Origin of the sequence: Shewanella sp. S1-58-MNA-CIBAN-0166 (assembly GCF_040310085.1) — a bacterium.
In the GTDB taxonomy this organism is placed as follows: Bacteria; Pseudomonadota; Gammaproteobacteria; order Enterobacterales; family Shewanellaceae; genus Shewanella.
Map to the genome: position 1 here is coordinate 1 of NZ_JBEOPN010000015.1, position 57,671 is coordinate 57,671.

Genomic DNA, 57,671 nt, shown 5'->3' on the forward strand with positions numbered 1-57,671 from the left:
AAACTAAGCCACAACTCAATATTACGAATGCTGAGTTTGGCGCTATTGTTGTTATGGCTTAAACCGATCTCAGGTTAATTACGTAGCCAGTCAGTTGATACACAATCAACATGACACCCGCGCTCATTAGTAGTGTGTTTGTAAGCGTAGAAAAACGCTGAAATGAAGGCCATTTTCGCCATACATTAATGACAATCAAAATAACCACTAGCGCAGCAAATTGACCCAGTTCTACCCCAATATTAAAGGCCACTAAATTGGTAAAAAGGCCTTCTTTTGGTAAATTGAACTCCTGCAACTTAGTCGCTAAACCTAAACCATGAAACAATCCGAAAATTAATACTGCCCATTGGGTATTAGGCTGCCAATTAAAGCAACGCTTAAAGCCGCCTAAGTTATCAAATCCTTTGTACACGACAGATAAACCAATAATCGCATCAACGAGGTAGGCATTAACTTGAATATCACCTAAAACACCAAGTAGTAAGGTAGTGCTATGGCCAATAGTGAACATCGTGACATATAAGAAAACATCCCGGCTTCTATATAAGAAAAAGATAACACCAACCAGAAATAATAAGTGGTCATAGCCGGTAATCATGTGCTTAGCACCAATGTAGAGAAAAGGTACAAACTGCACGCCACTATTTTGTTCTAAAAAAGCTCGAGTGTTGTCATCAACCCCATGGGCAAATACTTCGATACTGATAAAAGCACAGCCAATGAGGATTGCGAACAAGCAATAGCTTGATAATTTACTTAGCATTGGATGGCTCCAAAGTGTCTGTTTCAGTCAAAATAACTTCCTTATGGGTATGTAACATTCGATATAGTGGAGTGTGGTAAGCAAAACAAATAAATCAGTTGGTCATCGGTTTTTTACTTTTACGGTTCTAACGAATTGATTGATTCATAGTCTGATTTAATGGATGAAATAAGTTTCAATTAGATGGTGAAAACCATCTACCATTAATACCGTAAACAGCATTGCAGTTAGAAAACACAGTCCCGTAAATACCAGAGTAAGTTCGGATATTTGGCTCTGTGGTGATAGAAGCTTTTGTACCCGCAAAGTAATTTGATCATGACTAAAATGACTAACCACACTCCCCTCACAACGATGAGGAAACTGACGTTGCTTCTTGGCGACTGAAATTAATGTTTGTGCCACATCAAGGTTATCGTGATAACCCGTTACGACGGAGTCTGCTTGTTGTTCTGTGAGCAAAGTAAAATACTGTTGTAAAATGCGCCGAATTGGCTTTGGATAAAGCAGACAGAAAAAAGAGTAAATACTTTTAAATAGAGGATCTCTTGCACGTACATGTGCTAATTCATGTTGGATAATGATATCCAGAGCCAATGGTTCAAGTTGTTGAAGTAATCCAGTGGTAAGATAAACCCTAGGCTTGATCAAGCCAATTGTAAAAGCTGCTGGGATGCTTGATGCAATAGAATAAATAGTCTGATTATTATCACCACTTATAGGTTGCACATCTGAAAATTTAAAAAGGTTGTGCATCGCGATTGAGTGTCGACGAATTTGAACAAACGCAAGGTTAACCATCACAGCCAATATGAGGGCTGCAACAACCAACGTTAAGCCATGCCAGCTTGTAAACTTGAACACATCAATATGGTGCCAATGAGCAATTTTTTCCATCAAAGCGATTACATTATTAGTATCTTGACGTGGAAAAAATATGACAACGCAACATAAAGCTATCCACCAAGGCGCGGTTGCTAATAGCCATAACGTGCGCTTTCGAGCAATAAAACCAAATGAATTGAGGTTATTTTTAATCAACGGGATAATGGCAGATATTAATATCGTCACGATAACGAAAGCCGTTATTGCAACACTCATTAAATTCAACAAAATAGCCTCGTTACCCTCTAGCATCTTATATTTTCCTGCTACGTAACTGGCGTTGCTGTTCGATAAGTTTTTCCAACGCTTCAAATTGAGCATCATCGAGATTGGCTGACGAGGAAGCAAAAGCAGCAATAAGACTATGCTCGCCATCTTCGATAAAATCGGCTGTAACATCTGTAATTAACGTGGCGATGAGCGATTCACGATCGACTATAGCGGTATACAAATGTGCATGCCCCTGCTTAGTTCGGCTTAACAGACTCTTCTTAAATAATCGATCTAATGTAGTTTGAATCGTGTTTAACGAGTTACCACGACTCATCCCAACTGCAATATGAACACGCTTCGCATCGGCTTCTTTTTCAGACCAAAGGAATTGAAGTACTAACTTTTCTAGATCGCCTAATTGCATTACAAAGTTCTCTTAACAAGGTACGCAATAGTATGTCAAACTAAAAACCTATCGGCAATAGGTTTTTATAAGCGTGAGTGATAGAGAATCTATCACATTGATAATTAATAATAATTTATCACTGAAACGATTTCTATTTTAACCTCAGAGTTAGTAACTCTAACGATAATTTAGCAGCACTAATCTTTCGATGCCGTTCATTATCAGCACGGTAATGATTTGTTTTTATAGTGAAAATGAATCAATATCCATAAGGGCAACCACAATATCCTTTGAGCAATAACTCGCTGTATCCTCAGTAATACGATGTGCATAACGAGGAACATGGTGGAAAAGAGCGTGAATGATATTGGGCTGAAATCCCACAGCACTCGTACTATATGCAAATAATCATCACTAAGGGTTACACAATGTTTTCATTTTTAAAGCCAGACCCAGTCAAAAAATTACGTAAAAGCTATGATTTAATACTCGAACAAGCCATGCAAGCCCAGCGTAAAGGCGATATTAAAACCTATTCATTACTCACGGCTGAATCAGAACAGGTTTGGGCTAAAATTGCCGCTTTAGAAGCTGCAAAATAAAGGTCATTTGTTTTGCTAACAAGGCGCAACGCCGTTAGCGGAACAAAGATCGGTTTGATAGTCGTTAATATTCTAAGCAGATGTAATTAAGTAATATGTGAACCACAATCAAGATTCGGCCCCCATTTAACGTTATGCTGCGTCAGTCAAGGTCAATTAATACGCTAGTAATACTGGCAATGATGTTATTGACTACGTTACTGATGACATTTGTTATCGCACGTTATTGAGGAGAATTGGTATGTGGTGGCGAGTAACCATTATTAGCTTGGCTTACCTATTATTGGGCGCACATTTCTTACGATTCGATCAGCATATAATGGCTATTATCGCCATTTGTTTACCATTGTTGATGTTCATTAGACATTCATTTGTGCGTACATTACTCAAACTGGGGTTACTGATCAGCGTGGTATTTGTGTGGGCGGTAACCACGTTCAATTTCATCGATATGCGCATTGCACTCGAACAGCCTTGGTTAAGATTGGCCATTATCATGATATCAGTGATGATATTTACCGTGTTTGCGGCGTTTTCAACCAACGGCCTCAATCAAAAATTGAGGCGTTAGCCATAGCTTGGGTTATTTTTTCGGCTTCAACCATTTATAAATACTGCCTTTGCGGTAAAACAATAGCACCGCAAATAGCGCAATATAAATGCTAGGTTCAATAATTTCAGACTTTACCGACCAATAAAAGTGGATAGGTGCCAATATTGCAGCCAGATAAATCCAATTGTGCAATGATTGCCAGCGCTTACCCATACTGCGTTTAATCCGGTTCGGAGAGGTTATCGCCAGTAATAAAATGATAATCAAGGTCGCCGCGCCAACTAAAATATAAGGTCGCTTTATGACCTCTTCAAACAATAATCCCCACGCAAACAACAAATCTAAGCTAATAAATGCACTGATGTGCAACAGCGCATAGGCGCACACATACAACCCCACTAATCGACGAGTTTGTATCAGCGCTGCTATTTTAAAACGCTTGGCGATGGGCGAAATAAGCAACGTCACTAACAGGCTATTGATCGCGCCCATACCCGTGTAGTGAATAATATACTGCACCGGATCGCCGCCCGCATTGTCTGTTAACACTAGCGCCACGAGATAAAAGGCTGGCAATAAAAAGCTAATATGCAACAACACCTTTAACCAAAACAGACCTCGAGGGCTTATCCGCATTAGTAAAACTTCCTCAAATCGATATTTTTGTATAAATCGGCCACTGAATCGCCATAACCATTGAACATTTGCGTAGGAATACGTTTAGCAGAAAATAAGCCGCCTTCACCAATACTGCGCTCAGATGCTTGCGACCAACGAGGATGGTCAACTTCTGGGTTTACATTGGCGTAAAAACCATACTCACTCGAGGCCAATTGGTTCCAGCTTGTCGGAGGCTGTTTATCCATCACCCGAATACGCACAATAGACTTAATACTTTTAAAGCCATATTTCCAAGGCACGACTAAGCGGATTGGGGCACCATTTTGTGGCGGCAAGGTTTTACCATATAAGCCTACGGCTAAAAACGATAAATCATTCATTGCCTCGGCAACCGTTAAACCCTCAACATACGGGTAATGGATCCCACCACCCATTAAGCGACTCTTTTGTCCAGGCATTTGGTCCGGGTCAAACAGGGTTTCAAAAGCAATGTGAGTCGCATTACTTTGCACGCCGGCTTGTTTAAGTAAGCTGGCTAACGAAAAACCGACCCACGGAACCACCATCGACCAAGCTTCAACACAGCGTAAGCGATAAGTGCGTTCTTCAAGGGCAAAACGGGTTGTCAGCTCATGTAAATCTAGGGTAATCGGTTTATCGACTAAACCATCGATGGTTAGCGTCCATGGATCAACCTTAAACCCTTGGGCATTATCAACTGGGTCCGATTTGTTGGTACCAAACTCATAGAAATTATTGTGACGAGTCACCTTGTCTTCAGGGGTTTTAGGATTAGGTAACACAAATTTGGCAGGTGTGGCGTATTGCAATCCTTGAGTGACAAAAGGATTTTGTGCTTTTTGCTCGCCAAATAAATCAAAAATACCGGCTTGAACCTGACCAGGTAAACTCGCTCCTAATGCACCTAACCCTAAGGCTTTAATAATGTTACGACGATCATTAAATACCGACTCAGGCGTAACTTGGTTATCAGGAATATGCCAAGAAGCACGTTTTTGTATGCCTTGAGTAAAACGTTTTTTACCGGTCATAAATCACCTCGTTAAAATATTTGTCGACAGCCAAGTGTCACTATAATCTGCCTTACGTCTCTCAATAGACAGGTAAAAAGCTATTTTTATTTCAGCTGATGGTTAAAAACAACTAAAAAACCGCTAACCTTTATCTATTCGCAAAATAGCACACTGAGCATGTCATCATAGTTGTCTGTACGCACCAATATTGCGAGTAGATTTAAATTTAATCATTAACAACAATATTTCATTAAATCCTTAGTTTACCCCTTGCAGCTGCTTATTAGCCGTGCGACCCTTAACCATTATTTTCTATCGGTTTTTGTTATGCCTTTTGCAGTGTCGTTAACTCCTCCTCAAATTGCAGCTGTGATTGCTGTCGCGTTTGTTGCCTTTTTAATTGGCGCCCTAATCAATCAACGATTAACTCGTAAACGATGGGAGCAGCTTAAACTTCAACATGAACAACAAACACTTCAACAGCTCAACGAAGTTCAAATAGAAATGTCGAGATTACAAGATAATCTCGATGATAAAATCGATCACAGCAATCATCTGCAAAGCAAGATAGAAGATTTGATTGGCCAACTTTCCAGCGCAGAAACCAAAGCAGACAGGGTTAACCTCGTCGAGCAACAAATGGTCGACACCCAACATCGTTTAATGGAATCGCAGCTCAACTTAGCCAAGTCAAACGCGGTGCAACAAACGATTTTGGTCAAAGCAGAAACTGAACAAAAGTCATTACAAGATAAAATCGTGCTACTCGAGTCTGCTGAAGAACGCCTTAAACTGCAATTTGAAAACCTGGCTAATCGAATTTTTGAAGAACGCAGTGAAAGCTTTAAACAACAAAATGTCTCGCAAATTGACGGTGTTCTCGGGCCACTGAAACAACAATTAGAAGGTTTCAGACGTCAAATTCAAGAGTCGTATACTCATGAGCAATCTGAACGTAGCGCATTGAAACATCAATTAGATAATTTGCGCGATCTCAACTTAAAAATGAGCCAAGACGCCATTAACCTCACCAAAGCACTTAAAGGTGACAACAAGCAGCAAGGTAATTGGGGTGAAGTCATTTTAGAGCGCGTACTACAAGAAAGTGGTTTACGCGAAGGTCATGAGTACCAAACCCAACAAGATTTAAAAGACGATAACGGCAAGCGTTTTAAGCCCGATGTGATTGTGCATTTACCCGAGCAAAAAGACGTAGTAATCGATGCCAAAATGTCGTTAGTTAGCTATGAACGTTACTTTAATAGCGAAGACAAAGTTATTCGCGACCAAGCCATAAAAGAACATGCATTATCAATTAGGCAGCATATTAAAGGCCTTAGTCAAAAAGATTATCATAAGTTGCATGGCCTTAAGAGCTTGGACTATGTGCTAATGTTCATTCCCATTGAGCCGGCATTTTTACTGGCCATTGAATACGACCCAAGCTTAGTCAATTTCGCTTTAGAGCAAAATATTATGCTGGTCAGTCCGACTAACTTATTAGTGGCTTTGCGTACTATCAATAATATATGGCGTTATGAGTACCAAAATCAAAATGCCCAAAATATCGCCAAACAAGCAAGTCGTATTTACGACAAATTATGCGGCTATTTGGAAGACATGGAAAAACTCGGGCGCGCCCTAGATACGGCAGATAAAAGCTATCAAAGTGCCATGGCAAAACTGTCTTCGGGCAAAGGTAACGTCATTAGACAAGCGCATTACATGCAGCAATTAGGCGTCGACACCAGTAAGCAGTTAGATAAACAATTGCTCAACCGTGCACTTGATGAGTCAGTCGAAAAGCACGCCAGTAATAGTTAATCGATAAAATGAGTGATGATTAATCTTTATTTAAGCAACAAGGTTAATAGTCACTCAAGCCGTAACATATTTATTTACAGCAACACTTATTAGCAATCATTTATCAAACACATACTGATAGCAAACGAAATACAGAGGCGGAGATTGTCATTTAAATGCGTAAAACTTGGGCGAACACTTTAATTACAGGCGCATTATTACTTAGTACATCATTGGCCTTTATTAGCCAAGCTAATGCGCTGACTTCACAACAGCAACGCTATCTTGATGCTCGCCAAGCTCTGGATAAAAAACAGCTCGACAAGTATCAAGCCCTTCGCAACCAACTCGGCGACTATCCATTAACGGTTTACCTTGATTACCACGCAAAAATCGACAGCATAGTGCAATCTCCTGGCGACAAAGCGCTCAATGCCATCAACCAATTTGATACCACGCCACTTTATAACAATGCGCGTTATCGCTACCTGCTCAATGCCGGTAAAAAACAGCGTTGGCAAGACTTTCTAGTGATAGCGCCAGACACTCCTAACGATGTGCGCTTACAGTGTTATTACTACCAGGCTCAACTTGATGCTGGTAACGAAACCATGGCTTACAAAGGCATAGAACGTTTATGGGTTCATGGCTATTCACGTCCCAATGAATGCGATGCGGTGATAAACCAATGGACTAAAGCGGGCTATCGCACCCAAGAGCTCATTTGGACGCGGATGTTGCTCAGCTTTAATGCTAGTCAATCCAGTTTGCTGAGTTATTTATCGCAAAAAGTCACCCAACACGATAATGAAGCCAAACTACTATTGTCGGTTTATCGCGATCCTAATATTTTACGTCACATGAACAAGTTTTCCAGCTCTAAACCCATAGTGGGCGATATTGTTGATGCCGGCTTACGTAAGCTAGCGCAAAAGGATTTACATCAAGCGATTAAATTGTACGTTAAATATCAAAAAGCCAACCGCTTCAGCGACCTTGAAGCGCGCCAGCTCAATCGCTATTTAGTCCGCCGAGCGCTGATTAAGCAAGACGCCAAACTGGTGGCGCATATTGATACCATGCTGCCATTACTGAAATCGGACGATTTATACGAAATGCGCCTACGTTGGGCTATTCGTGAGCAAGACTTCAGCACAGTAGAAAAGTATTTAGCGTTATTGAGCGATCAAGGTAAGGTCGATTCTCGCTGGCAATATTGGCAAGCTAAAATGACCTCGCGCCATGACAAAAACCGCGCAACCCAATTACAGTCAACCTTAAGTGGTGAGCGTAATTTTTACGGTTTTAATGCGGCTGAAGCGTTAGGCAAACCTCTGGCGATGAACGACGACAATTTAGCCCCTAATCCAGCGTTGCAAGCAACATTAAACCAAGACCCTGGTTTGGCGCGCGTAGTCGAATTAATGGCTTTAGATAAGCAAATCGATGCTCGCAACGAATGGCTGTATTTAATGCGCCGCCACAACAGTGAAATGACCGCCCAATATGGTCTATTTGCCTTAAGCAATGGCTGGCATGCGTTTAGTGTTGAATCCAGTATTCAGGGCAAATTATGGAATTCACTTGTACTGCGTTTTCCTGAGGCAGCTAACGATGAGTTCCTCAAAGCCAGTAAAAAGTTCTCGGTAGACATTGACGAAATCCGCGCTATTTCTCGTCGAGAAAGTGCGTTTTATCTGTATGCCACCTCTGGTGTGGGGGCTAGAGGCTTAATGCAATTAATGCCTGCTACCGCCAAACAAACTGCCAAAAAGAACAAAATACCTTTTAATAACGTAAAAGACCTGTACGACCCTAAAGTGAACATTATGTTAGGCAGCGCCTATTACAGTGAGTTACTTAAACAGTTTGACCAAAACCGCGTGTTGGCAACAGCAGCGTATAATGCTGGTCCTGGCAGCGTGAGACGTTGGTTAAGACAGTCTAATGGCAGCTTAGATGTGATGAGTTTTATTGAAACGATTCCTTACACTGAAACTCGCGAATATGTTCAAGCGGTGTTGAGTTATCGAATGATATTCCAACAGCAAAAATCGTTAAGTGAAGGAATGTTTAGTTCAAAAGAGCTCAGCTACCGTTATTAAGCACGATTAATTGTTAGTTACCTTTTTAGTTGCTAGCAGTTAGTTTTTGTTAGCTGTTGTTATTCGTTTTTGTTCGCAATAGCCGCCACGCTGTGGCGGTGTATTTTGTTTCACACCCGTCAGCAAGATAACGTATGCTTTAAATATGGTACAGACTGGCTGATTATTGAAGTCCACTTGTGGGTAAATGCAATAGGCCATATGGATCAGGCAATGAGCAATCGTGGCAATATATCAAAGTTAGAAACCGAAGCGCTAAAACATAACTAGAAATCATAGCGAGAAACCATAGCGAGAAATGGCTTTAGAATAAAACGACAAACCATCACTACAAACCGTCATTTACAATAAACCCACAACGGTTTATTACTAACAGTTGGAGTTTTCGTGTCGCAATCAACTATTCAAACATTACTTAACCAACTAAGCCAAGTATTGCTCGGTAAACCTGAGCAGATAAAACTTGCCGTCGCTTGTATCCTCGCCAAAGGTCATTTACTGATTGAAGATCTACCCGGCATGGGCAAAACCAGTTTGTCTCAAGGTATTGCCAGCAGTTTAGGCATGAGTTACCAGCGGATCCAATTTACCAGCGACATGCTACCAGCGGACATTCTTGGGGTGTCCATTTACAGCAAAGAACAACAACAATTTATCTTTCATAAAGGCCCAATATTTAATCAAATGTTGTTGGCCGATGAAATTAACCGCGCCAGCCCCAAAACCCAAAGTGCTTTGCTTGAAGCTATGGCTGAACAACAAATAACCATTGATGGCATCACCCATCCGCTGAGTTCACCGTTTTTTGTTATTGCCACCCAAAACCCCGTTGATCAAGCCGGCACCTTCCCGTTACCAGAATCGCAACTCGATCGATTTATGATGCGTATTTCTATCGGTTATCCCAGTGCAGAAGCCGAGTTAGCCATGTTAAAATCACGCACTCAAGCCAATAAACCAGCATCATTATCACAATGCTTAACGCCGCAAGAGCTAATGCTACTGCAACAACAAGTGGCGCAAGTGTCTGCATCTGATGCGGTACTGAATTATTTAATTGCCTTGGTTGATTTCTCTCGGCAACACAATGTCGCTAACGGGTTATCGCCTCGAGCCAGTATTGCTTTGCTACAAGCAGCCAAAGCATGGGCTTTTATCAACCAACGTCAGTACGTGGTACCCGAAGACATTCAAGCGGTATTTGCCTCGGTTGCCGAACATCGCATTCGCAGCAGTAGTCAATTTCAAGGCCAAGCGTTGTCTGACACTATTCTCGCCAGCGTCAACCCAATACGTTAACGGCGCAAGCACATGGCTAAATCGACGACAGCAAACAAGCACTCTTCAACAACCTATGCCAATGGCGCTATTAAGCCGTCTCGGTTACGTCGGTTAATTCCAGCATCGTTAACCCAACGCTGGTCAAGGTGGATAAGTAAGCGCCTGCCACCACAAAAGCAGATTACCCTCAGCCACAAAGGTATTTTTATTCTCCCCAGTGGTTTTGGATTAGTGTGGATTGGGTTGATCGTTTTACTGTATTTGTTTGGCACCAATTATCAAAATAACTTGGTGATTGGCTTAAGCTTATTGCTCGCCAGTGTGTTCCATACTTGCATAATTTACAGTTATAAAAATCTTGCAGGGTTAACATTTAATGCCGTCACGCCACCGCAAGGTTATGCCGAAGACAGCATGCCATTTCCTATCATGTTAACCGGCCATACTCGCCAAAATAATCCCGACACCACCCACCAACAAATTTGTTTGCAATTTAGTTACCAGCGCCATGTTCGGGTTAAACAAATGCACGAGCAAACTATTGCAATTGTGCCGTTTGAACAGCCTAAACGTGGCAAATTAAACCCTGGGCGAATCAAAGTCTCATCCTACTTTCCGTTAGGATTATGCCGCGCATGGTCCTATGTCGACTTAGATATTCATCATGTTATTTTCGCTAAACCAGAAATGTGTGATATCGAATTGGCAAGCCATATTAGCGATAATGATAACCACAATGAACACGGTAAATTGCGCCCAGGTGTTGACGACTACAAAGGCTTACGCAGCTATATTCCCGGTGAATCACTTAAACAAGTGGCGTGGAAAAAATGGGCTCAGGGCAAAGGCATGTTATCCAAAGAATTTGCTGAGCCAGAAGGATTACCCGTTTGGTTAACCTTGGCCAGCACATCGGGCAATGACATTGAACACAAGCTCAGCAAACTCGCATGGCAAGTCGATAAGTTAAGTCAATCGCAGCAAATATTTGGCTTAATTCTGGATGAGCATATTATCAATCAGCAAACAGGCGAAGCCCATCGAGTGGCTTGTCATACCGCCATTGCAACTTATCATGCACCCACACATATGAATCCCGATTTTAATCCAGGTAATGTGGCAACCTCATCCGTGGGTGAACCATCATGACCGATAACTTTGATACCATCATTAGCCGCAATACCTTGTTTTGGTTGTTAATCACCAATGTAGCCATCCTCAGCCCTTTACATCAACAAGCGACCCTGTGGAGCATTGGTATTTGTGCCATTTGTTTTGTTTGGCGCGTGGGGATTTTTCTCGGCAAAGTAGCCGCTCCGCCTAAACTATTGGTAACCACTTTGGCCATTGGCGCCGCAACAACCCTCGCCTTAGTGTCGAGTGAAATCGGTTTGCTCAATGCGTTGGTGAATTTATTAATTTTAGGTTACGCGTTAAAATATATTGAAATGCGCGAACTGAGAGATGTTAAAGCCATTGTGTTAGTCGGCTATTTCCTTATCGGCCTGACCTTGCTTGATCAACAAAGCATGCTTAATACCCTGCACTTATTGGCGGTAGCGGTGCTCAATACCGGCGTATTAATCAGTGTTTACCAAGACAAATCGAACAAAGTCGCTAACCTCAGTTTTAGCCTTAAAATAATATTACAAAGTCTTCCGTTAGCCATATTACTGTTTGTGGTGTTCCCACGCCTTGGGCCATTATGGTTAGTGCCTAATATGAAAACGGCCAAGACAGGTTTGTCTGATGAAATGTCATTTGGTGACATTAGTAAGCTCACTCGCTCAGCAGAATTAGCCTTTAGAGTGGGTTTTGATAATCCAGATGGCAGCACCCTAGGACCTGCCAATCAGGATTTGTATTGGCGTACTCTGGTGATGGAAAATTATGATGGCAAAACCTGGCGTCAAGACCCCAGTATTCAACAAATTCAGCGACAAGCATACTTTAACAAGCCCATGCGCCAAGCCCCTAACAACGTTGCTAGTGCTAATCCTAATCCTAATCCTAGCAGTAAAAAAATCGACTATGTGGTCATTAGCGAACCCAGTCATCAAAAATGGCTATATGGCTTAGATGAAGCGTTTAGCAGCAATGATCAAGTGGTTGAATTAGCAGATTATCGTTTGTATTCGTTAAGGCCTGTCGATCAGCGAATGAGCTATAGAGTGACCTCATATCCTGACACGATCATGGGTCTCAAACTCGACTCAAATACCCAACAGCTAAACCTTGCGTTGCCAGCCAATAGCAATCCAAAAACCCGAAAACTCGGTTTGCAGTTCGCCAAAGATTATCCAGATCCACAAGCGCGTATTAATGCGATGATGAATTACTTTGCTGAACAAGCCTATTACTACACCTTGAGCCCGCCTAGTGTTGGCGAGCAACAAATTGATGATTTCCTGTTTGAAAACCGTGCAGGATTTTGTGCTCATTACGCCTCTGCGCTAGTGTTTATGGCACGCGCTAGCGGCATTCCAACCCGTATGGTAACCGGTTATCAGGGCGGCGATTATAATGCCAAAGCGGGTTATTACAGTGTTTATCAATACATGGCCCATGCATGGACCGAAGTGTGGTTTGAAGGCCAAGGTTGGCAGCGTTTTGACCCTACCGCAATGATTGCACCGCAGCGGGTATTAGATGGATTTGACGCCACCTTTGACAGCCAAAGCAGCTACTTACAAGACAGCCCTTTTAGCACGCTGCACATGAAACAATACCCATGGTTAAATGAATTGCGCCAGCAATTTGCCAGTGTCGATTACTACTGGAGTGTGTGGGTATTAGGTTTTGACGAGCAACGTAAACAGCAAGTGTTAGCGAAATTATTGGGTGATGTTAGCAGCACCAAAATCGCCTTACTAATGATTTTTAGCTTTATCATTATCGCACTGGTTATTGCCTATTACGCCGGGTTGTTCAATGTTGATCGCCACCAAGATCCCCTTAATAAACGCTATCAACTCATTTGCCAACGCTTAGCTAAAAAAGGCATCGCCCGTCAACAAGGTCAAGCAGCGTCTGATTACGCCGCAGCGGTTAACGCACATTTAAGCGCCCTTACCCCTCAAGTGGCAGCGGACTTTACTGCCCTAAGCAGTGCCTATGTAGCACTTAAATATCAACCACTGTCGGAATTACAAATCCAGCAACAGCAGCAACGCTTTAGGCAGTTATATCGCCGATTACGCTTACGGCTGTTACGCAATTGATCTTGCGCACAACATCAGCAATCATCCTGATTATTAACGGTTTTGATTGATGATTTAAGGCAGAGTCCATAGAATGAATTAATCTCAAATTAGCGGGTCGCCCATGCTTACTTTAATTCAATCTAATCAGATGGAAGTGTTATCTGAACAACTGGCCAAACTGTTGGCTATTCGTTTAGATAACGTTAGTTTATTAGCCAGTGAGCATGTGTTAGTTCAAAGCCCGGGGATGTCGACTTGGCTGCGTTTAGAAATAGCTAAACACAATGGTATCGCCGCCGCATTATCGTTCCCGTTACCCTCGAGTTTTACTTGGCAGTTATGCCACGACTTGCTGCCCGATGTGCCAAAAGATAACGCTTTTACCAAAGCGGCGATGACGTGGAAGTTAATGGACTTATTACCAAGTCTGCTAGATAACCCAGATTTTAGCCCACTCAAACAGTACTTATTGCCTCAAGTTGATACCACAACTGATATTGCTGCTACAGATATTCTTGATACCGATGTAAACGCGAATACTGATACTGAAACTAATATTCATACAACAAACAGCCACGCCATATTGCAGCTTAATCAGTCTCATGATGCAATTAAGCTATTTCAACTGTGTGGCCGCATTGCCGATATTTTTGACCAATACTTAGTCTATCGCCCTGAGTGGATTTTAGCGTGGGAGCAAAACCAGCCATTATCGAGCCTAGACAACCGCCTAGCATTAGATGAAAACCAGCAATGGCAACCGATCCTGTGGCGAGCATTAATCGACTATAACCAACATCATTTGCACGCCAGCCATTATCATCGCGCCAATTTACATGCCGATTTAATTGCAACCTTGGCTAATCCAGATACCGATTTATCGATGTTGCCCGCTCGCTTATACGTGTTTGGTATTTCGTCCATGCCGCCACAAACCCTCGATGTGCTGTACCATTTAGCCAGTCGCATTGATGTCATTATGTTGTCTCTCAGCCCTTGCCAGCATTATTGGGGCGATATTATTGAGCCGAAAACCCGCGCCCGCATGGCGCTGCAATATGCCAACAAAAAACAACTCGACCAAGACTGGGAAGACAAACTCGAAGTAGGTAATCCCATATTGGCTAATAATGGTCAAATGGGCCGCGAACTCTTAGATTTATTACTGTCTCTACCGCCAGAACACACCGACTTTGGTTACGACTGTTATGTTGAGCCCGAGCCGAATAATCTGCTGCACGGGGTGCAGTACGATATCTTACAAATGGAAACACTCGGCCAGCCATTAGGGCCAAACGCCAGTTTGTATCAAGACATTCATGCCCGCCGCACCTTATTGCCAAGTGATGACTCAATTACCTTACGCAGTTGCCACAGTGCCCTGCGTGAAGTTGAAACCTTACATGATCACCTTTTAGAGCTGTTATCAAACAACAGCGACTTAAGCCCTAAAGACATCGTGATCATGATGCCCGATGTCGCGGCCTATGCACCGTATATTGATGCGGTATTTGGCACCGCCAACAGTCAGTATTTTGCTGATAAAAACCCGCAAAAAGGCGATTACTACATTCCCTACGCCATTGCCGACAGGGGCGCAGCGCAAGAATCACCGCTGATTAATAGCTTTTTAAGCCTGCTAAATATCAATCAAAGTCGCTTTGGCCTCACAGACATTATTGGTATTTTAGAAGTGCCTGCTATTTTGCGTCGTTTCCAACTCGATGATGACGAATTGTCATTAATCCGCCGTTGGCTAGACGATGCGAATGTCCGTTGGGGCCGCAGTGAGCAAACTCGTAGCCAACTAGGTGTGCAGCCTTTTACGCAAAACTCATGGGCATTTGGCATTAAGCGTTTAATACTGGGCTACGCCTTTAACGACGATGCCGATATTTATCGCGATACCTTGATGGTGCAAGGCATTGAAGGTCAATCATCGCAAGCATTAGGTAAGTTGCTCAACTTTTTAGAAACCATCGATACTTATTTCAACTTATTTGCCAATGACTACAGCACCGCAGAGCGCCTTGAACAATTACAACAACTACTCGCCGATTGCTACGACACCACAGATGACGAGCGTGAACAAATTCAAGCCATTCGAGATGCATTAGTCACCCTAGACACTGAGCTTGAAAGTGCTGGACATCAAGGCCAAGTCGATATTGAAGTCCTAAAGCAGTGGTTTAATCAGCGCTTAACTGAATCTCGGGTCGGCCAACGTTACCTGGCTGGTAGCGTGAATTTTTGTACCTTAATGCCAATGCGCTCAATCCCCTTTAAAGTGGTGTGCTTGCTGGGAATGAATGACGGCGTTTACCCGCGGGTTCAACATCCTGTCGGGTTTGATTTAATGGCGCATTTTGGCCCTAAAAAAGGCGATCGCTCGCGTCGATTAGACGACCGCTACTTATTTTTAGAAGCATTACTGTCGGCCAGGGAACAACTTTACATCAGTTATATTGGCCACAGTGAGCGCGATAATGCTGAGCGCATTGCCTCAATGCTAGTGTCTGAATTGGTCGAGTATTGCCAACTCAGCTACCTACCGCAATCCTTACAGCAACAGCTTGAACAACAAGCCGAAATCAACCTTGATGATGCCGATAAAACCGTACTGGCACAGCTTATTCAAGCACAACCTTTGCAGCCGTTTGACGCTAAACTTTTCCGAGAAACGCCACTATCTGCGCATAGTGTGAATAAGCTGCAACATAGCTTTAATGCCCAATGGTGCCCGCCACCAGCCAATGCGACCATTAACAATCACTTTTTTGAGCAAGCATTACCCTTGTCGGCTGAACAGGCGGATGAAGTATTTGCCCATACTCATATTAATAGCGAAGGCATTAAAGTGGTCGAACTCGAATTGTCGGCATTAATCCGTTTTTATCGTAATCCAGCGCAATTCTTTTTCAACCGCAGTTTAAAAGTCGATTTATCACTGGATATTCAAGCCGATGACAATGACGAACCGTTTAGCTTAAATGCACTCGAACGCTATTTATTGCAATCACGCATGCTCGACAATGCCATTGAACATCAACTCGACAGCCCAGATTTCGAATTACTCAGCAAGCTCAAAACCAGCGGTGAATTGCCCATGGCGCCGTTCGACGACTTGTTAATTAATCAATATTTACGCGATATATCGCCGTTGATTAATCGGGTGCAGTTTTTACAAGACCAACAAACCATGCACACGCTGAATGTGGATCTTAACTTTGATTTACCGATGCAGGATTTTCCAGCGCATGCTCTATCTGTGCAGGATTTACCAGCACAAACAAATCCAGCCCATTCGTCCACCGTGCGAGTCAATCTTGTCGGCCGTATTGACGACATTCTGCCTAAAGGCTTAGTCAATTACCGCCCCGGCACAGCCCACGGACGAGATTTTATTCGAGTGTATTTACGTCATTTATGCATCAACGCCATGGCAAATTCGTTCACCTCAGGCATAGGTAAAAATCAATTCAGTTACTTACTCGACATTGGCCATTTTCATGCCTTTGCGCCTATTACTGCTGAACAAGCGCAGGCACAACTCCTGCGCTTTATCAGTGGTTTTATTCAGGGGCAAACTCAACCCTTGTGCTTTATGCCTAAAACGGCCTTCGCCTATGTTGAAACCGATGGAGACCATGAAGAAAAGCTACTTAAAGCCCAGCAAAAATGGGATGACGGCCAAAACCAATTCGGCGAAGGGCACGACCCACATAACCAGCGTTTATTCCATTTCCCAGAAGACTTTAGCGAAGCTAGGTTTGGTGCATTAGCCATCCATTTGCTGCAACCCATGTTAAGCCAGTATCACAAAGATAAATTGGCAGAATTAGACACTTTTGTCAGTGGCACCGCGGTCGATATTCAAGCGCAACTCATCGCCAACGCAGCTAAACTAGGAGCGCATTAATGGACGCTATTACCGTGACACCGCTTAATGCCCTCACCTTACCGTTTAGCGGTTCCAGCTTAATTGAAGCCAGTGCTGGTACAGGGAAAACCTATACTATTTCTGGTTTATATTTACGTTTATTGTTAGGCCATGGTGGCAAAGCACCGTTAAGTTGTGAGCAAATTTTGGTGGTAACCTTCACCAACGCCGCCACAGAAGAACTCAGAGACCGAATTCGTAAACGGATTAACTTAGCGTTTAAACGCTTTTTAGGCTTAGCCGTCAATGATGAGTTTATTGAACAGCTTTACCAAGACACCTCGGAAGATGAACGTCCTATTGCGTTAAGACGCTTAGACTTAGCGTTAAAGTCGTTAGATGAAGCGGCCATTTTTACCATTCATGCCTTTTGCCAACGCGTATTGTCAGACATGGCATTTGAGTCGTCATTGCTATTTGAGTCCGAATTCACCCTCGACGACAGTGAGTTTTTACACCATGCAGTGCGCGATTTCTGGCGTGAAGTGTGTTATCCATTACCGCCCTTTTTAGCCCAACCCATTAGTGATGTGTTTGCCGAACCTGATGTGTTAGCGCAAAAGCTGCGACCGTTATTAGGTGCAAGCCAAGCGGTATTGTCAAAGCAGCCTCTGGCCTTTGAAACCCTACAACAACAGCTAAGCCAAAGTATCAGCCGCTTTACTTTATTGTGGCAAAGCCTGCACGACAGCACCCTTGAATTATTGCAATCGCTGCCATTAAACGGTCAACGTTTTGGCAAAGGCACCGACGGCTACCCTAAACTTAGCCAACTGTTTGATAGCATTAGTAACTGGGTAAAATTTGGCCAAGGATTACCGCCAATAAAAGCGCTGGAGCAATTGGCATTATCCGAGCTTAAACTCAATAAAGGTGGCGTTATCCCCAGTGCTGCTGAAGCGCCGTTACTTGAGCATATTGAGCGCTTACTTGAGTTGATTAATCAGCTTATTCCGTCATTTTTAGTGCGCGCCCGTGAGGGAATTCGCCAACGCTTTGCTGGCCAAAAACAGCAACGCAATTTGATGACACCCGATGACCTATTGCTCAGCTTAGCCATGGCGCTCAGCCAAAATCCAATCACCCTAGCCCATGCTATTGCTAAGCGTTTTCCGGTCGCATTAATTGATGAGTTCCAAGACACCGATCCACTGCAATTCACCATTTTTAATCAGGTGTATCAACAGCCGTTAGCATCACAGCTGGACTTAGCCGCTGATACCACTGTGCACAGCCAAAATGATGACAGTAAAAGTAATGACGACATTGGTAATGACAACAACGATGATGATGCTAACAAGGGGCGCTTAAGTTTATTAATGATTGGCGATCCTAAGCAGGCTATTTATGCTTTCCGTGGCGCCGATATTTACACTTATATTGCCGCGCGCCAACAAACACAGGCTCATTATAATCTTGACACCAATTACCGCTCATCGACTCAATTGGTCAATGGTGTTAATCAGCTTTTCAGCCAACACCAAGACCCGTTTATTAGCCAAGCTATCCCCTATGATATTGTTAAAACCCCATCATCGGCAGCCAATAAACACCTGAGTGAAGCCACAACCAATCCAGCGGCGTTGCGGATCCGCTTATTAGCCGAAGACGATGTAAATGGCTTAAACAAAACTACCGCAAGACAACGCCTAGCAGCTGATGCTGCCAGTGAAATAAAGCGCTTACTCACCGAAGCGCAACAGGGATTATGCCGAGTTAATACCAGCCTTGAACAGGAAGCTAAACCGCTCATTGCCAAAGACATTGCCATATTGGTGCGCGACCGTAACGAAGCGGCCGTGATGAAAGCGGCATTATCAGCACGTAAAATTGGTGCGGTATTTTTAAGCCGAGACAGTGTATTTAACACCATTGAAGCCCGTGAAATGGCTATTTTATTGTATGCCTTAGCCACGCCTAAAAATGAACGTGCTATCCGCGCCGCGCTGGCCACTGAGCTTGTTGGTTTTAATGCCCAGCGGATCCATCAATTTAACCAAGATGAAGAACAACGTCAGCAGGTATTAGATCAATTCACTCATTGGCATCAGTTGTGGCAACAACGCGGCGTTATGCCTGCGCTGCTTAACTTTGCCAGCGAAACTAAACTGATCCATCGTTATCTGTCGCAATCTGTCACGGCTGACATCAATAGTGTTGATAAACATAACGCTAATGCTCACCGTGATAGCAGCAATAATGACAACAGTTATAGCAGCAATAGTGACAACAGCTTTAATGATGCTGATGACGACAACGCAGCAGATCTTAAAGCCTCAGGAGAAAGACGCTTAACCGACTTTAGGCATTTAGCCGAATTACTGCAGCAAAAGGCCACTGAGCTAGATGGTAGCAGCGCCCTTATCAATTGGTACGAACAACAACTGATTGGTAACAATGGCGGTGATGAGCAGCAATTGCGCTTAGAAAGCGAACAGAACTTGGTGCAAATTGTCACTATTCATAAAAGTAAGGGCTTAGAATATCCGGTCTGTTTTGTGCCGTTTGTCAGCTTAGCCCGCGGCAATAAAAAACGCCCTGCGCCGATGATGTACCATAAAAATGAGCAGCTCATTTGGGATATCGACGCCACCGACGAAGGCTGGGAACAACTCAAACAAGAAACCCTCGCGGAAGATTTACGCTTATTGTATGTGGCGTTAACACGGCCGGTTTACGTGTGTTATTTGTATATTGCCAACCAAAGCCGCCAATTAAAGGCGGGGATCAGCAGTCAATTGCATGAAACAGGTATCGGTTATCTGTTGGGTATTACCGACAAGAAAACCGACTTTGCTCTTATTCAAGCCAAAGTGAATGCCATTGCCACCTTACCAGCGATGAGTGTGGAATGTTTAAGTAATGATGTTGACGATTCAGTGCTCGCCGATATTAACGACAATAATGACATTCTAGCGGCCAAAAAAGTCACTCGAGTACAGAGCCTTGCGTGGCGAGTGGGCAGTTATTCTGGCTTGGTGAAACATCTGCCTCACGAGAGAGTCGCACCCGGTGCCGACGATGAAGACTTCACCGATGAGTTAATCCAATTACAGTTACAAGATGAACTCACCAGCGAACCCGTACTTGATCGCTTTACCTTCGAGCGCGGTGCCAATGCCGGTAGTTTTATGCATTTAGTGTTAGAACTGTTTGATTTTACCCAAGCAGATACTGAACTGACGCCTGCGCTAACAAAAGCCATGAAACAATATGGGTTTGACGAAGCCCTATGGCAACAACCGCTAATGGACTGGTATCAGCAAATATTGGCCGCGCCGCTGTTTATCAAGCCATCGTCAGAGGACACATCACTGATATTAAGCCAATTAGGCATGAAGCAAAAAATGGTCGAAATGGAGTTTTACTTGCCTATTTCAACCTTACAAGCATCGCAATTAAATCATATTTTGCAGCAGCACGGTTATGTCGCCGGACTCGACTTTGATACCTTAAAAGGCATGTTAAAAGGCTTTATCGATTTAACCTTTGAGCACCAGGGCCAATTTTATATTGCCGATTATAAGTCTAACCATTTGGGCGATAACTATAGCGACTACACTCGCTCAGCCATGGCTAAAGCCATTGATGCTCATCGCTATAATTTACAATACATCTTGTATACCTTGGCGTTGCATCGTTACTTATCGCTTAGATTACCAAACTACAATTATCAGCAACATATTGGCGGCTGCTATTACCTGTTTTTACGCGGCATGCATCCTGAGCATCCTGGCGCGGGGGTGTTTTATGACAAACCACCGCAAGCATTAATCGAACAACTCGACCGCTTATTTTCAGGTAATACAGACAATCGTGCGCCGGAGACGTCATCATGCTAATACTCACCCATCCAATCACTGAGTTATTGCACCTTTGGCAAGAACAGCGGCTCATTACAGCACTCGATCGTCATTTTGCTTTAGAGCTGGCCAGTATTGAAACCATCAATAACGATCCCGCAATAAGCGAACAACAGCCGCAACTGTTCTTGCTTGTTTGCGCCATGCTTAGCCAGCAATTGTCGAATCAGCACAGTTGTTTAGTCATCGAGCAAATTAATTTAGCCAATCCCATGGCAGAAGACAACCGCGGCAACGCTGAAATCAATTGTCGGATTGAGCTTAACCATCAACAATTAATTGAACAAATCTCGCTATTTGATGCCGTCGGCCAGCCTGGTGACAATAAACCGATGATTTTTGAACATGGACGCTTATATTTAAATAAGTACCACTTCTTTGAAACTCAAGTGGCGGCTAAGTTGACCCAATTAGCCAATCAACAGATTGAAATCGACCTAGCTAACAGTAATCTGCCGCAACTCATTGAATGTTTATTTACCGCAGAAGACAGCAATAGCAGCCCGTTTAACTGGCAAAAAATAGCCACTGCAACAGCGTTGGCCAAAGCATTAGCGGTGATCACCGGCGGCCCAGGAACCGGTAAAACCACCACAGTAACTAAACTATTATTGTTACTGTTAACCCAATCGCCGCTAACCATCCGTTTAGTCGCGCCCACAGGTAAAGCTGCAGCAAGGCTGAGTGAATCGATCAAGGCGTCTAAACATCGTTTACTGCAACAGCTAACCCAAGTGAGCGACCCTGCATTGGCGAAAGTATTAACTGATTCGCTAAAACAAATACCTGAAGAAGCCTCAACATTGCATCGATTATTGGGGGTTATCCCAAACTCGTATCAATTTAGGCATCATCAGGATAATCCGTTGCGCTTAGATTTACTGGTGGTTGATGAAGCATCGATGGTCGACTTACCCATGATGTATAAATTACTCAGCGCCCTGCCGTCTCATGGCCGTTTGATATTGTTAGGCGACCAAGATCAACTCGCATCAGTAGAAGCTGGCGCAGTGCTGGCGGATATTTGTGTTGGCTTAAAACAAGCTAATCAGCATGAGGCATCGCCATGGTCAATGCGTTACAGCGCAGCACAGGCAAAGCTCATTGAGCAATTAACCCAACAAGATGTCAGTCAGTTTATTCATCAACAGCCTAAAATTGGTGACAGTTTGTGTATGTTGATGCACAGCCATCGTTTTAAAGGTGATGCCGGTATTGGGTTATTAGCCAATGCGGTTAATCAATCAAATGTGCATGCGATTCGTCAAGTATGGCAACATAATCATGCCGAATTGAATTGGTTTGAACATCAGCATAATGCCCAGGGAGATAACACAGGTAAACAAGCGTTATTGGCATTATCGGTACAGGCTTATGGTGAGTATCTAAGTTTGGTACAGGAAAATCAGCAAAGGATAAATCAACAGGCCATTATCGATCAAGCGGATCGACAGGACTGCGCCATAACATTGCCGCATTCTGAACAAACCATCATCGACAGCTTTAACCAATATCGAGTCTTGTGTGCCATGCGAGCAGGTGAATTTGGGGTTGAGGGCATGAATATCGCCATCACCGACAGCCTTAAACACGCCAAACTGATTAATCCTCAAAATGAGTTCTATTTAGGCCGACCAATCATTATTCAAAGTAACGATTACAACTTAGGCTTATTTAATGGCGACATTGGTTTAATCTTGCAAGACAGCACTAAGCCAAGTCGCTTAATGGCCCATTTTGTTATGGCCGATGGCAGCCTGCTTAAAGTATTACCCGCACGCTTACCCAGCCACGACACTTGCTACGCCATGACAGTACACAAAAGCCAAGGCAGCGAGTTTGATAAAGTCAGCTTTGTATTGCCACATAAACCCAGCTCCGCCCAATGGCAGCTACTCAGTAAAGAACTGCTTTACACCGCCATCACCCGCGCTAAAAACCATTTTTATTGTTTAGGCACGAATATGATATTTGAAAAAGCCAGCAAACAAGCCACATCACGCGCATCGGGGCTAGCTTGGAGATTGTGGGGCTGAGTGGTTAAAGCAAGTGATCAGAACTGATAAGTGAAGCAGATGGATCTATTGTTTAATTTAAATTTGACAGTAAATGCAGCCAAATGGGAACTGCTAGTCTATTGACAGGGGGAAGACTCATATATGTTATGCTTTACTCCCATCAGGCAATCTAACTTCAAGTATTTCATTCAGTTCTTGAGGAGTTAATATCTCAGTTGTTATATCACTAAGATCTCCAACATTTAATGTATATTTTTCTGGTATTTTATAATTTAGGTCGATTAATATACGATGTTCACGTTGATGTTCAAATGTTTTTCTTTTTTGAAAACCATGCATATCAGAATCTAACTCCCCACTAAAAATTTGATCATCAAAGTAATCAACCAACGATATGGCACCATCAACATTTATACTTTTTATTGCAGATTTCGCTCTTGATATAAACTCACTAACATTTGTGATTGCAACACAATAAGAACCGAGCCCATAACACTTAGAATGTACTTCAAGTATATTTTTAAACTCTTTCAATGTATCAACAGAAATTTTGTCAAATCCTCGTGAGTTTAATGCATAGGTACAAAATGCATTTCGCGAAAGTAGATCATTACTATGAACTAAGACTGCTCCATCGAAGGAATCTGAATCTAATTTTATATTTCCAATCTCAAGCTGAATATCATCAGATTGGAAATATCCAACAATACCTTCACATGGATCTCCACGCAGCTCACCATTGTCATCTATCCAATCTTTATAATCACGGAGTGTTTGCATATATAACTCACCGTTAATAAAACTTTGAGCATGTTGTTTTTCTTTAAATATTTTAACCAGTGCATATATCAAATTATCACCTTAGGCATAAACACCTAGATCATACTGAAAAATTGATTAATCAAATGAATCAAGCACCAATTTTTATGACGTATTATTCATCAAGCAATTTGGTTACCTGCTTAACTGCTATCTTTTTAGTGATATCAATAACTGCAGAAAGACCTTCTCTTTGAAATCTATCTTTAATTATGGTCAAAACATCTGGTTTATTAAGAGCTAAAGCAAAATCATACCCTTCTGAAGTAATTCGCCAAGGCATACCAGAAGTAAACTCATATCGTCCTTGCTCATCAAATTCAAGCTCTATTCCTAGTTTTTCATGGGAAAAAGCCCCCGTGATTAGTTTCTTTTCTTGCATAAGAATCAAGTGATGGGCTAACTTTTGTGAGTCTTTTTCATATAACTCAATAAAGTCATCAACACTAACGGTACTTGTTTCTGACTCTACAAAATTTATCAAAATTTCATTTATAAATTCGTAATCTAATTTCATTATTAGCTCAATATATCCAGACTCTCATAAGGTTATAGTATTTATGCGTTGAGCGGTTTGCAAAGCATAAATCATTTGTTGGAATTGGCTGATGAACATCAATATTAATCAGAATAATCGTGGGTAGCCATGTTTACGCTTGTTAATTGGAAGAGTTAATTTTTTTGGTTGCATTCTCTTCCGTCATCCGGCCAAACAAAACACTCATCATATAGCCATCCGTTCTTCAGCATTACCAAATTTATTACCATTTAGACTATTTGGCGCTTTAAACTCTACTTTTCCAACACGCTGACCATTTTGAAATGCTTCAATATATGCATCGTTTATATAGAGTGCCAAATCCCACCCCCAATGCCCTTCATACTCAAGCCTCAGTTTTTCTAAATCATGCTTCGATCCATCACTCGATGTAGTGTATTTGAAATTATGTTTATCGAGCCAAGACTCCATTGTCTTCTGAAATCCTTCTCGTGTTTTTTCATCATTGATAATGACAACCTGCACATCACCACTTTCATAGTCATTAGCAATGGCTGTAGCGGTGTATTTTGGCGCAGCACAACCAGCTAAAACCGACGTAAGCAACACAAATGCAATTACAAATATTTTCTTCACTTTAAACCCTTGATACGTAAGTAGGCACCCCCCCCCATTTTTATTGCAAATAATCAGGGTGGCTTTTTTTAGCTTCAATTATTGATCTGTTATTGACTGGATAAAGAGTAACATCTCAAGTATTGGGGTTGGTTCACCCCTTGGGATAAGTACGACTTGCCAGTTCTTTTTTATATTTATGTTCGGTTACGTACCACATGGTTACACCAAATAATAAACCAGCTAATGGCCAAACAATAATGTGAACGATTGCGGCTTTAGAAGTAAAACCATCTACGAAAGGCTTGTTCATAAATGCCATTATGGTTAACATTGGTAAACCATACGACAAAACGCCTCTAATTAGAAAAAAGTTTAACTTACCTTTTTCGCGAGTTAGTTCCCATGCCTTGAATTGATCATCCTTCATCTAAAATATCCTCCATAATTGATTAAAGCATTACACCCTAAATTAATCATACCACCCATTTTTATTGCCAATAAGCAGGGTGGCATTTTTTAGCTTCAACACTTGAGATAAAGACACGACTTAGCGCAGCGTATCCCTATTTGTTAGGTTGTTAGACTTTTAAAATAACCAACCAGTAGGGTTGTCAATTGGTTTTTCCAGTTCAAGTGCTTTCATGCCCTTGAGTGAGCGGATTATTAGCCAAACTGCCCAGAATAAGAGTACAAACCAACCAATGATAACTAAAGATAAAATTGAGCCTAAGAAGATATAAATAGCACCAATCCAAAAAGTCCTAATTTGAAACTGATAATGGGTTTTTAACCATTCAGGGGCATCACCTTTATTGATGTAAGCCATTACTACACCGATTATGCCCGTAACAAAAAATTAATCATGCCACCCATTTTTATTTTTAAATCAGTTCTAAGCGCTTTTAAGACACTAGGCAATGCATTTTGAACCCATAAAATAGGCTTTTTATTTAAAAGAGTAATTCTACAGCCTCAACGCCTCAATAAGAGGCGCCGTAGGCGTCCCACTTTATTGACTTGATACATGGCGATTACACCAGCCACTGATAGATTGCTACACTACTGATAACAGGCAATGTTAGGATGATTAAAAATGATCCAAGACAACCGCTGGATGAGCCTCCTCGAGAATAACTTTGAGTTTCCTCTCTCGGTTTGTTTCTGAGCCAGTCCTTGTGGCATTTGTTGCAGAATAATCTAGTTATCCCCCTGTTCCATGCCTCTACAGTTCTAGGATTAAACCTTTCAACGGCTTTGCAATTAGTGCAAGAATAATGATCTTGTTTTGGTTTTTTATTACGACCAGAGAATAAAAAAGCGACTATGGCTGGAATTGCATATGGCCATACCTTCTCAAGATTATTGAATAGATAAAACTGGTATCCGGTGTAGCTTAATGAAGAAAGAATTATGATCATTAATAAGTAATCAAGGACATCCTTTTTTGGTGGATCAACTTTTATTCGTTTGGTGTTTTCAGTGCTGTTTGTTGGAGATAGCCCATCGATAGAAACAGAAGATGCTTTGATTTTTCCATTCTTATCCTTGCTTAGTTCAAAATCAACACTGTCTCCAACTTCAGGTCTGCGACCTCTTGTTCTGATAGTTGAAACATGGAAAAAAACTCTACTTTTTTTGTCTGAAATAGAGATAAATCCAAAACCTTTTTCATCATTCCACTGACTAATCTTACCTTTCATATACTATTCTGATTACTCCTGAATTTGATTAAGCCATGTGACGCAAATTAATCATGCCACCCAATTTTATGATTTTTATTGCAAATAATAAGGGTGGCTTTTTTAGCTTAAATTCTTGATCTGTTATTGACTTGATAAAGAGTAACATCTCAAGTATTGGGGCTGGCTCAACACTTGAGATAAGGACGCAGCTTAACGCAGCCGATCCCTATTTGTTAGGTTGTTAGGCTGTTAAAATAACCAACCAGTAGGGTTCTCAATTGGTTTTTCCAGTTCAAGTGCTTTCATGCCCTTGAGTGAGCGAATTATTAGCCAAACCGCCCAGAATAAGAGTACAAACCACCCAATGATAACTAAGGATAAAATTGAGCCTAAGAAGATATAAATAGCACCAATCCAAAAAGTCCTAATTTGAAACTGATAATGGGTTTTTAACCACTCAGGGGCATCACCTTTATTGATGTAAGCCATTACTACACCGATTATACCTGTAATACCAAACAATAAACCTACCATGTAAAGTAAGTAAACTATTTTGGCTTGTTCCTTAGTCGTTGGAACATTTTCTACTACTTCACTCATCTATTTTATCCTTTAATTGTGATGAATTTTATAATTGATTCTTCAATATTTGTTGAACAAGAAACTATGCCTCTCATTTTTAAGACAATTAACATAACTGCTTTTAGCGTTGATTGCGATAGCTTTCTGACTATTCAAATGTAAAAATTGAACGAAAATCATCAACAAACTGAGTGGCATATGGAAACTGATGAGCAATACGGTTGAGTTAAAGCATTCGCGGCTTGGTTGATATCAAGCACAAAATGAGGTTATTGTTTCAGTGTGATCTCTAGTTTTAAAGGTTAAGTCTTAAGCACACAACCCGCGTTGGCAGTTCGATGATCCTTGTGCTCGCTTTCGCTCTAGATGTTCGAAATATTCTGTTAAAGCTGGTAATGCCTCGAAAAAAACTTTAAATAATGAGCCAAACTCAGTGGTGATTTTTAGCCCGTTTTAAGCGGAAATATTAAGTCTATTGAGAATGTCTTGGCTACCTGAGCTAATAGCACTGCGCTTATCCTCTCGAATAATTCGCCCTGTATTATCTACCTGCACAATATAATCGTTAACGCTGAGCACCAATCCTTTAGGCATATCCTGACGTTCATTACTGACACAAGCCAATAAGCCTGCTGGTTGTTTACCTTTTATCGCTGAGTTAATTCGGCGTTAAATACAGGTGTAATAAGATATTTCTACTATGGTAGTCATCTTGAGCCGGATGTGCCTTTCTGTTAGTGAATAGATCTCGACATAAGCCATAAAGCCCACCCTGCCGCTTCATCTAATAACGCTTGGTTTTTTATAAAGGAATAGGTAAATCTGCCCTCCCACAAATTAGTCGGGAACGAGTAAAATCTGCCAGTACACTTATCTTCTTTGTTGGCCATTGGGGCAAGCGGCTCATTCAAGAAACGCATAAGCCAACTCATTCCAAGCCCACTCATTAAAGTGGGCTTCTATTATAAGTCTTTTGAACAAATTATAGGCAACTAGAGCGAGTTGAGCTCAACTTATTCACTTAAAAAAGAAGCTAACTCATCAACATGAGATTGAGTTTCATTGATGAGTAGGCCAATTTGAACCGCGGCGTCATTTGACGTTTTCGCAAGATTACGAACTTCGTCCGCAACAACGGCAAATCCACGTCCGGCTTCACCCGCTCTTGCTGCTTCGATGGCTGCATTGAGGGCTAATAGGTTTGTTTGATCGGCGACCGCATTAATAGTCGTTACCGTATTTTGAATTTTACTCAACACAGTAGACATCGCATTGTGCGTTTCGGTCACTAACTTATTACGAGAAGAAACATTACTGCCAAAAACAATATACTTAGAAATATTTCCATTCAAATCCGTAATTGAAGAAATAACACAATCTAAAATCACTTCAGTGCCTTGATGAATCAGTTTCATCATGACTGCTGTCGGTTCGCCTCGTTGGATCATCTGCGTACGAGAATGGTCTAAGTGGTCTTTTAAATTTCCCACTACAGTTTGCATTTTTACATCGTCGTGTAAATTTAACTGCTTTTTAGTATAGTCATTAGCTGAAATAAACTGACCACTTTGGTTAAACTCTAACACAGCCGAATGACTGCTTATTGCATCTCTTTGATTAATCTGTTCTAACACAATACGTTTGATTTCACGCACATCAGAGCTCACACCAACAAAGCCTGTGTGCTCACCTTTTTCATTAAAAATCGGATTTACTGCCAATACAATCCAATATGGCACCCCATGTTTATCAAAATTCAATATCTCCTCATAGAAGGCTTGTTTTGCTTTGAGCTTTTGAGATATGCGCTTAATCGTCTCTTTGTCGGTTTGTTCACGTTGCAAAAGTATACCGGGCTTTTTTCCCTTAACCTCTGCAAGGCTCAAGCCTGACAGTTTTTCAAAACCCGGGTTTACATATTCGACTAAACCATATTTATCAGTGATCAATACACTAGTGCTAGTATTACTTACCACCTTTGATAACATTTCGAATTGCTTTATATGCTGGTTTTGCTCTTGATGGGATAATACATAGACTATGAGTTTTTGATTACCAGAATCAATTTTGTGGCGCGCCACACGAAAATAGACCTTATCTTGCTCAGATAAACAAAGTAGTTGATCTTTACTGTTAAGCCCGTTTTGTAACGTTTTCTGCAAATTTATATCTGATTGATTTAAATAAATAAAATCAGTGTTTACGGGATCCAGATTAGCTGTTACTAACTTTTCATTGTTATCAAATACAACATAGGCCTTGCCACTAAAAGCTAATAACTCTTGCCACACACTTTCATTTAATAACGGTGTTAATACAGCATCAAACGTATAAAGTGAGCAAGACTCTAAGTTTTTATAAGTGAGTGAGATAACTTGCTGACTAACGTGTAAGTTTTCATCACAGCGAATAGTTTTGCTACTACTGTCATAACGAGTAAGTAACAAATTAAAGGTTTGATTATGACCAGCTTGTTTTAAGCGCTGGCTTAATTGGTTAAAAGCATCATTAACGGCAATAATATTCTGCTGAGCATCGACCACAACAGCAGCTGACTGATGCGTGGTAACTAGCTGCAATGCCAGCGCTTTCCTACTAATTTTTGAACTAAACCACATAATAGATCTCTAATAAAAAAGTAACAGCGTCAATACGTTAGTCGAGCGCTAATCGATCACTATTTAGGACTCTGTAATTGGGATCATCGCAATAACTGGTTTGGTCTTTAAATTATTAGATTAAATATATAACGGGTAATAAATATTACTCCGCGTTGAGAAAAGAAACCAAGCCGGCCATTTTTATGATAGTTGAGCAGTACACTCTTAACTGTAGTTGCCACTCACTACCGGATAACTAAATACCGCCGCACAAAGCAAATATCCGCTTACCTCCTATACTGATATCTAAGACACACAGTCGTGTGCCAGTAACCTTAGGTTTTATAAAAAACTGTCGCTTGAATAAGCGAGGAGGAAGCATGATTAATCACGTTTGGGGACTTGTACATCATCCTGATAAAGAATGGCGCGACATAAGTAATGAACATGAAACAGTCAGTCATTTGTACAAAAATCATGTACTGTGGTTGGCGGCGATTCCAGTGGTCAGTACCTTTATTGGTACCACACAATTTGGTTGGACTTTTGGTGGTGAAGACACAATCAAGGTCTCAATGGAGAGTGGTTTAGGCCTGGGGATTTTATTTTATGCGTTAATTTTAACGGCAGTGACAATAGTCGGTAGTTTGATCCATTGGTTGGCACGTAAATACCCTAACTGCCCAAGCAGAAATGAATGTATTGTCTTTGCTGGTTACATGGCTACACCGATGTTTTTAAGTGGCTTGTTTGCTATATACCCTATGATTTGGTTGTGCACACTCGCCTGTATTATGGGCATCTGTTATACCGGCTATTTACTCTATAGCGGTACACCAAGCTTTTTAGGCATCAGCAATCGACAGGGTTTTATTATATCAAGCACGACGCTAGCCATTGGTGTATTAGTTCTAGAGGTTTTACTGGCCGCCGTTGTGCTGCTGTGGAGTCTAGGTGCAGACAATACCATTATCTGGAACCTGTTCAGATAGGCCATATTTTTTGAGCCCATCGACGGAAAACGCCTTAACAATTTGACCAAAGATACGTGAGCCGTTCAGTATTAAGTCATCAGGAGATGCATTATCTTCTGATGACTAACCAAAGAAATGAACAGCTTTTTATTGAGATTAAGCAAACAAGATACCTGTATCGTAACGTCTGAATGCTAGGAGCAGTAAAGAACCAAAACCTATTAGCTAAAACTACCATCATACTATTGTCGCCACACCGCCTAAAAACCGTCAATAAGCCTTCATTTCAAATCCGCGAGTTTATCATTCCACAAAAAATGCATCTTACCTTGTGCAGAATCCAGCGAGCAATTTTTGGATAAAAACCAACCATGCACACCATTTTATAGCGAAAAACATCGTCAAATAATAAATGCGCTGTCGTTATCTGCCGACTTTAGGTGTTTAAACCTATGGCCTAGTGTTCTAAGGCTGAATGAACAAAATACTGATAATAATGATGATTTAATGGCACTCAATCAATAGGTTGAGTTGGGCGTACTCTCAGGGTTAACTTCACCATAAACTTCTTCAGGATCAACATCATTAATCAGTAATATTTCCCTAACGGTTTCAATGTGATCTAATATTTTTTGGTAGCTGTCACCATACTCATACTTAGTCACTTCAATTGATTTAGGCATGTAGGTAAACGCAATTTTCAATGCGTTTAATGCAGACTCACTCATTTTGTCACTATTTACTTCACTATTTACTTCACTCATAACTTCCCTCATCTGATTACTTATAACTTCCCCCATACAAACAGTCCTTATCTAATTGTTGGAATTAATAACATCTTACTTAACTATTCTGCCATAAGGTAGAGTTGCGATTGATTGTGTCAATAAACACATAAGCAAGGTAGGAGTTCAACTATGCTCCCCTCTTTTCTAGCTAATCAACTTAACCTCTTTCAACTCAGGTTACGATAGGTTTTATGCTCGCTTATTAATGTATTAGTTAATTTAATCAGGGTGTTGGGGGTTAATTGCATACAAAAACACTCAGAAGCATAGCGGCCAAGCAAACTTATTGTTCTGCAAAATACCAATACTATAGTCACCTTTAAATAACAATAAAATCAGCAGCTTGATTATATGCACATAAAACCTAAACGCTCTTGTAATCAAATTGTAACCGAAGTGTTACTTAACGTTCATTGTAAACCTCTATGTTATGGCCAGGTTCTCAAATAACTTAACTACAACATAGGGTAATATGAATATGCTCAAACAAGGCTTATCAGTGGTTATCGCTAGTATATTGTCATCGGCAACATACGCAGGTTCTGCAACCGCAGCGACAACGACTGACACACAACTCAATAATGCTTGGTATAAAGACGGCCAAGCAACCATCACTGAAAAATTACAACAATCAAGATCAACAAGAGCAAAAAATGTCATCTTGTTTGTTGGCGATGGTATGGGGATTTCTACACTTACCGCAGCTCGGATTTTAAAAGGGCAATTAGCCGGTAATTCTGGTGAAGAAGGTTATTTAAGCTTTGAAACATTTCCTTATTCAGCTTTAGTTAAAACCTACAATGTAGATGCACAAACACCAGATTCAGCAGGCACCATGACAGCCATGATGAGCGGCTTAAAATCAGACGCTGGTGTTCTGGGTGTTGATGAAGACGTCGTTCGTGGTACTTGTGCCTCAGTCAAAGGCAATGAAGTGGTCACGGCCTTGGAGTTAGCCGAAATAAAAGGCTTATCGACGGGTGTGTTATCGACCGCACGTATTACTCATGCTACGCCAGCCGCCACTTATGCAAAGTCAGCAGACCGTAACTGGGAAGATATCTCAGACATGGATATTGACAATAATGCTGAACGTGCAGATTGCGAAGATATCGCATCACAACTGGTTAACTTTGAAAAAAATCTAGAACAACGTTACACCGGAGTTGATGTAGACGGCATTGATGTTGTGATGGGCGGTGGTCGTCGTCATTTTTTACCTAAAGATGCCGCATTTAATAGTGTCGATGCCGTTAGCGCGATTGAAGGTGACCGTACCGATGGCCGCGATTTGACCGCAGAATGGAGTGCTATGTATCCAAATGGTCAATACGTTATTGACCAAACTGGATTTGATGCCATTGATACAGAATCCACTGAACGTGTTTTTGCTTTATTCAATGAGTCGCATATGCAATACGAAGCCGACCGAGCCAATGATATTGCAGGCGAACCCAGCCTGTCTCAAATGACAGAAAAAGCCATTAAAATACTTGATAACAATCCAAAAGGTTATTTCTTAACGGTTGAGTCTGGCCGAATTGACCATGGTCATCATGCTGGCAGTGCAAGCACAGCGCTTAATGATGCTATTGAGTTTTCCAATGCCGTTCAAGCGGCATTAGATGCAACAAATGATGAAGAAACGCTAATCATTGTCACTGCCGATCACAGCCATGTGTTTACGATTGCTGGCTACCCAAAACGTGGTAACCCTATTTTGGGTAAGGTGGTTGGTATTGGTGCGACTGAGCCTAGCGAAGATTCTGCTGGTAATCCTTACACCACTTTAGGTTATAGCAATGGACTTGGTTTCAGAGACTTAGGGGCTGAAACAGATGGCGACGCATCTTATGCTGCTGCAGCTATCGCAGGCCGTCAAGACATCACCGCAATCGATACAACAACCTCTGGTTATCACCAAGAAGTGACGGTGCCATTAGATAGCGAAACTCACGCGGGAGAAGATGTGGCTATTCATACATCAGGCCCTGGTGCGCACTTAGTTCAAGGTACAGTTGAACAAAGCGTTGTATTCCATTTAATCAATCGTGCTCTTGGTTTAGTTGGTCAATAGACCCTATAAGGTTTTTATGATGAATAAATTTATATTATCAACATTAACAGTTTCTTTGGTTTTGGCATTATCAGCTTGTGGCGATAACGGTGACAATGGCACCGATGGAACTAACGGCATCAATGGATCTGATGGCTCAAATGGCTCAAATGGCACTAATGGCACTAATGGTACTAACGGAACCAACGCATTAATTACCCAAACCCCCTTAGCGGTAGGTAATGCTAATTGTCTCAATGGTGGTGTGCAAATCGACTCGGGTATCGATGCAAATGCTGATACCGTTTTAGATGCGTCTGAAATAACATCAACTCAATATGTATGTTCGCCTGCTGCGACCACAGTAAACGATACCGAACTGCTAACCAGTTTAAATAACTCATGGTTTAAACAAGGCGCTGCCGAAATAGAAACGGCAGACGATGTTTGGAATAAAATTGATAGCCAATTAGCAAACAATGCCAACGTATCGATTGCAACTGCATCTACCGCAGCAGAAATAACCGCACTTAAAGGCTCAGCTAAAAATGTGATTTTATTTGTTGGTGACGGTATGGGTGTTTCAACGGTAACCGCAGCGCGTATTTTAGATGGTCAGAATAAAGGCATGATGGGTGAAGAAAACCAATTAAGCTTTGATAAGTTTCCATTTTCTGGTTTAGCAAAGACCTACAACGTTGATGCACAAACACCAGATTCTGCAGGAACAATGACAGCGATGATGTCGGGCGTTAAAACAGATGCTGGCGTATTAGGTGTTGACGAAGATGTGGTTCGTGGCAATTGTGCTAGCACGAAAGGCATTGAGATGATCACTGCCTTAGAATTAGCTGAGATTGCAGGTAAATCAACGGGTGTTATCTCAACCGCACGTATTACCCACGCGACACCTGCTGCAACTTATGCAAAGTCAGCAGATCGTAACTGGGAAGATATCTCAGATATGGATATTGCCAACAACCCTGAGCGCGCTAATTGTGAAGATATTGCATTACAGTTAGTCAATTTTGAAGCCAACTTAGAAGCTCGATATGCCGGTGTAGATGTTGATGGTATTGAAGTGGTTATGGGTGGTGGTCGCCGTCATTTTTTACCTAAAGATGTAGCATATAACAGCAATGACGCAGTCAGTACCATTGAAGGTGACCGTACTGATGGCCGTGACTTAACCGCCGAATGGCAAGCGAAGTATGCAACAAGTGCTTATGTATTTGACCAGGCTTCATTTAATGCTATTGACACTGAAACAACACCGCGGGTATTTGGTTTATTTAACGAATCGCACATGCAATACGAAGCTGACCGTAAAAATGATATTGCCGGTGAACCTAGCTTGTCAGAAATGACCGCCACTGCCATTAAGGTGCTTGATAATAACGACAAAGGTTTCTTCTTAACGGTTGAATCTGGTCGAATTGACCATGCTCACCATGCCGGCAATGCTTATAACGCGCTAAATGACGCTATTGAGTTTGCTAAGGCTGTGCAAGTCGCGGTTGATGCAACAAGCCAAGAAGACACCTTAATTATTGTTACTGCTGATCACAGCCATGTATTTACCATTGCAGGCTACCCAAAACGCGGTAACCCAATCTTAGGTAAAGTGGTTGGTATTGGTGCGACTGAGCCAAGTTTAGCCTCAGACGACATGCCTTATACCACAGTAGGTTATACCAACGGCCTTGGCTTTAGAGATTTAGGCACACAAACCGATGCTGATGCCAGTTATGCAGCTGCTGCAGTAACAGGCCGCGTTGACTTAACCGATATTGATACATCAACCGCAGGGTTCCACCAAGAGTCGCTAGTGCCACTCGATAGTGAAACACATGCGGGTGAAGACGTTGGTGTTTTTGCTGTAGGACCTGGCGCTCACTTAATTACAGGAACTAACGAGCAAAGCTTAATATTCCATGTGATGGATTACGCTGGCAATCTTTCTGGTACCCCCCAGTAAAGTCAGCTAAATAACCTGAACGTGAGATAAATAAGTAAAAAGTCATCAATAAAGAATAGGGGCTTGCCCCTATTCTTTAACTTTTAGCTTGCGCCTTGATACTTGACCAGCCAATAAGACAAAACACATGAAAACTCTATTGTTACTAACCGCTATCACTTTCCCGTTATTTGCATCAGCAAGTGACACTTGCCAATCAACTGCCTTCATGGCGACCTATAACATTGAACAAACGACTCACGATGCAGCATCAAACAAACAAAACCAACTGGTATTATTAAGAGCCCAAAATTCTGTATTTCATATCAACAATCAACAAGTCGCAACACAATGGACCACACTGCCACATAATCACATGAAAAAAACCTCATACTTCATCGATGACAAACGCGCCATTGAATATGAAGCAACCAAAACGATATCTAATCAAGCATGGCAATATCATGCACAATTACTCCATCCATTATTTCAAAAGCAGTCAACACTCATTGAAACTACTGGACAAGATTGCGATAAACTAGAACATTATCAACAACAAACAAATACAAAAACGGTTGATATATGGTGGTTTCCAGCAAAAAAACTAGTACAACGCATTAGTACTACATTGTCAGATAAAACTGAATCTGCAGATAAAGCCGTAAATTGGCAATTAACTGAGGTGACTTACGACAACAAAATGATTCAACAACAGCTAGATACATTCTCTGCGTACCAATCTACTGACTTTGCTGATATTGGCGATAATGAATCTGACCCGTTTTTTAGAAAAATGATCAACTTAGGTTTTATTGAACACAGCGCTTCAGGATTTTATGACAGCGAAGGAAATTCATTATCGTCAGCACATCAGCATTAACATTGGCCATCGTACTGATGAACTTATGGGCTTCATTTATCTCCGCCCTCCCCGCTTCTATATAAGATAAACAAAGCAATAGCCATGTTATTTTGTCTCGCCATCACAGGGAAGTGAAGCGTTACCCTTAATGCAGCTGATTCAACGTAACGCTGTAGCAAAGTGATGAGATAAGGCTTACTCACTCAAATGTTGACCACATTTTCTAGAAGTTGCGATGTTAATGAACAAGCAAATATGACCCCATCACTGTCTGTGTCTGTGTCTGTGTCTGTGCAATGTTTATCACTGCATAGACATTGTTTTACCCCAAATATATCAACACACTTGATTGCATCTGCTAATACCTTATGGTTTCTACCCAACTTTATCACCTGCCGAAAAATTGAATATTTCTCATTGATAGGTGTAAAATCAGTGAGTTAATGTTATTTTGCTTCGCACAAAGGATTTTCACCGTAAAAGCCAAACCAATTAAAAGGATGTTTCTTAGTATGAAAAACAATAGTACGAAAAACAAAATCATCGTGTTATCTCTTGCACTCGCTATTGCCCCTTCTGTTTCTTATGCCCGCGACGATGTCGGCAGTTATTCGGTAGCAGATGCGCTGAGTACAGAACACGCAAAAAATAAACTTGGCAGCAATGTAGCCTTTTATTTTGGTGATCAAGCTTATTCTGAGCCAGTAAAAATTATCGGTGAATTCAGTGCTAATAAAAAGACTAATGCTTTTAATAAATCTGATATCGAAGCTTGCCATTGGGTATTTCTATCGGCAATGATCGCGCTAAAAGAGCGAGCGATTAAAGAAGGCGGTAATGCTGTTGTTGAAATCAAATCAAATTATAAAAACAATCTTACTAGTAGCAATGACACTTTCCAGTGCGGTGCTGGCAATATTGTTGCAGGCGTTGCACTAACTGGTAAAGTGGTTGAATTGTAAACATCTATTTTTTCGTAAGTTTTTCATTCACAGAGCCAGATAGGGTTTAATACTATTAACTGGCACTCAAAGCCACTGAATTACAGTGGCTTTGATTAACTGTTTAAGATTATAAGGATGAAGCGATTTCACTTTGAGCAAAACTTTTCTGCATGAATTTATCAATACTATTGTATAGCGCTTGTTGTGTAATGATGTAGTTAAATCCATGTACTTCATTTTCAAAAAACATAGACTCATACGACTTGCCTAATTTATCTAACACATATTTCAATCGAAAATAATGTTCCGAATCGACTACGCGGTCCCTCCCGCCTTGAGCAATAAAAATTGGAATAGATAATTCATTCATTCTATACACCGGTGAATACTCAATTAAGGTATCCCAAGATTCATTTGGGTCACCAAGAATATCGATCAAAACTCGCCGAGAATCATCTTTTTCAGAAATATTATGATCAGAAAACAGTAATGGTATGTCTGTCACACCGGCATAAGAGATGGCACATTTATATAAATCTGGTCGTCTTATAGCACTGATTAATGCAGAGTACCCACCATAACTGATCCCAAACACACACACTTTTTGGCCGTCAATATCATCTCGAGCAATGACTTTGGTAACGGCAGACTCAATGTCATCTTCTATTAGTCGGCCCCATTGACGCTTGCCACTATTAAGAAATTTTTTGCCAAAGCCTGATGATCCGCGATAATTTGGGGTTAATACTGCATAACCTTTTTGAACAAAATAATGTACATCAACTGAAAAGTGTCTCGTATCATTAACACCTAACGGTCCACCATGAGGCATCACAAGCAAGGGGACGTCTTTAGCGGCAGAATTGCTTGGCATCGTTAAATAAGATTCAATTTCAACACCATCGGAAGAAGTCGATTTAATCACTAAACTTTTGCCTAATGAGTATTGATTTAACCAAGGTCGCTCTTCACCTATAAGCTGGCTTTTACCTGTTTCGGCATCGAATAAATAATAAGCAGAAGGTGAATCGATCGATTGGCTAATCGTCACTATTTTTTGGTAATCTTGATCAAAGTGAATAACATAATTGTCTTCTTTATCTCCTTTACCCTCAGATGTACCAGTATATGTTGACAACTTATTGTCATAATTTTGAACTAACACTCCACCGAGCATATAGGTGTAACCTATGATGCTGCTGTCGTAAGGGTTTTGAATAATGCCGACAATATCACGCCCTGGCAGACTGTAAACTTCACCAGTAAAAGTCTTAGACTGAACATCATATCGAGATAAGCTTTGATAACCATTTTGCTGTTCGGATAACACTAATAATTCATTTTTAGCATCATCAAACCATACTGGTATAAATTTAGTTTGATCATCTTGCCGCCAAACTTGTTGCCACTTACGACTGTCAGCTTTTTTAACATGAACCTCTGTTACGCCCCCTTTGCTAATAAAATTAACGTTAGGTTCACCAAAAGGATTAAGTAACCATGCTCCTTCAGGAAATGGGCCTATTGATATACTCTTTTTACTGCGAAACTGCGCTTCAAAAGCATCATCAGTTACATTAATAGTAAATAAATGTGCTTTGCCATTTTTATAGCGCTGGGCGATAAAAATATCGTCAACCGCGAGTAATGGATCAAATAAGTAAGTTTGTTTTAGTAAAGCAACCTGAGTGACGCTATTGGCTGCATCAACTTTGTAAATCAATAACTGGATACCAGAATGGCGATCAAATGTCGTGACACTAAAATACTCTTTACCTAACCAGCCAAAATCACTAATGGACCTTCTAGATTGCTGGCTAAAACTAATCACCTTGGTATCCCAACTAAAATCTGTGCCAGCAAGTATCACTGTATAATTGTTATCGACCAGTTTTTTATATAGTAAATGTTGCCCCTGCGGACTTAACTTCGGTGCAACGACATCTGGATTTCTGAAGAAGTCGTCTTCAAGGCTTGCTGCGACGGTCATCGAGAAAAACGATAATGCAATAAGAATACATTTAATCAGCTTCATAATTGATTCCCTTCAATTGCTTTAGCATATTCAAAAAAGTGGTCTTTTTCTTTGCCGGTGTAGTTCAAATTATATTGAGCCAATACTTCAGGATAGCTAGATTCCATGTATTCCAGGGCTTGGCTGGCTTTGTTATTAAAATAGAACCTAGCACCACCAATCAAGTAATTTAAGCTGCCATTCATCTCGGTATACATTGAAAGATGGCCTGCATAATTGATTTTCCCGGCCTCAACATTAATCACGTACTTCTGATCCGCTAAGTCAATATAAGTCTGTTTTCCTAGGTACACGCGATTCCAAGTGTAGCTGCCTGCATCTACCACTACGAGCCAGTAATTATAGTTTGACTTAAGTTTTTCAAACCTTAAGTCCGACAACCATCCTTCACTGTCTAACGTAATATGACTCGGTACGTAACCTTGCTCAATTTTCATAGCAACAAGAATATATCCCTCATCTTTACTCAGTTCGGTTAGGCAATAACCCAATGTTGAAACGCAACATAAAACCACGCAAAATGCGCTTTGCAGCAATCGTCGATATCCTTTCACACAACAACTCCTTGTTGACTTGTTATTCTTATTAATGAAATGAGTAAACAGCTGATTTCACCATTACTTTCAACCTTTTCACCTCAAAAATATAACAAATAAACTATTGAAATAAAATATAAATTCTGACTACTGGAGTAATTTGGTTTTCATCACAAATTAAATATCACCTCTATTTGAAGTAAATTTATCTTTCATGAACAAATTTACGCTATCCTTAGCCCAAATGTTCAACTGCAGCCCTTAAATGCCCACCAATATCATTACCATGTTCCCTGAGTCGTCCGATAAATCATCGACTCCCGCAACAATAAACTCTGTAGAGCAACCGGCTGTGACCTGTTCAAATTGCCAAGCCTGTTGTTGCCGTTTAGAAGTGATGTTAATAACCGAAACCGGTGTGCCTAAAGTGTATATAGCCAAAGATAATTGGGGCGGAGAAGTCATGCGCCGACTTGATGATGGTTGGTGTGCAGCACTAGACCGAGACACTATGATGTGTTCGATTTACGAAGTTCGGCCACTGATTTGCCGTGAATTTGAAATGGCTGAATACGAATGTGTTTCTGAACGCGAAGCCTTTGGTATTTAACCGCCTAAGAATACGATGTTAAATGCAATGCAATTACATTTAACATCGGCAAACTGCTCGATAAAACCAAGCTGCCCCAAAGACTACAATCGTTTAGTTTGATGACTGATAAAATGCATCAGGTAACTTCCAGCTAATGACTTGCTGTTGCCCCTGCCAATTTTCAATGGTTAACCAAGCCTTGTGTTCTGCTGTTAATACTTCTGGCGCAATAGCATGAACTTCTTGTCCATGCTGACTGCCATGCAAGATACCTGCATCGCCCATTTGCAGTATTTCTAATGGTAGAGGTTCTGTGCCAATATTTAAATATGCTTGACGGATCTTGTTTACCTGCCCCTGACTAAACAATAATAAAAAATCTTTAGTGTAGGTACCATCGTGAAGATATGGCGGATCAAGATTATACGGCATAGGTGTTATTTCAAAAGCGCCAACCGCTTGAGTTTCCCATGCATCAGGGAATTGCGGGAATAAAGACTGATATAGAAAATAACAAACTAGCACTAACATTAAGCCATTTATTTTATACTTGTAACGATTCCATATGGTGTTTTTAATGCGGGCCATTAGTTACCTTCCTGCTCGACTAGCTGTGAGTTATGCATTGCCAACGGATCATCTAGGTCGGTTCTGGCGGCTTTTACGGTTCGACTTCCCCACATTAAAAATCCTGTGATAGACATCCCCGTTAGAAAAATGCCGAAGATAAACCAAATCACTTTTGTCCACAGCCCGCCTATTGTGCCGTAATGCAGTGGATCAGCAATATGCGAAAGCGTTTGTAAGGTGGTCATTGCCGCTGGCGATCTTTCACTTTCAATGGTGCCGCTCCATGGATTCACTGTCACGCCATAAGCGTACTGGTCATAGAAAATATGATCTCCCTGGCCATACACCTTGTAAGTATCTCGTTGGTGCTCAGGAAGCATAATGTAGGTACTTTTAAAGCCTGGGAATTTTTGCTCGGCCACTTGCAGCGCATTAGATAATGTATACGGTCTAATAGGAGCATCATTTGCTGATGTAGGCACTTGGCTTGCCTCAATTAAAGGTGCATGTGGCTCCAAATCTATGTGGTTGTGCCACAAAATCGCTTGGGTTAAATACCATAAACCGGTAATACTCATCAGCATTAAAAACCACATTGACCACACACCTGCCAATCGATGTAAATCTGCAAGCAATGTTTTTTTACCTTGATTGATACGTAATTTAGGCTGGATAAATGAACGCCAAAACTTTTTATAAATCACTAGTCCAGATATCAATGCACCCAACATCACAATTGCCATAAAACAGACAATGTAATAGCCGACACTGTAATTAACATGCCATGGAAACAGTAACCAACCGTGTAATGAGCGCATAAAATTAGTGAAGGTCATGCCAAGATTAATTGCTTGTATTTGGCCGGTGTATTGATTGACATAAGCAATGGCAAAAGGCATGTCGCTATCGTTAAAAATAACGGCATTAACCAGATAAGACTCAAAGCTCATCACTGTGGTGATGTTTGCTGTTGGGTGCGCTTGTTGCACAATTTCAACAAGTTCCGACATCGGCTTTTCAGCCAGATCTTGTGGGTTACTTGCACGAGCGTCAGGATTAGTGAGCCAGGTTAATTCATGGCTTATCACTGAAATTGTCCCCGTTAGGCACACAAAACAAAAAATTATCCATACGGGTAATGAAAACCAGCCATGAAGCTTAAACCAAAATCGATTACTACGTTTTGCCATCTGATGTCCAAATTTGTCCGCTGTCTTTATAGATATTAATTTTCCACACATGCTAATACGATTGATAACCAATCTCAACAATTATTGAGTGATAATTATTATCAATTGTAAATTTTGCGTTAATGCTCACATTTCAATCAATCTAGCCTCGGCCGTGGTTGCTAATGATAATCATTAGCAATAACATTAGCGTCTGATAAGCGCTATGGTTCGCCGTTAATAATATTCATCATTAGAAAAAGACACAGATAAGGCACAACATGAAACCTAAACATACCTTTGCACTTTCATCATTAGTTTTGGCAATGGGCTTTCTAGTACAGCCCATTGCCCTTGCAGCAGAACAACAACAAAATGCTGACAACAATGATCAAAACATAGAAAAAATTCAAATCTTGGGTGTTCGTTATAAACGCGTTAGCCAAGGCGCTACTGGGTTAACTATGGAGATTGATGAGACACCGCAGTCAATCAGTGTGGTTTCCAACGAGCAGATAACTAATTTTGGGGCCAATAACCTTAACGACGTACTTCGTCTTGCGACAGGTATTAATGTTGAAGAATGGGAAACAAACCGCACACAATATACTTCTCGCGGCTTTGAAATTAAAAGTACCCAAATTGATGGCGTCGGTTTGCCCAATGACTGGGGGATCGTCACTGGTGCAATGGAAGCTTATGGTTATGAAAAAATTGAAGTTATTCGTGGCGCTAACGGGCTACTAACCGGAATAGGTAATTCTGCTGGTACCATTAATTATGTGCGTAAACGCCCGACTAACGAAAATGAAGGTGAAGTAGGCATCTCATATGGCTCAGATGACTTTAAGCGCGTACAAGCTGATTACTCTGCCCTGTTAACAGAAAGCGGTAGTTGGGCTGGTAGAGTTGTTGCGGTAGTAGAAGACAAAGGATCATACTTAGATGGCCTAGAAAACGATCGTGGTTATATTTACGCTGTCGTTGATGGCCAATTAACAGATAACTCAACGCTAACATTAGGGTTTTCATACCAAGATGCCAACACAGACGGTAATACCTGGGGCGGATTAGTATTTAACTATACTGACGGCACCCAAGCAGAATGGGATACCAGCGCTAGCACCACACAAGAGTGGACTATGTGGGACACCATCAATACAACCGCATTTGTTGAGTATACTTACATAATGCCTAACGATTGGGACCTTAAAGTTGCCTATAATCATCAAGGATTAGAAGATGAAAGTAAGTTATTTTATGCTTCTGGAACCATTGATAAGGACACAGGCTTAGGATTAAATGGTTGGCCTGGTCGTTACGACACTGAGTTTTCAGCCGATATTTTGGACATCACCACAATTGGTCATTATGGCTTATTTGGTCAAGATCACGAACTGACCTTAGGGTTAAGCGGTTCTCAAAGTAAAAAATACATGTACCAACACCCATTTGATTTTGCAGCGACTCCTGCATATGGCCCAACCCCAGCCTTCCCTTACGATCTCAATGCGATTCCTGAGCCTGAATGGGGCGATAAAGTGGAGTACTCTGACATCGATGTAAGCTTACTTCGCGCCTATGGTTCGACTAAGTTCAATATTAATGACAGCCTATTCGTAGTTGCAGGCTTTAATGCGATTAAATATACCCGCGAAGGTATTAATAGCGGCGTTGATATCGACAACGACGAAAGCGAGTTTAGCCCTTATGCTGGTGTGGTTTACAGCATCACAGAGGATATCAACACTTACTTCAGTTATTCAGACATTTACCAACCGCAAGAGCAGTATGATTACGATGGGTATTTTTTAGACCCCACTAAAGGCGTCAATTACGAACTTGGGCTTAAAACCCTATGGCTTGATAATGATTTAATGGCTACCTTTGCACTATTTAGTGCTGAGCAAAATAACCTCGCTAGCTACGCCGGCCTTAATGCCAACGGAAATTACTATTATAAAGGTGCCAATGTCGAATCGAAAGGCTTTGAAGTCGAAGTCACTGGACACATAACAGACAACCTCAATGCCGTATTAGCTTATACGCTGCTAGATGTAGAAGATGAAGATGGCGCTGAGGCAAATGAATGGGCAGCCCGAAACGTTGTTAACTTTTCGATGGATTATACCATCCCACAATTGCCAGAAGTAAGCGTTGGATTAGGCGGCAGATGGCAATCTGAAACCAAAAATGTTGATTCTAATGTAGAACAAGATGCCTATTTAGTCGTTAACGCTTTCGCAAGTTGGAATATTTCTGAAGACCTAAATCTGAGAGCTAACATTAATAACCTCACCGATGAAAAATACATTAACAGCTTGGCCACTATCGGTTATTACGGCGCGCCTGTGAATGGTTCGGTGAACTTAACTTATCGTTTCTAGGTAAGATTAAAATATTACACCGCAGAGACTAAGATTGAAGCAATAAGCTTAAGTATTCTACTGTCATACGTTTGTTAGTACATCAATATAATCAATGTAGTTGACCACGATAGCAGACATTATATTGATTGATAAAAAACCTCTTTTTTATGAAAATAAAAAGAGGTTTTTCTTTTTTACGGCTGATGCAGAAAAGATAACGCTGAGATTGTCGACAACAAAACGACAGTGTATGACTCCACCCAGCATATTATTGCCACTTAGAACGGATGTGACTAACCAAGACGGATGCCACTAACGCTTATGACATTGCCAATTAATACAATCGCTTCGTGAGGTAATGGAGATGTGATAGCTGTTTATTATCTCGTTGAGGTTATTTAATCGCATTAACGTCGGAAATAGACATAAATAGCTGAAATATTATTAACTCTTACTTGCACTGTATGGCTGTGGGTCTTTATCATAAGCATTACTTTTTTAGGGCTAATCTAATTCAAATCTAGCCCATTTTTTGGGTCTTTCAGGAGCAACCATGCCAAAGATTAATCTGCTGTTATTGTGCGGCGGTGGCGGTGCAGAACACGATATTTCGTTAATGTCTGCACGTTTTTTTGAGTCATCACTGGCAAAGTCAGATAAATTTTCGGTACTTAAGTTAGTACTCGATAAACACGGTCATTATCACACTGAAGACGGTAAATTATGCGACCTGACTAATCGTCGTGAAATTCGTTTTGAAGATAACAATACGCCAGCATGGTCAGTTGATTATGTGATCCCGTGTATTCATGGATTTCCGGGTGAAACCGGTGATATTCAATCGTACTTTAACTTAATCCAACTGCCCTACTTTGGTTGTGAATCTGAAGCCTCAAGCAATTGCTTTAATAAAATCACCGCTAAAATGTGGTTTTCAGCTTTAGGCGTACCAAACACGCCTTACATCTTTTTGCACCAACTAGATGATGATGCAATCAAGCAAACTGAAACGGCATTTGATCATTGGGGATCTGTTTTCGTTAAAGCAGCATCACAAGGATCGTCTGTGGGATGCTATAAAGTCGATGTTAAAGCCAATATCGCTAACGTACTTAAAGATGCGTTTAGTTATGCCCCATATGTGGTTGTTGAGCAAACCATCCATGCGCGTGAATTAGAAGTCGCCGTATACCAATACCAAGGTGAAGTGGTAGCTACCTTACCGGGCGAAATTATTTGCGACAGCAATACCTTTTATTCATTTGATGAAAAGTACGCTAAAAATAGTAAAGCCCGTACCGACGTTGTTGCTGATAACCTCAGCCCTGAGATCAGTCAGCTGATCCGGGATTACGCAATAAAAGCCTTTAAAGGGATGAAATTAAGTCACTTGTCGCGCATTGATTTCTTTTTAACTGATGATAATCAAATCCTCTTGAATGAAATCAATACCTTCCCAGGGTTAACGCCTATTTCAATGTTTCCGAAAATGTTGCAAAACCATGGCCATGATTTCACTGAATATTTAATTGATGTGATTGGACAACAGGTTGATTTAACGTAAACAACTTTAGTTCGAAATGCATAAAACAAAAGGCCAGCAAATTTGCTGGCCTTTTCTATATGCTTACAATATTAACCGGTTTAGAACCCTTCTACACCCGCCATATCAGGTAATTGGTGTGCAATACCTTTATGACAATCGATACAGGTTTTTTCGCCGCTAGCCAGTGATGTTGAATGCATTTGTGATGCACGCTTAGACTGACGAGTGAAATCCATATAGTCGAAGTTATGACAGTTACGGCACTCTAACGAATCGTTAGCTTTAAGGCGTTCCCATTCATGTTCCGCCAGCTCGCGACGTTTACCTTCAAACTTTTCTCGCGTGCTAATAGTACCGAATATTTTGCCCCACACTTCCTTAGAAGCTTGCATTTTACGAGCAATTTTATCGGTCCAGTTATGTGGCACATGACAATCAGGACAGGTTGCACGCACACCACTTCGGTTAGTGAAGTGAATAGTCGTTTGCAGTTCCTGATAAACATTGTTTTCCATTTCATGGCAACCAATACAGAATTGCTCGCGGTTAGTCAGTTCCAAGGCGGTGTTAAATCCACCCCAGAAAATCACCCCAGCGATAAATCCACCAATGGTTAAGAAGCCAAGACTGTAATGGACACTCGGACGACACAGCACTTTCCACACTATTTTTAGTTGCTCAAACAATTTTGCAATCATAGTGACTCCTAGTGCTTAACTGGGGCTTTCGCCTTCATTAAGTGATCAATATCGACAAAGTCATTTTCAACTAATAACTTGGCATCTAACTGCGGTGCATGGCACTGAGTACAAAAATAACGACGTGGTGATAAATCAGCCAAGAAATTATTATCACGGTCCATATAGTGAGTCACGCTCACCATTGGAGCCTGTGAATGACCAGTACTAGTACGGGCATGACACTGAATACACTTGTTCACTTTAAGATCGATTTGGTAACCATCAATCTTGTGCGGGATCACCGGTGGCTGCATTGGGTAATTACGTACCTGCTTAACATCGGTATTGATCACCGCTTGCATCGCAGGCGGTGTCGGTTCTACATTAATTGGCGCTAAACGTAATGTGTCGATTTTGTCTTCAGGTATGCTGGTAGCCATTACACTTACAGAGAAACCTAATAACGCGATAATCGATAATAATTTACCTGTTTTCATGGTCTGTCTCCTTAAGCCTTAACAATCTTTACAGCACATTTTTTATAGTCAGTTTGTTTTGACAAAGGATCTGTCGCATCTAACGTCACTTTATTAATGAGCTGGCTGGCATCAAACCAAGGCACAAACACTAAGCCAACAGGCGGCTTATTACGTCCTCGTGTTTCAACACGGGTTTTAATTTCACCACGACGAGAAACAATTCTAATTTCATCACCACGACGTAAACCGCGCTTTTTAGCATCTTCAGGATGCATAAAACACACTGCATCAGGGAAGGCTTTATAAAGTTCAGGTACACGTTGTGTCATTGAACCAGAATGCCAATGTTCAAGCACACGACCCGTTGATAGCCAAATATCGAACTCTTCATCTGGTGACTCTGCAGCAGGCTCGTAAGGCAATGCGAAAATAACTGCACGGCCATCAGGCTTACCGTAAAACTCAAATTCTGTACCCGCTTTAACGTATGGGTCTGACCCTTCACGGAAACGCCATTTGGTTTCTTTGCCATTAACCACCGGCCAACGTAAACCGTGCTCTTTGTGGTATACATCAAAGTCAGCTAAATCATGACCATGACCACGTCCAAAGGTGGCATATTCTTCAAATAAACCTTTTTGAACGTAAAAACCAAAATGCTTAGCTTCATCATTTAAGTATTTTTGATCAGCATCTGCCAATGGAAATTTATCAACATTGCCATTGAGATAAAGCACTTCATATAAGGTTTTACCTTTAAACGAAGGATTAGCAGCTAACACTTCTGCAGGCCAAACTTCGTCAGTAGTGAAACGCTTAGAGAATTCCATTAACTGCCATAAATCAGACTGTGACTCGCCTGGTGCTTTAACCATTTGATGCCAAAATTGAGTACGACGTTCAGCATTACCGTAGGCACCTTCTTTTTCGACCCACATTGCTGTTGGTAAAATTAAATCGGCGGCTTGGGTGGTAACAGTTGGATATGCATCAGACACTACGATGAAGTTTTCAGGATTACGGTAGCCCGGTAAACCTTCTTCGTTAATATTGGCGCCTGCTTGGATATTGTTGTTCACTTGTACCCAGTAACAGTTTAAATCGCCATCTTTTAAGCGACGGTTTTGCTCTACTGCATGGTAACCAGGTTTTGGTGGAATAATACCACTCGGAATATGCCAAATCTCTTCGGCGCGCTTTCTGTGTTCAGGGTTAGTCACTACCATGTCCGCAGGTAAACGATGTGAGAATGTACCCACTTCACGTGCTGTACCACAAGCAGACGGTTGACCCGTTAATGAGAATGGGCTGTTACCTGGAGTAGAGATTTTACCGACTAACAAGTGAATGTTATAAATCAGATTATTACACCACACACCACGAGTATGTTGGTTAAAGCCCATGGTCCAGAATGAAGTCACTTTACGATCTGGATCTGCATAAAGCTCTGCCAACTCAATAAGCTTATGTTCTGGTACACCAGACAACTTACTGACAGATTCAACATCATAGTCAGCCACAAATTTAGCAAATTCGTCAAAATCAATCGGGGTAGAGTCACCTGCAGTGGCAACGTTTTTGGCTTTCATTTCTAATGGATGCGTTGGACGTAAACCATAGCCAATGTCTGTGGTTCCCTTGCGGAAATTAACATGCTTTTTGATGAAATCTTTATTCACTTTGCCATTTTGGATAATGTAATTGGCAATAAAGTTAAGCATTGCTAAATCGGTTTGTGGCGTGAATACAATGGGCAAATCAGCAAGGTCGAATGAACGATGTTCAAAGGTAGACAACACGGCGACTTTAACGTGTGGCGCGCTTAAACGGCGATCGGTTACACGAGTCCATAAAATAGGGTGCATTTCTGCCATGTTTGAGCCCCAAAGCACAAACGCGTCAGCCGCTTCCATATCGTCATAACAACCCATTGGCTCATCAATGCCGAAGGTACGCATAAAGCCACCTACCGCAGATGCCATACAATGACGAGCGTTTGGATCGATATTATTTGAACCAAAGCCAGCTTTCATTAACTTAACCGCTGCATAACCTTCCCATACGGTCCACTGACCAGAACCAAACATACCGACGGCTGTTGGACCTTTGGCTTTAATGGTCGCTTTCCAACGCTCGGCCATAGTGTCGAACGCTTTTTCCCATGTAATAGGAGTGAATTCGCCATGCTTGTCATATTTGCCATCAGTCATACGCAACATTGGCGTTTGCAGACGATCACGACCGTACATAATTTTAGAAAGGAAATAGCCTTTAATACAGTTTAAGCCACGGTTAACTTCGCTGTTGGCATCACCATGAGTCGCAACAACTTTACCGTCACGGGTGGCTACCATCACTGAACAACCTGTTCCGCAAAAACGACAAGGTGCTTTGTTCCATTCTAATTTGGTTTGTTCTGAGCTAGTGATCAGGTTGCTTGCACTTGTAGGTAGTGCTAATCCTGCAACACTTGCCGCTGCGATAGCGGCATTGGCCTTCATAAAATCGCGTCTATTCATTTTCATACTTCACCCTCTTCAAGCTCTTCACTTTGGTGATACACCATGGTGGCAGTCAACACACCCGGAATGGCATTAATAGTTGATATATCATCCATCAACGATCGTTGGCTCGGACCTTCAACGACAACAACTAACTTAACGTCATTATTAGCTGACAACTCAGCATTTTTGATGGCCATAATTTTTTGTCTTACTTCAGCCATTTGCTCAGGGTGTACTTGGACAATTAGGCTGGTTACGTGAAGTTCATTGCTCATACATCGTTCTCACATTGTTTATTATTTTTAGGATTAGCCCGCGCCTGGAGGCCCAGTTAAAATTTGGCTAAACCAGATAGTAAAACCTAGTGCGCTAACCAGTAATACAGATAAAATTGGGGCTAGAAAGACGGTCAAAAAAATAAAAATCTTTAGCTCTAAACCCTTTTTGCTTTCGGTTTCATTACTCATGGACCCTCCAAGAGTGGGGATAAAAACAATAAATCATCATCGCTTTATTGCTTCTTTATTACGACTCGGTGAATTTTATCGTTAATGCAGTAACAATCTATATACTCACAAATTGGTAAAACAAGGTTAATATGATCTAGATCATCAATTTTAATAAATCATTAGCTAGATCAGGGTTATCGGTCATAAATACCGATTAAAAGAAGGATTATTTAACGATTTTTTGAACAGGTATTTCCTTGGTTAGCATTAAGTATAAGCCACTAAAAACAACTTGCGCGGCTAAGATGTCATTAAGGGGTTAATCGTGAGGTATGTCTTGGCATTTTTTACAGGCATAAAAAAACCGACAGTCACATGACTGTCGGTTTATTTGTAACGCGTTAATAAATTAGCTCATGCAGTAACGTAATACTTTTAATGATTTCTGTTCATCTATATCGGCAAAAACGGACGGATTAGCAATTCGCTCAACATAAGTTAATTGTGGCGCAGTATTAGCCACTTGTTGCATCAAAAAATCACAACCAAGCTCTGGGGCATTTAAGCACAGCAACACTTCACCTTGTGGTGCAAGTAAGTCAGGCAGACGTTTCAATAAGCGCTCATAATCTTTAGTGGCCACAAAACTGCCACGTTGATTACTCGGTGGATCGGCCACAATCAAATCATACGGTCCAAGCTTGGTTAATTTACCCCATGATTTAAAAATATCGTGGCCTAAATAACGCGCTCCTGCGGGTAAGTCATTTAATACATGGTTTTGCTTACCAATGCTTAACGCACCTTTACTCATGTCCATGTTGACCACTTCATCTGCGCCGCCTTGCAAAGCCACTACCGAAAAGCCGCAAGTATAAGCAAATAAATTAAGTACCTTTTTATGTTTTGCGTGTTGTTTCACCCATGCTCGGCCGTTGGCCATATCTAAAAATAAACCGTGGTTTTGTCCGCGTAATAAATGGACTAAAAAGCGCGCACCATTTTCGGTCACAATATGCTGTTCTGGTACTTCACCATGCAATAACTCACTGAATGTTTGTCCACCTTGACGGTATTGATACACCAAATTAAGTGTTTCAGTTGGTCGTTGTTGCTGCCAAAGTACCTTTACTGCAATCACTAATTCATTGAGTTGCTCGGTTTCAAGCATCTTAAAACTGGTGAGCAATAATACTGGTTTATACCAATCCAAACACAGGTGTTCATCGCCGACGAATAATCCGCCGCGGCCATGAAATAAACGGCAAACATCATCACCGAACGTCAAATTTGGAACTATTTGTAAAAAACCTTTCATACACTCTCTTAACTCAATAAACTAAATACAATCAATAGGGTTATGCATTTGTGGTTGATGACTTAGCTTTAGTGTCACTGCCCACGCTATGATCATTATCTACGTCGCTACTGACTCCACTATTAACGTCATTATTAACCTGTTCGTCATCGTCGTCTCTGTGGCAATCTTCAGCTGCAATTTCGGCTTCTGCTTTAACATTATTGGCAGATTCATTGGGTGAGTCATCATTATCATCCGACAATAAAATTGCCAGCCAATTGCCCGAGTCGCTCGATTCAAGACCAATTTTAACAATCATGGTTAAGGGTACCGACAGCAACATGCCGACAGAGCCAAGCAGCCAACCCCAAAAAATCAATGATAAAAAAACCACTAAGGTAGACAAGCCTAAACCTCGGCCCATAAAACGCGGTTCAACCATATTACCCATCACCATATTGGTACCCACATACAATAAACCGGTAATACCTGCAGCCCCTGGGCCCATTTGGATAAAAGCCAATAACACAGCCGGAATAGCGGCAATAATAGAACCAATATTAGGAATATAATTAAACAGAAAAGCGATGACTGCCCATAACAAAGCATAGTCAACGCCAATGATTGTCAAACCGATACCAACAACCACTGCTGTCGCTAAACTGACAAGGGTTTTAATCACCATATATTGATTAACCGACTGCAAGAATTTATCGATTTGCTGTAAACGCTTATCTGGAGCATCGAGGGCTAAATGAAACTTTCTAGGCATTGATTGCGCCTCAAATAACATAAATACGATAGTCAAAATAATCAGGAATAAATTAGCCATCACATTGCCAACACCAGACAACATATTAGTGGTCATGGATAACGCCATGCCGGGGTCAAAATAATCGAGTACTTTTTGTTGAGAAATCTGGATATTAAAATCTTGCAGTTTTTCAAGGATCCACGCAAATTGTTCAATCAATTGCTCCCGATACTTGGGCATTTCTTTGGAAAACTCAGTTACCGAACTGCCCACTAAACTGGCCAGCCATAAGCCCATTAACACAATAAATCCCATCAATAAGATGATCGATAACCATTTAGGAATGCGATAGCGCGTCATCAATACAATGGCTGGATTACAAATTACCGCTAAAAATGCAGATAATACAAAAGGCACCACAATTGGGCTGGCCGTTTTGATTCCCGCTAGAATGATCACCACACAGGCCATCACCACAAAACTACGGACAGCCATAGGCGATTGTTGTAATCCTTTCATAGAACTAAAAATCCTTATTATTGCTTATTAAAATGATTCTGTATGCTAAGCTAAACTCAGTAACATATTGCAAACTAAGTTAAATATTTTTGTCGATTCACATATAAGTTGATGACAATATTGGCTTACAACAACTTTTAGGGATCCACTCACTCAATATGAAACCAGAAACCGCTATTATACGCATTAAAAACTTACGTTTACGCACCTATATCGGCATTAAAGAAGATGAAATCAATAACCAACAAGATGTCATCGTCAATGTGGTGATCCATTATTGTGCCGACAAAGCGCGAAACAGCAACAATGTCACTGATGCGTTGAATTATCGCACCATTACTAAAAATATCATTGCTTTGATTGAAAATAATCGTTTTTCATTACTCGAAAACCTAACCAATCAAACTCTCGCCATTGCCAGCGAACATGATTGGGTTGAATTTGCCAGTGTCGAAATTGATAAACCCCATGCACTTCGCTTTGCAGACTCTGTGTCGATGGAATTATGCTATCAAAAGCCGTAATAACAAGTATGTTGCGTGCAGAATTTGTGATCATTTCTTAAGGTTACCATCGTATATTGTTCTACTGAGTAGAAGGGAGTTTAGATGAGAATATTAATCACTGGTGCAACGGGGTTTGTTGGCAAACGCTTAGTTAAATCGCTTAGCGAACACCAACTGATCATATTGACGCGAAATATTAATAACGCAAAAAATAATCTTGGCAGTCACCATCAATACTGGCAAACACTTACTGATAAATCACACCTTAACGACATAGATGCCGTAATTAACCTTGCAGGCGAACCGATAGTCAGTAAACGTTGGAGCAACAAACAAAAAAAACTAATATGCGACAGCCGTTGGGACATCACCACGGAATTAACTCAGCTTATTAGTAAAAGTACTACGCCGCCACATACGTTTATTAGCGCCTCAGCGGTGGGTTACTATGGTCGACAAGACCAGAGTCCAGTCGATGAGACAAGTGGATTTCATACTGAATTTAGCCATGATATATGCCAGAAATGGGAAGACCTCGCACTTCAAGCCCAGTCACAACAGACCCGAGTGTGTATTACTCGAATAGGTATTGTGCTCGGGAAGAATGGCGGCGCATTAGCAAAAATGCTACCTCCATTCAAACTTGGTTTAGGCGGCCCAATAGGCAGTGGCGAGCAAGGTATGAGTTGGATTCATGTTGATGATTTAATTGGACTGATTAACTATTTGCTGAGCAACACCAACTTACAAGGTATTTACAATGCTACTGCACCTCAACCTGTTAGCAATGCAACATTTGCTAAAGCATTAGGCAGTGCGTTAAATCGTCCGGCTAAAATAACCACGCCACCATTAGCGCTAAGACTGGCAATGGGTGAAATGTCAGAGTTGCTCACTACCGGCCAATTTGTACTACCCACACGGACTTTAGCGGCTGGCTTTGAGTTTCAATTCACTGATATCAACAGTGCATTACAACACATTATTAATTCTAAGAGCTAACTCAGCGAGCTAACTCAGAGCACTAAACCACCGAGAAAATTCACCGGGCTAACGGGCATCACTTCACCAACTGTTTAATTTTATTGATTATCGGTCCATAACGACGTGCAAGTGGCCGATGTTTTTTGTAAATGATAAACAAGGGCTCACTGACCACCACATTGTTGGCTTGCTCGGTGGCAAAAGATGCTATGCGGATATGCTGTTGTTGGGCAAAATTATCAACTGCAAATTGTGGTAGCACAGCAAATGCCAGCCCTTTAGCCACGGGAACAAGAATTTGGTTCAATTGGTTAACGTAACTGCGAATAGGCACCTGCAACGCTAACACCTGTTTTTCAATAAAATACTGACCGACTATTTGCGACCAATAATGCATCGCATCTGGATGGCTCACCATTCCAAGTTCCATGAGTTGTTCAAATGTAACCGATTGATGTGGGTACGACTGCGGTAACACCAGACACAGAGACTGTGCAGCTAATGGGGTCACCACCAGCTCATCCATGTTAATCGGCTGCGTAATGATGCCCACATCAACGGTATTGGCCATAACACTATCAATAATGCGTTTATTGGGCGCCGCTTCCAGATGGATTTGTAATTGACTATATGGCAACTGATAGTCAATAAGGTGAGGATATAAAAGCAACGCCATCGATCCCGAACACGCTAAACGACAAACGCCTACATGCTCATCATCAACCGCTAATTGCGACAAAACTTGTTGCTGTTGCTGCTGCCAAACTAATGCTTGTTGATACAACACAATTCCAGCTTCAGTTAGCTCAAAGCTTTTTCCTATTCGAATCAGTAAATCAACGCCCACTTGCAGCTCAAGCTTTTTAATGTGTTGACTCACGCCAGGTTGCGTCATAAAAAGCTGCTCTGCCGTGTGAGTAAAATGCCCTACTTCGACAAGTTTAATAAATGTGGTTAACCATTGTTGATTTAACATGCTGCGCCTCTATTATGCACTGAACACTTCATTGCATCGACAATGAACATCTCTTATACGACATCGATTATGGGGATACTAACGTCACCGCCGATAATGGCACAATGATAACAAAAAGTTATTGTTTTATATATTTTTAATAACCTTACCCACTAACCTTAGCTAAAAGGACAATATAACCAGAAAGGTGTCATTCCAGCTCAAACCCGTGGTTAATACGATTTACTTTTTGCCATCCTCACACACTCCCGTAAAACGGCCAGGTTAACATGCCGCATTGTAGAGTGACTTGACTCTACCTGATTCCTTACTATGATTAAATTGTACAAAAAACAAACAAAATAATTAATTATTAAAAAGGATAATAAAATGAAAAAATTATTAATTACATTAGCTTGCGTTGTATTTAGCTCCGCATTATTTGCCAAAGATAGATTGGAGATTTACCAAGATTACGATCTCGGTACTGAAATAATGGTAATGACTACCGTTAAAGTAGATCCTAATATGGCGGATATATATTTGGCAGGTTTGAGTAATAGCTGGGTTAAAGCGGTTAAAATTGAAAAAGAACTTGGTTATATCAAAGACTGGAAAATCTATGCAAGTGATTTACCAGTGAGTGGTGATTTTAACATGTTATTAGTCGTTACTATGGCTAATGGCGCAGACATGGAGCCTAACAAAAAGAAGTATGAAGCGTTCATGAAAAAATGGAGCGAGGCTGATAAAAAAATGTCTAATGAAATTTCAGCCAAATACCCTGAAGTAAGGACATTAACGGGTGAATATCGCATGCGTGAGGTCATGATAAAATAATCAATAAAGCGCTTTTTACACAAATACTAAGGGGCGCTGAATTTAAAGCTTATTTAAAAGTATATGACTAAATGAACCAATTTCTACATCGGTTAAATAACGCCATTCACCTATTGCTACATCCAGTTTAACCGCACCAATACTTTCTCGATGCAGCGACACCACTTTATTACCTACGGCAGCAAACATGCGTTTAACTTGATGGAACTTGCCTTCAGTTAAGGTCAGTAATATTTCTTGTGGTGTGATAATTTGCAACTGTGCCGGTAATGTCAGCTCTTGCTCCCCTTGCAAAGCAATGCCTTGTAAAAAAGACTCTCCGGCATCTGCGGCTATCGGCTTAGCTAATTTAACCCGGTAAACTTTATGGCATTGCCCAGACGGAGACGTGATAGCAAATGTCCAACGACCATCATCGGTAATAAGCACTAATCCGGTTGTGTCAGCATCTAATCGTCCGGCAATATGCAACTCAGATGGTCGTTCGACGTCAATTAACGAGAATAGCGACGGATAGACACCATCGACATTCGAACAAAGGGTATTGGCAGGTTTATTGATTAACATATAACGAAACGCTCGAGCAGCAAGCTTTTGACCGTTTAAGCTGATGTCATTATTTTCATGAACTTGAACAGCTTCATCCCTGACAACTACACCATTAACGAGCACAGCCCCGTTATGGATATGTTGAATAACCTCATACTTTAATAATTCAGTACTTTTACAAACAAATCGATCAAGACGCATAAATAACCTTAACTTGGGATAATCATTTATTATTGGCTACTTAAGCGGATATTATGCTTTGTCTCGTCAGATATGCAGTCAATGGTGGGAGGTATTATGCCACAGACGTAAAGTGCAGTTTGTATTATTAGAGAGAATAGCAAACACATTACTCAAGCAAAAAAGAGCAAAAAAACGTAGCACCGACACTTAATGCAAACCCCAAAAACATCATTGCAATAAAAATCCATTTGTGAGAAAAATTGCTTCCTTTAAACATCAAGTACGATTTACTGATGGTGTTACCGAGTAAAATTAACAACAATAAATTTATTAAATCAATATCCTGTGGATTCATAGACCATTCGCTCATCACCGATACAAGAATGGCATGAGCTTCAAAAAATGATACCAGCAACGTACTGATCCCTCGCGATAAACCAAGTTCACTGCCGATAAAATGCATAGCATATACAAGTCC

50 protein-coding genes (1 of these 50 running past the window's edge) are annotated in these 57,671 nt (G+C 41.2%); 21 read left to right on the forward strand and 29 right to left on the reverse strand.

Annotation, left to right across the window (positions count from 1 at the left end; genetic code table 11):
- Positions 1 to 58: 58 nt before the first annotated feature.
- The 3 genes from AAEY99_RS10745 to AAEY99_RS10755 all read right to left on the reverse strand — a co-directional run bounded on the left by AAEY99_RS10745 (position 59) and on the right by AAEY99_RS10755 (position 2,288).
- On the reverse strand, positions 59 to 766 hold the full coding sequence (locus AAEY99_RS10745) for a HupE/UreJ family protein (protein ID WP_351010452.1): 708 nt from the start codon (positions 764 to 766) through the stop codon (positions 59 to 61).
- A 156-nt stretch (positions 767 to 922) separates the two neighbouring features.
- Positions 923 to 1,903 carry a M56 family metallopeptidase gene (locus tag AAEY99_RS10750; RefSeq protein WP_351010454.1) on the reverse strand — a complete coding sequence of 327 codons (981 nt, stop codon included), beginning with the start codon at positions 1,901 to 1,903 and terminating at the stop codon, positions 923 to 925.
- Between the two features lies 1 nt (position 1,904).
- Complete coding sequence (locus tag AAEY99_RS10755) at positions 1,905 to 2,288, reverse strand: BlaI/MecI/CopY family transcriptional regulator (protein WP_101087978.1); 384 nt, start codon at positions 2,286 to 2,288, stop codon at positions 1,905 to 1,907.
- A 410-nt stretch (positions 2,289 to 2,698) separates the two neighbouring features.
- Here AAEY99_RS10755 and AAEY99_RS10760 point away from each other — a divergent pair, with 410 nt between their 5' ends.
- The gene (locus AAEY99_RS10760; protein WP_157822828.1) at positions 2,699 to 2,872 is read left to right on the forward strand and encodes a DUF6435 family protein; all 174 of its coding nucleotides are present in this window, start codon (positions 2,699 to 2,701) and stop codon (positions 2,870 to 2,872) included.
- A 241-nt stretch (positions 2,873 to 3,113) separates the two neighbouring features.
- Positions 3,114 to 3,443, forward strand: a complete 330-nt coding sequence (locus AAEY99_RS10765; RefSeq protein WP_351010455.1) for a hypothetical protein — start codon at positions 3,114 to 3,116, stop codon at positions 3,441 to 3,443.
- A 12-nt stretch (positions 3,444 to 3,455) separates the two neighbouring features.
- Here the strand turns inward: AAEY99_RS10765 and msrQ are convergent, their stop codons facing one another.
- A complete protein-coding gene (msrQ, locus tag AAEY99_RS10770; protein ID WP_351010456.1) occupies positions 3,456 to 4,061 on the reverse strand; it encodes a protein-methionine-sulfoxide reductase heme-binding subunit MsrQ in 606 nt (201 codons plus the stop codon).
- On the reverse strand, positions 4,061 to 5,098 hold the full coding sequence (msrP, locus tag AAEY99_RS10775) for a protein-methionine-sulfoxide reductase catalytic subunit MsrP (RefSeq protein WP_101087972.1): 1,038 nt from the start codon (positions 5,096 to 5,098) through the stop codon (positions 4,061 to 4,063). Before msrP ends, msrQ begins: the two co-directional genes overlap by 1 nt.
- 309 nt (positions 5,099 to 5,407) lie before the next feature.
- Here msrP and rmuC point away from each other — a divergent pair, with 309 nt between their 5' ends.
- The 8 genes from rmuC to recD all read left to right on the forward strand — a co-directional run bounded on the left by rmuC (position 5,408) and on the right by recD (position 23,311).
- Positions 5,408 to 6,904: a DNA recombination protein RmuC gene (gene rmuC / locus AAEY99_RS10780; RefSeq protein ID WP_101087970.1), complete on the forward strand. Its 1,497-nt coding sequence runs from the start codon at positions 5,408 to 5,410 to the stop codon at positions 6,902 to 6,904.
- A 155-nt stretch (positions 6,905 to 7,059) separates the two neighbouring features.
- Positions 7,060 to 8,988 (forward strand): transglycosylase SLT domain-containing protein, encoded by a 1,929-nt coding sequence (locus AAEY99_RS10785; protein ID WP_351010458.1) that lies wholly within the window; start codon positions 7,060 to 7,062, stop codon positions 8,986 to 8,988.
- Positions 8,989 to 9,375: 387 nt separating this feature from the next.
- The gene (locus AAEY99_RS10790; protein ID WP_101087966.1) at positions 9,376 to 10,287 is read left to right on the forward strand and encodes an AAA family ATPase; all 912 of its coding nucleotides are present in this window, start codon (positions 9,376 to 9,378) and stop codon (positions 10,285 to 10,287) included.
- A gap of 12 nt (positions 10,288 to 10,299) precedes the next feature.
- Entirely contained in the window at positions 10,300 to 11,418 is a 1,119-nt protein-coding gene (locus tag AAEY99_RS10795) for a DUF58 domain-containing protein (RefSeq protein WP_351010459.1), read from the forward strand.
- The gene (locus tag AAEY99_RS10800; protein ID WP_351010461.1) at positions 11,415 to 13,490 is read left to right on the forward strand and encodes a transglutaminase TgpA family protein; all 2,076 of its coding nucleotides are present in this window, start codon (positions 11,415 to 11,417) and stop codon (positions 13,488 to 13,490) included. Before AAEY99_RS10795 ends, AAEY99_RS10800 begins: the two co-directional genes overlap by 4 nt.
- Positions 13,491 to 13,593: 103 nt before the next feature.
- Positions 13,594 to 17,391, forward strand: a complete 3,798-nt coding sequence (gene recC / locus AAEY99_RS10805) for an exodeoxyribonuclease V subunit gamma (protein ID WP_101087960.1) — start codon at positions 13,594 to 13,596, stop codon at positions 17,389 to 17,391.
- Positions 17,391 to 21,254, forward strand: coding sequence for a UvrD-helicase domain-containing protein (locus AAEY99_RS10810; RefSeq protein ID WP_351010462.1), 3,864 nt, complete (start codon positions 17,391 to 17,393; stop codon positions 21,252 to 21,254). The genes recC and AAEY99_RS10810 overlap by 1 nt, the downstream gene beginning before the upstream one ends.
- Positions 21,248 to 23,311 carry an exodeoxyribonuclease V subunit alpha gene (gene recD, locus AAEY99_RS10815; RefSeq protein WP_351010464.1) on the forward strand — a complete coding sequence of 688 codons (2,064 nt, stop codon included), beginning with the start codon at positions 21,248 to 21,250 and terminating at the stop codon, positions 23,309 to 23,311. Before AAEY99_RS10810 ends, recD begins: the two co-directional genes overlap by 7 nt.
- A gap of 126 nt (positions 23,312 to 23,437) precedes the next feature.
- Here the strand turns inward: recD and AAEY99_RS10820 are convergent, their stop codons facing one another.
- The 9 genes from AAEY99_RS10820 to AAEY99_RS10860 all read right to left on the reverse strand — a co-directional run bounded on the left by AAEY99_RS10820 (position 23,438) and on the right by AAEY99_RS10860 (position 30,111).
- Positions 23,438 to 24,145: a hypothetical protein gene (locus AAEY99_RS10820; protein WP_101087954.1), complete on the reverse strand. Its 708-nt coding sequence runs from the start codon at positions 24,143 to 24,145 to the stop codon at positions 23,438 to 23,440.
- Between the two features lie 82 nt (positions 24,146 to 24,227).
- Positions 24,228 to 24,629, reverse strand: a complete 402-nt coding sequence (locus AAEY99_RS10825) for a hypothetical protein (RefSeq protein ID WP_351010466.1) — start codon at positions 24,627 to 24,629, stop codon at positions 24,228 to 24,230.
- A 207-nt stretch (positions 24,630 to 24,836) separates the two neighbouring features.
- Entirely contained in the window at positions 24,837 to 25,325 is a 489-nt protein-coding gene (locus AAEY99_RS10830) for an Sbal_3080 family lipoprotein (RefSeq protein WP_351010468.1), read from the reverse strand.
- Between the two features lie 55 nt (positions 25,326 to 25,380).
- The gene (locus AAEY99_RS10835) at positions 25,381 to 25,656 is read right to left on the reverse strand and encodes a hypothetical protein (RefSeq protein WP_101087950.1); all 276 of its coding nucleotides are present in this window, start codon (positions 25,654 to 25,656) and stop codon (positions 25,381 to 25,383) included.
- 159 nt (positions 25,657 to 25,815) lie between these two features.
- The gene (locus tag AAEY99_RS10840) at positions 25,816 to 26,055 is read right to left on the reverse strand and encodes a DUF4870 family protein (protein WP_197708465.1); all 240 of its coding nucleotides are present in this window, start codon (positions 26,053 to 26,055) and stop codon (positions 25,816 to 25,818) included.
- A gap of 205 nt (positions 26,056 to 26,260) precedes the next feature.
- Positions 26,261 to 26,929, reverse strand: a complete 669-nt coding sequence (locus AAEY99_RS10845) for a cold shock domain-containing protein (protein WP_101087948.1) — start codon at positions 26,927 to 26,929, stop codon at positions 26,261 to 26,263.
- 231 nt (positions 26,930 to 27,160) lie between these two features.
- Positions 27,161 to 27,511, reverse strand: a complete 351-nt coding sequence (locus AAEY99_RS10850) for a DUF4870 family protein (RefSeq protein ID WP_162022753.1) — start codon at positions 27,509 to 27,511, stop codon at positions 27,161 to 27,163.
- Between the two features lie 435 nt (positions 27,512 to 27,946).
- Positions 27,947 to 28,087, reverse strand: a complete 141-nt coding sequence (locus AAEY99_RS10855; RefSeq protein ID WP_242445191.1) for a hypothetical protein — start codon at positions 28,085 to 28,087, stop codon at positions 27,947 to 27,949.
- Between the two features lie 419 nt (positions 28,088 to 28,506).
- Complete coding sequence (locus AAEY99_RS10860; protein WP_101087944.1) at positions 28,507 to 30,111, reverse strand: methyl-accepting chemotaxis protein; 1,605 nt, start codon at positions 30,109 to 30,111, stop codon at positions 28,507 to 28,509.
- A 362-nt stretch (positions 30,112 to 30,473) separates the two neighbouring features.
- On the opposite strand from AAEY99_RS10860, the gene AAEY99_RS10865 reads away from it, so the two are divergent.
- The gene (locus AAEY99_RS10865; RefSeq protein WP_101087942.1) at positions 30,474 to 31,085 is read left to right on the forward strand and encodes a Yip1 family protein; all 612 of its coding nucleotides are present in this window, start codon (positions 30,474 to 30,476) and stop codon (positions 31,083 to 31,085) included.
- 500 nt (positions 31,086 to 31,585) lie between these two features.
- On the opposite strand, the gene AAEY99_RS10870 is transcribed toward AAEY99_RS10865, so the two are convergent.
- Positions 31,586 to 31,831, reverse strand: a complete 246-nt coding sequence (locus AAEY99_RS10870; RefSeq protein ID WP_101088214.1) for a penicillin-binding protein — start codon at positions 31,829 to 31,831, stop codon at positions 31,586 to 31,588.
- Between the two features lie 496 nt (positions 31,832 to 32,327).
- Between AAEY99_RS10870 and AAEY99_RS10875 the strand changes: the two genes are divergently transcribed.
- The 4 genes from AAEY99_RS10875 (at position 32,328) to AAEY99_RS10890 (ending at position 37,692) form a co-directional block, all read left to right on the forward strand.
- Complete coding sequence (locus AAEY99_RS10875; protein WP_351010474.1) at positions 32,328 to 33,932, forward strand: alkaline phosphatase; 1,605 nt, start codon at positions 32,328 to 32,330, stop codon at positions 33,930 to 33,932.
- 16 nt (positions 33,933 to 33,948) lie between these two features.
- Entirely contained in the window at positions 33,949 to 35,889 is a 1,941-nt protein-coding gene (locus tag AAEY99_RS10880) for an alkaline phosphatase family protein (protein WP_351010476.1), read from the forward strand.
- A 127-nt stretch (positions 35,890 to 36,016) separates the two neighbouring features.
- Positions 36,017 to 36,748: a hypothetical protein gene (locus AAEY99_RS10885; RefSeq protein ID WP_101087938.1), complete on the forward strand. Its 732-nt coding sequence runs from the start codon at positions 36,017 to 36,019 to the stop codon at positions 36,746 to 36,748.
- A 494-nt stretch (positions 36,749 to 37,242) separates the two neighbouring features.
- Positions 37,243 to 37,692 carry an excinuclease gene (locus tag AAEY99_RS10890; protein ID WP_351010478.1) on the forward strand — a complete coding sequence of 150 codons (450 nt, stop codon included), beginning with the start codon at positions 37,243 to 37,245 and terminating at the stop codon, positions 37,690 to 37,692.
- 109 nt (positions 37,693 to 37,801) lie between these two features.
- On the opposite strand, the gene AAEY99_RS10895 is transcribed toward AAEY99_RS10890, so the two are convergent.
- Together AAEY99_RS10895 and AAEY99_RS10900 are read right to left on the reverse strand one after the other, a co-directional pair.
- Complete coding sequence (locus AAEY99_RS10895; RefSeq protein WP_101087934.1) at positions 37,802 to 39,709, reverse strand: alpha/beta hydrolase family protein; 1,908 nt, start codon at positions 39,707 to 39,709, stop codon at positions 37,802 to 37,804.
- Positions 39,706 to 40,263, reverse strand: a complete 558-nt coding sequence (locus AAEY99_RS10900) for a hypothetical protein (RefSeq protein WP_101087932.1) — start codon at positions 40,261 to 40,263, stop codon at positions 39,706 to 39,708. The genes AAEY99_RS10895 and AAEY99_RS10900 overlap by 4 nt, the downstream gene beginning before the upstream one ends.
- Positions 40,264 to 40,531: 268 nt before the next feature.
- On the opposite strand from AAEY99_RS10900, the gene AAEY99_RS10905 reads away from it, so the two are divergent.
- Complete coding sequence (locus tag AAEY99_RS10905; RefSeq protein ID WP_101088210.1) at positions 40,532 to 40,855, forward strand: YkgJ family cysteine cluster protein; 324 nt, start codon at positions 40,532 to 40,534, stop codon at positions 40,853 to 40,855.
- A gap of 93 nt (positions 40,856 to 40,948) precedes the next feature.
- Here the strand turns inward: AAEY99_RS10905 and AAEY99_RS10910 are convergent, their stop codons facing one another.
- Both AAEY99_RS10910 and AAEY99_RS10915 read right to left on the reverse strand, forming a co-directional pair.
- The gene (locus AAEY99_RS10910) at positions 40,949 to 41,425 is read right to left on the reverse strand and encodes a PA2404 family protein (RefSeq protein WP_351010481.1); all 477 of its coding nucleotides are present in this window, start codon (positions 41,423 to 41,425) and stop codon (positions 40,949 to 40,951) included.
- Complete coding sequence (locus tag AAEY99_RS10915) at positions 41,425 to 42,597, reverse strand: PepSY-associated TM helix domain-containing protein (protein WP_351010482.1); 1,173 nt, start codon at positions 42,595 to 42,597, stop codon at positions 41,425 to 41,427. The genes AAEY99_RS10910 and AAEY99_RS10915 overlap by 1 nt, the downstream gene beginning before the upstream one ends.
- 260 nt (positions 42,598 to 42,857) lie before the next feature.
- Between AAEY99_RS10915 and AAEY99_RS10920 the strand changes: the two genes are divergently transcribed.
- Entirely contained in the window at positions 42,858 to 44,963 is a 2,106-nt protein-coding gene (locus tag AAEY99_RS10920; protein WP_351010484.1) for a TonB-dependent siderophore receptor, read from the forward strand.
- Between the two features lie 535 nt (positions 44,964 to 45,498).
- Positions 45,499 to 46,509 carry a D-alanine--D-alanine ligase gene (locus AAEY99_RS10925; protein ID WP_351010486.1) on the forward strand — a complete coding sequence of 337 codons (1,011 nt, stop codon included), beginning with the start codon at positions 45,499 to 45,501 and terminating at the stop codon, positions 46,507 to 46,509.
- Between the two features lie 80 nt (positions 46,510 to 46,589).
- Here the strand turns inward: AAEY99_RS10925 and AAEY99_RS10930 are convergent, their stop codons facing one another.
- The 7 genes from AAEY99_RS10930 to AAEY99_RS10960 all read right to left on the reverse strand — a co-directional run bounded on the left by AAEY99_RS10930 (position 46,590) and on the right by AAEY99_RS10960 (position 53,176).
- Positions 46,590 to 47,189 (reverse strand): cytochrome c3 family protein, encoded by a 600-nt coding sequence (locus AAEY99_RS10930; protein WP_101087918.1) that lies wholly within the window; start codon positions 47,187 to 47,189, stop codon positions 46,590 to 46,592.
- Positions 47,190 to 47,197: 8 nt separating this feature from the next.
- Positions 47,198 to 47,668, reverse strand: coding sequence for a nitrate reductase cytochrome c-type subunit (locus tag AAEY99_RS10935; protein ID WP_101087915.1), 471 nt, complete (start codon positions 47,666 to 47,668; stop codon positions 47,198 to 47,200).
- 11 nt (positions 47,669 to 47,679) lie between these two features.
- Positions 47,680 to 50,169 (reverse strand): nitrate reductase catalytic subunit NapA, encoded by a 2,490-nt coding sequence (napA, locus tag AAEY99_RS10940; RefSeq protein ID WP_101088208.1) that lies wholly within the window; start codon positions 50,167 to 50,169, stop codon positions 47,680 to 47,682.
- A 2-nt stretch (positions 50,170 to 50,171) separates the two neighbouring features.
- Positions 50,172 to 50,429, reverse strand: coding sequence for a chaperone NapD (locus AAEY99_RS10945; protein ID WP_011638005.1), 258 nt, complete (start codon positions 50,427 to 50,429; stop codon positions 50,172 to 50,174).
- A gap of 33 nt (positions 50,430 to 50,462) precedes the next feature.
- Positions 50,463 to 50,621, reverse strand: coding sequence for a periplasmic nitrate reductase, NapE protein (locus tag AAEY99_RS10950; RefSeq protein ID WP_011638006.1), 159 nt, complete (start codon positions 50,619 to 50,621; stop codon positions 50,463 to 50,465).
- 391 nt (positions 50,622 to 51,012) lie between these two features.
- Positions 51,013 to 51,921, reverse strand: coding sequence for a class I SAM-dependent methyltransferase (locus AAEY99_RS10955; RefSeq protein ID WP_351010487.1), 909 nt, complete (start codon positions 51,919 to 51,921; stop codon positions 51,013 to 51,015).
- A gap of 40 nt (positions 51,922 to 51,961) precedes the next feature.
- Positions 51,962 to 53,176: an AI-2E family transporter gene (locus AAEY99_RS10960; RefSeq protein ID WP_182743739.1), complete on the reverse strand. Its 1,215-nt coding sequence runs from the start codon at positions 53,174 to 53,176 to the stop codon at positions 51,962 to 51,964.
- A gap of 158 nt (positions 53,177 to 53,334) precedes the next feature.
- Between AAEY99_RS10960 and folX the strand changes: the two genes are divergently transcribed.
- Together folX and AAEY99_RS10970 are read left to right on the forward strand one after the other, a co-directional pair.
- A complete protein-coding gene (gene folX, locus AAEY99_RS10965; protein WP_101087907.1) occupies positions 53,335 to 53,700 on the forward strand; it encodes a dihydroneopterin triphosphate 2'-epimerase in 366 nt (121 codons plus the stop codon).
- A gap of 84 nt (positions 53,701 to 53,784) precedes the next feature.
- Positions 53,785 to 54,684, forward strand: a complete 900-nt coding sequence (locus AAEY99_RS10970; RefSeq protein WP_351010489.1) for a TIGR01777 family oxidoreductase — start codon at positions 53,785 to 53,787, stop codon at positions 54,682 to 54,684.
- A gap of 58 nt (positions 54,685 to 54,742) precedes the next feature.
- Here AAEY99_RS10970 and AAEY99_RS10975 read toward each other — a convergent pair whose 3' ends face one another.
- Positions 54,743 to 55,642: a LysR family transcriptional regulator gene (locus AAEY99_RS10975; protein WP_101087901.1), complete on the reverse strand. Its 900-nt coding sequence runs from the start codon at positions 55,640 to 55,642 to the stop codon at positions 54,743 to 54,745.
- A gap of 369 nt (positions 55,643 to 56,011) precedes the next feature.
- On the opposite strand from AAEY99_RS10975, the gene AAEY99_RS10980 reads away from it, so the two are divergent.
- Positions 56,012 to 56,461 (forward strand): hypothetical protein, encoded by a 450-nt coding sequence (locus tag AAEY99_RS10980; RefSeq protein ID WP_101087898.1) that lies wholly within the window; start codon positions 56,012 to 56,014, stop codon positions 56,459 to 56,461.
- A gap of 42 nt (positions 56,462 to 56,503) precedes the next feature.
- Here the strand turns inward: AAEY99_RS10980 and AAEY99_RS10985 are convergent, their stop codons facing one another.
- Entirely contained in the window at positions 56,504 to 57,211 is a 708-nt protein-coding gene (locus AAEY99_RS10985) for a pseudouridine synthase (protein WP_351010491.1), read from the reverse strand.
- Positions 57,212 to 57,359: 148 nt separating this feature from the next.
- Positions 57,360 to 57,671, reverse strand: partial view of a DUF4010 domain-containing protein gene (locus tag AAEY99_RS10990; RefSeq protein ID WP_351010493.1) — the end only. It continues 552 nt past the right edge of the window; 312 of the gene's 864 nt are visible here — the last part of the coding sequence; its start codon lies off the right edge, out of view; its stop codon occupies positions 57,360 to 57,362.

Excerpts from the sequence above, each read along its gene's own strand:
- AAEY99_RS10745 (WP_351010452.1), bottom strand. The coding sequence starts at position 766 with ATGCTAAGTAAATTATCAAGCTATTGCTTGTTCGCAATCCTCATTGGC.
- AAEY99_RS10750 (WP_351010454.1), bottom strand. The coding sequence starts at position 1,903 with ATGCTAGAGGGTAACGAGGCTATTTTGTTGAATTTAATGAGTGTTGCA.
- AAEY99_RS10755 (WP_101087978.1), bottom strand. The coding sequence starts at position 2,288 with ATGCAATTAGGCGATCTAGAAAAGTTAGTACTTCAATTCCTTTGGTCT.
- AAEY99_RS10760 (WP_157822828.1), top strand. The coding sequence starts at position 2,699 with ATGTTTTCATTTTTAAAGCCAGACCCAGTCAAAAAATTACGTAAAAGC.
- AAEY99_RS10765 (WP_351010455.1), top strand. The coding sequence starts at position 3,114 with ATGTGGTGGCGAGTAACCATTATTAGCTTGGCTTACCTATTATTGGGC.
- msrQ (WP_351010456.1), bottom strand. The coding sequence starts at position 4,061 with ATGCGGATAAGCCCTCGAGGTCTGTTTTGGTTAAAGGTGTTGTTGCAT.
- msrP (WP_101087972.1), bottom strand. The coding sequence starts at position 5,098 with ATGACCGGTAAAAAACGTTTTACTCAAGGCATACAAAAACGTGCTTCT.
- rmuC (WP_101087970.1), top strand. The coding sequence starts at position 5,408 with ATGCCTTTTGCAGTGTCGTTAACTCCTCCTCAAATTGCAGCTGTGATT.
- AAEY99_RS10785 (WP_351010458.1), top strand. The coding sequence starts at position 7,060 with ATGCGTAAAACTTGGGCGAACACTTTAATTACAGGCGCATTATTACTT.
- AAEY99_RS10795 (WP_351010459.1), top strand. The coding sequence starts at position 10,300 with ATGGCTAAATCGACGACAGCAAACAAGCACTCTTCAACAACCTATGCC.
- AAEY99_RS10800 (WP_351010461.1), top strand. The coding sequence starts at position 11,415 with ATGACCGATAACTTTGATACCATCATTAGCCGCAATACCTTGTTTTGG.
- recC (WP_101087960.1), top strand. The coding sequence starts at position 13,594 with ATGCTTACTTTAATTCAATCTAATCAGATGGAAGTGTTATCTGAACAA.
- AAEY99_RS10810 (WP_351010462.1), top strand. The coding sequence starts at position 17,391 with ATGGACGCTATTACCGTGACACCGCTTAATGCCCTCACCTTACCGTTT.
- recD (WP_351010464.1), top strand. The coding sequence starts at position 21,248 with ATGCTAATACTCACCCATCCAATCACTGAGTTATTGCACCTTTGGCAA.
- AAEY99_RS10825 (WP_351010466.1), bottom strand. The coding sequence starts at position 24,629 with ATGAAATTAGATTACGAATTTATAAATGAAATTTTGATAAATTTTGTA.
- AAEY99_RS10835 (WP_101087950.1), bottom strand. The coding sequence starts at position 25,656 with ATGAAGGATGATCAATTCAAGGCATGGGAACTAACTCGCGAAAAAGGT.
- AAEY99_RS10840 (WP_197708465.1), bottom strand. The coding sequence starts at position 26,055 with ATGGCTTACATCAATAAAGGTGATGCCCCTGAATGGTTAAAAACCCAT.
- AAEY99_RS10845 (WP_101087948.1), bottom strand. The coding sequence starts at position 26,929 with ATGAAAGGTAAGATTAGTCAGTGGAATGATGAAAAAGGTTTTGGATTT.
- AAEY99_RS10850 (WP_162022753.1), bottom strand. The coding sequence starts at position 27,511 with ATGAGTGAAGTAGTAGAAAATGTTCCAACGACTAAGGAACAAGCCAAA.
- AAEY99_RS10855 (WP_242445191.1), bottom strand. The coding sequence starts at position 28,087 with ATGCCTAAAGGATTGGTGCTCAGCGTTAACGATTATATTGTGCAGGTA.
- AAEY99_RS10860 (WP_101087944.1), bottom strand. The coding sequence starts at position 30,111 with ATGTGGTTTAGTTCAAAAATTAGTAGGAAAGCGCTGGCATTGCAGCTA.
- AAEY99_RS10865 (WP_101087942.1), top strand. The coding sequence starts at position 30,474 with ATGATTAATCACGTTTGGGGACTTGTACATCATCCTGATAAAGAATGG.
- AAEY99_RS10870 (WP_101088214.1), bottom strand. The coding sequence starts at position 31,831 with ATGAGTGAAGTAAATAGTGAAGTAAATAGTGACAAAATGAGTGAGTCT.
- AAEY99_RS10875 (WP_351010474.1), top strand. The coding sequence starts at position 32,328 with ATGAATATGCTCAAACAAGGCTTATCAGTGGTTATCGCTAGTATATTG.
- AAEY99_RS10880 (WP_351010476.1), top strand. The coding sequence starts at position 33,949 with ATGATGAATAAATTTATATTATCAACATTAACAGTTTCTTTGGTTTTG.
- AAEY99_RS10885 (WP_101087938.1), top strand. The coding sequence starts at position 36,017 with ATGAAAACTCTATTGTTACTAACCGCTATCACTTTCCCGTTATTTGCA.
- AAEY99_RS10890 (WP_351010478.1), top strand. The coding sequence starts at position 37,243 with ATGAAAAACAATAGTACGAAAAACAAAATCATCGTGTTATCTCTTGCA.
- AAEY99_RS10895 (WP_101087934.1), bottom strand. The coding sequence starts at position 39,709 with ATGAAGCTGATTAAATGTATTCTTATTGCATTATCGTTTTTCTCGATG.
- AAEY99_RS10905 (WP_101088210.1), top strand. The coding sequence starts at position 40,532 with ATGTTCCCTGAGTCGTCCGATAAATCATCGACTCCCGCAACAATAAAC.
- AAEY99_RS10910 (WP_351010481.1), bottom strand. The coding sequence starts at position 41,425 with ATGGCCCGCATTAAAAACACCATATGGAATCGTTACAAGTATAAAATA.
- AAEY99_RS10915 (WP_351010482.1), bottom strand. The coding sequence starts at position 42,597 with ATGGCAAAACGTAGTAATCGATTTTGGTTTAAGCTTCATGGCTGGTTT.
- AAEY99_RS10920 (WP_351010484.1), top strand. The coding sequence starts at position 42,858 with ATGAAACCTAAACATACCTTTGCACTTTCATCATTAGTTTTGGCAATG.
- AAEY99_RS10925 (WP_351010486.1), top strand. The coding sequence starts at position 45,499 with ATGCCAAAGATTAATCTGCTGTTATTGTGCGGCGGTGGCGGTGCAGAA.
- AAEY99_RS10930 (WP_101087918.1), bottom strand. The coding sequence starts at position 47,189 with ATGATTGCAAAATTGTTTGAGCAACTAAAAATAGTGTGGAAAGTGCTG.
- AAEY99_RS10935 (WP_101087915.1), bottom strand. The coding sequence starts at position 47,668 with ATGAAAACAGGTAAATTATTATCGATTATCGCGTTATTAGGTTTCTCT.
- napA (WP_101088208.1), bottom strand. The coding sequence starts at position 50,169 with ATGAATAGACGCGATTTTATGAAGGCCAATGCCGCTATCGCAGCGGCA.
- AAEY99_RS10945 (WP_011638005.1), bottom strand. The coding sequence starts at position 50,429 with ATGAGCAATGAACTTCACGTAACCAGCCTAATTGTCCAAGTACACCCT.
- AAEY99_RS10950 (WP_011638006.1), bottom strand. The coding sequence starts at position 50,621 with ATGAGTAATGAAACCGAAAGCAAAAAGGGTTTAGAGCTAAAGATTTTT.
- AAEY99_RS10955 (WP_351010487.1), bottom strand. The coding sequence starts at position 51,921 with ATGAAAGGTTTTTTACAAATAGTTCCAAATTTGACGTTCGGTGATGAT.
- AAEY99_RS10960 (WP_182743739.1), bottom strand. The coding sequence starts at position 53,176 with ATGAAAGGATTACAACAATCGCCTATGGCTGTCCGTAGTTTTGTGGTG.
- folX (WP_101087907.1), top strand. The coding sequence starts at position 53,335 with ATGAAACCAGAAACCGCTATTATACGCATTAAAAACTTACGTTTACGC.
- AAEY99_RS10970 (WP_351010489.1), top strand. The coding sequence starts at position 53,785 with ATGAGAATATTAATCACTGGTGCAACGGGGTTTGTTGGCAAACGCTTA.
- AAEY99_RS10975 (WP_101087901.1), bottom strand. The coding sequence starts at position 55,642 with ATGTTAAATCAACAATGGTTAACCACATTTATTAAACTTGTCGAAGTA.
- AAEY99_RS10980 (WP_101087898.1), top strand. The coding sequence starts at position 56,012 with ATGAAAAAATTATTAATTACATTAGCTTGCGTTGTATTTAGCTCCGCA.
- AAEY99_RS10985 (WP_351010491.1), bottom strand. The coding sequence starts at position 57,211 with ATGCGTCTTGATCGATTTGTTTGTAAAAGTACTGAATTATTAAAGTAT.